Origin of the sequence: Mesorhizobium sp. M1066, from assembly GCF_040318635.1 — a bacterium.
Classification (GTDB): domain Bacteria; phylum Pseudomonadota; class Alphaproteobacteria; order Rhizobiales; family Rhizobiaceae; genus Mesorhizobium.
In genome coordinates, this window is record NZ_JAMYMR010000036.1 from 1 (window position 1) to 55,459 (window position 55,459).

The following is a 55,459-nucleotide window of genomic DNA, read 5'->3' on the forward strand; positions in this document are numbered from 1 at the left end:
TGCCCAGCATGAAGGTTGAATCAGATTTGCACGCCTAAGGGAATCCCAAGCCGATTCAGTCTCATTTCATCCCGCTCTAGAAGGCGATCTTCAGTCCGAGTTTGGCGCCGATGGTGGAACTGTCTGAAGACGCCTTGCCACGGACTTCGCCGTTGACGGTGGTCGAGTCCGACATCTTCAGATTGAAGCCTGTCGACAGCGCGGCGGAAAAATCCGCATCGTCGAAGTTGATCTCCCTGGTGTCGATTTCGGTGGTGTTCTTGTAACCGACACGCTGCTGCAATTCGCCCCGCGCATAGGGGCTGAACACCATGTGGTTGCTCAGCGTGTAATCGCCATAGATGCCGGGCTCGAGCTTGATCGCGCCAAAAGAAAGCTGGCTCTTGCCGAACTCGTTGCCGCCGCTGTCTGTATAGGGATCGCCGCGGAACGAAACGCCAAGCAGGCCGCCGCGCAGATCGAAACGGGTGCGGTCCCCCAGTTTGAAGATATGGCCGACCGATGCCGTAACCGCATAGCCGTTGGTATCATAGCTGCCGGTGGTGCCGAGCACGCCGTTCGTCACGTCGCTTCCGCCGATGAAGCCGGAGGCGGAGACCAACGCATAGTCGACGCTCCTGCGAAACAACACGTAGCCGCCGAACAGCCCGGCCTTGTTGGTACCTTCGCCGATGGCATCAAATCCCCGAAACGCGCCGAGGTTGACGTCTGTCGAGGCGTAGCCGGCGAAAACGCCGATGTTCAGGCCATACTCATTGTCGAACTGGAAGTGTTTGGCGGCATTGAAATCAAGGCTGATGGCGGCCGAAAAATCATTGGCATCGAAGCTCGGGGCGGAGCCGTTCAAACCTCCGCCAGTGATGTTGTAGCCGTCATGCTCGGTATGGGCGAACTGGCCGGAGGCAAATACCCCGAAGCTCTCCGAAACCGGCACCATTCCAGATCCGGATGCGGGCGAAAGGTTGAGGTCAGCGTCGAGCGCGTCGCGGTTTATGCCGTAGAGAGCGTCGATTGCCACCGTGACCGCGCCGGCGTTGGTGGCACTGGTCGGCGCCGCCGCAATGCCAAAATTGACTGGCGTGGCACGCAGGAACACGCTGCCATTCGGGCCTGTGACGATCTCATAGGTAAAAAGCGAACCCGGTGTGCCGGGCACGCCTGCGACGCTGAACGTCCCGGTGACCGGGCCGTTGGTCGAAACAATGAGCGGTATGTCGGTCGGCTCGGCAAATTGCGGCGTGCCGAGCAGGTTGACGATGATGGTATTGGCGCCGGTTGCCGAAAACGCATCGGCAACGAGCTGATCCGACTGAGATGTCTGCTGGTTGATGTCGAGGCCGATGCTGGCACCGTCGAGGGTGAGGCCGCCTAGCGTCAACACATCGCCAGCGACACCATTGCGCATGTCGATCAGCGAACTCGTGGTCGCGATAATCGAACCCGGCATGGTGACGTTGCCGTTGATGAACAGCGTCGAGCCGTTGCCGAGATTGAGCTGGTTGATGCCTTCCGTGCCGCCGCTGAAACGCAGTGTGGAAGCGTCGGCCGAGAAATTGTCGAAGCCGGTGAAGTTCTGGCTCTTGCCGCCGGCCGCGAGGTCGGTGCCGGTGACGGTGCCATTGGCATTTGTTCCACTAAACAGCACGCCATCGCGCAGATTGAGCGGATCGACCGCGCCGGAACCGTTGATGATCAGCGTGTCGGGTCCGAGGCCGGTGATGTTACCGCCGATCGCGCCGCCGGAGAGATCGACGTGGTCTGCGTCGATGCCGCCCGTGATGGTGCCGCCGGAGACCGAAACTTGGTCGAAGCCGGCGCCGCCGGTGACGCTGCCGCGGACAGTGCCGCCGGAGACGGCTACTATATCATCACCGTCATCGCCGGAGACATTCCCGGTGATGGTACCGCCACTGACGGTCATTTTATCGTCGCCCGCCCCGCCGACAACATTGCCGGCGATCGTGCCGCCCACAACGCTAACCACGTCCAGGCGGGCCGAAAGCAGAATGTTGCCGGTAATGACGCCCCCCTGTTGATTGATTGTGCCGGCGCCCGCGCCGGTGAGATCGATTGCGGTGCCCCCAGTGCCGGAGATTGAACCGGCGTTCGTGATCGTGATCGAGCCCGCCGTGTTCGCGAGAATACCCGTTGCACCTGCGATTGAACCGGCATTGTCCACGCCCGCTGCGCGGCCGGAGCCGGACACAAGCTCGACGCCGACCGTGGAGCCACTTACCGTCGCGCTATCTTGTATCTTAACCGTAGTGGCCGAACCAGTGGCGGCGGAGTCGTTGCGGGCGTAAATGCCCGGGCCGCCATTGCCCTTTACCATGCCGGAGGCGGTAATCTTAACCGCGCCGGTGCCTCCGTGGAGGGCACGGATGCCATAGGTTCCGCCGCTCACATCTGCCACTCCAATTGATAACCCGGTGGCATTGTCGAATGTCTGGGCGAAGATGCCGCCGTCGATTGTCCCGATGACTGCGCCCGTGGCGGTAATGGAGAGCGCCCCACCATTGCCGTGGAGTATGGCCAAGATGCCGTAGGCCCCACCGTTTACGTCCGCCGCTTGAATGGCCAATCCGGTCGCGTTGTCATAAGCGAGCGCAAAGATTCCCCCAGAATCATCCTCGCCCGTCACCTGCCCGCTAGCGGTGATTGAGAGCGCGCCGCTGCCGTGGTGCTCGGCCTCAATGCCGACGACGCCGCTCACATCAGCAACGTTGATCGTGAGGCCGCTAGAGTTGCCCCCCGTAAAGGCAAAAATGCCACTCGCATACGTCCCCCTCACCGTTCCGGTATCGGTAATCGAAAGCGCGCCAGTGCCCTCCTGGTCGGCGCCGATGCCCTGACCGCCGGTCGCGCCCGCCGCGACGATCGTGAGATCGCTGCCATAGTTTTGGGCGTAGATGCCTCCAGTCAATGCGCCGGTGCCCCCTGTCACCGCACCGGTCGCGGTAATGGATAGGGCGCCAGTGCCGTGGTGTTCGGCGAAGATGCCATAGACCCCGCCGCTCACATTGGCCGTCTCAATCGTTAGATCGGTGCTGGAAATAACATCTGACAAAGTCAGAGCATAAATCCCGTCTCCCACCGTTCCCGTTACTGTACCGGTTGCGGTGATCGACAGTGCGCCAGTGCCGTAGTTTTCCGCGTGTATGCCGGATATCCCGCCGGACACATTATCCGCCTTAATCGTGAGATCGGTGCCGCCGGAGTTGTTGGCATAGATGCCGTATCCGCTGGTCCCTGTCACCGCACCGGTAGCCGTTATCGACAATGCACCGCTCCCGTCATTGCCGGCGTTGATGCCGTCAGCGGCACCAGTGATGAACGACTGGTTGTCGTCAGTGAACGTCAGGCCGCCAGTGCCGGTCAAAGTGAACGCGTTTCCCCCGCCTCCGCCAGTGGAGGGCCTAGTGTCGATGCTGAAGTCGGGACCGTCATTACCCAGGACCGTCGTCACCTTTAATGGGGTGCCGGTGAGTGTCTGCGTCTGCGTCGTCGTATCGCCGCAGAAAAAGGTGCCATTGAAGGGAGAGCAGTCCGCAAGGGCGGGGCGCACATAGCCGCGATAGCCACCGAGGAATGCACTTGTCGCCAGCACAGTGCCGAACATCAGGCGATTACGCCGGCCGAGCGCCGGCCCGTCCGTATTTTCCAGCTTCGTCGCCTTGCTCATGATCGCCCCCACTGCATGGCAGCTTTGGTCATTGGGTGGACGGGGCTGACACGACAGCCTCGGCAAAAGAATTGTTCGCTGGCAATCGTGGCCGCCCGCCGCCGGGCGCATGGCTGATGAAGCCTGCCGCGTCGGACGAGTGTGGACTCACCGCCATCGGGCACGCGAAGCCGGCAATGACGGCGAGGTCGTAGAGCTCGGCCACTTGCCCATCGATGCGGAACCAATCGACGCAGCTTCCCTTGTCCAGGTCGATGACCTGTATGCCGCACCACGGCTCCGAATCGGCACCGGCGAGGCGGGCGTCGAGCGCGAGCCCCTCGAAGCGCTTGTAGCGCGGCTTGGAAAGACCGACGAAAGCGTAGCGGCCGCAAAACGCCAGCCCGCGCACGAAACCCGGGCAGAAAGCGACCGGCTCGAAATGGCCCATGCCGCCGTTCTTCGGCAACTCCACAATGCCGAGTTCACCTGTGCCGGAGTTGAGCAGCCACAGCGCTCCCCGATGGAGGCGGGGCGAATGCGGCATGGAGAGCCCCTCGCACACGACCGTGCCGTTCCTGACATCCATCACAACGCCCCCGTCGGTGCGCCGGTCGCGCCAGCCGTCGATCGTGTCGGAGCGGCTGATAGCCGTGGCATAGGCCGCCTCACCGTCGCGCATCGCCAGACCGTTCAGGTGGCAGCGGTCCTCGTCCACCAGCGCCGAGATGAAGGGCGGCCGCCATACTTCCTCGAAGCTGTAGCGGTCCGACACGGTGGCGAGGCAGTTGAAACGCGTGTTGACAAATATGGGCCGGCCGGCCACGTCGATTCCGACGTCATGAGCGTCGAGTTCCCCGGTAACGTGCACGGTGCGCGGTACATAGCAGGCGTCAAAGATATCATTGGCCCGCTGGTGTGGTTCCAGCGCGTTGACGAAGCGCACGAGATGGAAGCCCGCCACAAGCATGAGCGTCCCGTCGGCGGCGCAAGCGAGCCCCATCGGCCGTAGAATCGGCGTCTGGTGAACGTTGAGCCCGCCGGTCACCGGGTTGCGGCCGATGAGATAGAAAAGGCCGGACTGGTAGGAGGTAATCGCGAGCGCAACATCCAGCGTCTTCAGCCGCGTCACCAGCCCGGCCGACATGGAATAAGTGAGATCAGGCGAGGCCTCGGCCGGTTCGCTCTCTTCCGGAGGGGGCTCGCCCGTAGCTTCGCCGCTTCCGCGCGCAGCCATGGTGCCGATCTCCATAAATCAAATAATTAGGAGTGTATGATCTCAGCTAACTGGGAATTTAGGAATGTATGGTCTCCATCTAATGTATGATCTCAGCTTGACCCACAGGCAATCCTTAAATGGCCTGACAGAGATCATGATGCGAGGAACTTTGAGCTCTGTTGCTGTTCGGCAACGCCAATAGTGCTCGAGCAGCGATGTGATCCTGGAGCCGCATCTCGAAACGCGGCAGCACTTAGCTGCGAACGCTGTCATCCAGCCGGCGAAAATTCTCCTGAGGCGACCCCGCAATTGGGAGGGGATCATGGTTAGATGAACTAGCCCCGCAGCTTCGCCGCAACAAGCTCGCCACCGTGTCTTGAAGAGGGCCTCGTGCTCGTGTGTCGGTGAACAAGGACAACGAAGCATGTTGACGGAACTACCGCCGGGCGCGGCGCAATGTCTATAACTGAGTTCGGGCAGGCGCTTTCGTCGACATTCGTCCGAAGCTACTCGAAGGCGTAGGTGAAGCCCTCCTCGGAGGCGCCGACGGTCACCTTTGTCATCTTTTTGCCCTCAAGCGAGCGGTTCAGCACGCCGCGGCTCAATTCAGGCAGAAGCGTATTGGTCAAAATGGCATCGATCATCCGCCCGCCGGATTCGATCTCGGTGCAGCGGGCCTTGACCAGATCCATGACACCGTCGCCGATCACCAATTCCGCATCGTTGGTTGCACGCAGCCGGCCAGCGATCTTGGCGAACTGATGACGGGTGATCGCTTCGATCATCGAATCCGAGAGCGGATAATAAGGAATGGTCACCACCCGGCCGAGAAAGGCCGCCGGGAAGACCTTCAGCAACGGGCCGCGCAAGGCGGTATCCAGATCGTCGAGCCCTGCCCGTAGCGCACCATTCGTGGTCCGATCCATGATGACTTCGGAGCCGACATTCGAGGTGAGCAGGATCAACGTGTTCTTGAAATCGATTCGCCGGCCCTCGCTGTCGTCCATCATCCCCTTATCGAAAACCTGGAAGAAGATTTCATGCACATCGGGATGCGCCTTCTCGACCTCGTCGAGCAGGATCACCGAATAGGGCTTGCGGCGGACGGCCTCGGTCAGGATGCCGCCCTTCCCGTAGCCGACATAACCAGGCGGCGCCCCCTTCAAGGTAGAGACCGTATGCGCCTCCTGGAACTCGGACATGTTGATCGAGATGAGGTTCTGCTCGCCCCCGTAGAGCGTCTCCGCCAGGGCCAATGCGGTTTCGGTCTTCCCGACGCCCGAGGGACCGCAGAGCAGGAACACACCAACCGGCTTTTCCGGCGCGCCGAGCCCAGCGCGGCTGGTCTGTACGCGCTTGGCGATCATCTCCATGGCGTGGTCCTGGCCGACGACGCGCTCCGAAAGCGTGGTGGCGAGCTTGAGCGCCTTTTCGGTCTGGCTCGACAGCATCCGCCCGGTCGGGATGCCCGTCCAATCCTGAACGACGGCGGCCACGGCGTTGCGATCGACCGACGGCAGGATCAACGGAGTCTCGCCTTGCGCTTCGGCCAGTTCAGTCATCAGTTCGCGCAGCTGGGCTAGATCGGCGGCCGGATTGGGCGGAGCGGCATCGGCAGCCGGTGGTGCCCCCACCTCGCTCTTGGCTGTTTCGCTATTGGTCTGCGGCGTCTCCACCGCATCGAGCGGCACACCTTCACCGCGCAGCCTGACGCGCAATTCGAGTATCTCGGCGACAAGCGCCTTTTCACGATCCCAACGTTGCTCCGCGGCGGCCAGCGTGACCTCGGTCTCGGCAAGCCCGGTGTCGACCCGAGCCTGACGCTCGGTTACCTCGATGCCGATCGCAGCCTCGCGGCCGATGATGCCGCGCTCGACCTCCAGCGCCTGTCGGCGACGCATAATGTCTTCGACCTCGGCCGGCGTGGCGTGCTGCGATATGGTCACACGGGCGCAAGCGGTGTCGAGAAGGCTTACCGCCTTGTCGGGCAGTTGCCGTGCCGGGATGTAGCGATGCGACAGGCCGACCGCCGCCTCGATCGCCTCATCCAGTATCTGTACCTTGTGGTGCTGCTCCAGAACCCCAGCCACGCCGCGCAACATGAGAACGGCCACCGCCTCCGACGGCTCGTCGATCTTTACCACCTGGAAACGGCGGGTCAGCGCCGGGTCTTTCTCGATGTGCAGCTTATATTCCGCCCAGGTCGTTGCGGCGATGGTCCGCAATTCGCCCCGCGCCAGCGCCGGCTTCAGGAGATTGGCCGCGTCGCCGGTTCCAGCGGCGCCACCAGCGCCGATCAAGGTGTGGGCCTCATCGATGAACAGGATTACCGGCGTTTCGGACGATTGAACCTCATCGATGACAGCCTTGAGGCGTTTTTCGAATTCACCCTTTACGCTTGCACCCGCCTGCATCAATCCGACATCGAGCATGCGAACACTGACGTTCTGCAGGCTGGGCGGCACGTCGCCCTCGGCGATACGCAAGGCAAAACCCTCGACGACTGCGGTCTTGCCGACCCCGGCCTCGCCGGTGAGGATCGGATTGTTTTGCCGGCGTCGCATCAGGATATCGACTATCTGCCTGATCTCCGGATCGCGGCCGACGACCGGATCGATCTTGCCGTTGCGAGCGCGCTGGGTCAGGTCGGTGGCGTACTGCGCCAGCGCCGAATCCCGGCCCGGAAGCCGTTTCGGCGCCTCTGCGGCGGAAACCATCGTCGTGCCGCCCGCTTCGAGCGAACCTTCCGTGATGTCGTCGAACCGTGCGATGACGGCGGCGGCGTCGATCCGGTCAAACTCGCCGCTGATCTTCGACAGCAGGCCTTCCAGCACCGGCGTCTTCAGGCAGGCAAGCAGAATATGGGCGCTGCGGACTTCCTCGACTCCGAACTCAAGCGTTGCCAGGTTCCAGGCTTCTTGGATGGCATGGAAGATATGGTCGGAAAATTCCTCGATCGACGTTGCGCCGTAAGGCAGCTTGTCGACGGCGCGGGTCATATCGGCCGTGAGCCGGCTCGCATCCACTCCCGCGTCGGCGACGATCATTTGAACATCCGACCGGTTCGTTAGCACCAGTTGCTCGATGAAGTGGACGAGTTCTACGTAAGGATTGCCGCGCAGTTTGGCGGTGTCGGCTGCGGCCTTGAAGGCACGCACGCCGACAGGATCGAGCTTGCCGACCAGTTCCTTGCGTTTGAAGGTCTGCGATGACCGGCGCGGTTCCATCGAACTTTCTCCTGCAATCTGCCGGTCGGTAACCTGCCACATAAGCCGTCACTTGACAAAGCGCGTGTCGGACGGGGCCTTAATGCCCAGTCAGCCGACTTCTTTGTTTGAGTGAGTCTCGCACCAACGGCCGCAAACAACCATGGAATTGCGCACGTTTATGCGAAACATTTCCCATACAGGTACGGCAAGTCGCACCATGGACTGGGCATTCGTTTAGCTTCTGTGATTTTTGAGCAGTTGTTGAATTGTCGTAATGTGCGGCGGTGTGATAACGTGGCGTCAACTACGGTCTTGAGGGCCGACGTTGGGGGATTGTGTGATTGATGTCGCACTCTGGCTTACTCCGCTTGACGGTGAAAACCCGTCAGGGGCGGATTTGCGCAATGACCCGGCTTTTCATGAACTGGAGCGTTTGACAGAACAGCAGAAAAAGGTCGAGTTCCAGGGCAGCAAAAACACGGAAATCGCCGTTCCGGTCGACTGGCCCGCCGTCCTCACCATGGCCGAAGAGCTGCGCTCACACGGCCGGGATCTGCGCCTTCTCGTCATTGTCACGCGTGCGTTGGCCAACGAGCACCAGCTGGCCGGGCTGGGTGACGGCCTGACCCTAATCGCGCAAACCATCGATCAGCATTGGGCGACCATGCACCCCGCACTGCGTTCAGGCGCCACACCGCGGGACGCTGCCCTACGCCGCATCAATGCGCTTACTGACCTTCAGAATGGCCAAGATGGTCTGCTCAAAGATTTGCGGAAGATGACATTCTTTGCTCCGCGCGCTGTTGGGCCGATCCTGGGCGAGGATCTGGAGAAGGGTTCGCTCGACGAGCGGATCATGCTTCAGGAGGCTGCTTCGGGTTTGAACACGGTAGAAAAGGCGAAACTGGCAAGCGAGCACGGGCAGTTGTTGAACCGGGTGCGCAGCGCGTGCGCGGCTCAGATCGATCAGGCTGGGGCGGAAATGACTGCGCTCATCGCCGATGGACGCGCCGCGATCGCCGCCCTCGATGCCGTCGAAGCCGCCCTCGATGCTCGTCTCGAAGGCAGCGGTGGCGCTACCGTTCCCGACTTGAAACGGTTTCTGCAACGTTTGCTGACGACGCTCGAACGAAATTCGAGTGCCGGCCCCGTGGCTAATGGCTCGGCCAAGCCACCGACGCTGGCAGAACCTGCAACGCCTGCTCGAAACGGTCATGGAGCCGATGCGGTGGCAAGTATGACAAGCTACGCGGAGCCGACCACGGGGCTTCCCGACCGGATTTCCTCGCGCGACGACGTGGTGAAGTGCCTCGACCTCGTCGTCGCCTTCTATGATCGCACCGAACCGTCGAGCCCGATTCCGCATCTGGCTCGGCGTGTGCGCCGGATGGTGCACATGGATTTCGTTGAACTGATGGAAGATCTCGCCCCATCGGGGCTGAAGGAATTCAGGCTCCTTGCCGGTGTTCCCGATGCCAAGAAGGCGGCTCAAAAGGATGAAAGGTAACAAGACATGCCAGCCGAAAGCAAAGCGAAGGTCATCGAACGAAATCGCGCGCCGCGAGTGCAGATCGCCTACGACGTGGAAACCTACGGCAGCCCGACAACGATCGAACTGCCGTTTGTCATGGGCGTGATGGCCGATCTTGCCGGTGCTTCGCAGACCAAGGAGGCGTCAAAGTCGGTGCTGGACCGTTCCTTTGTCGAGACCGACGCGAACCGCTTCCCCAAGTTCATGGAGGCGCTCGGCCCCCGAGTCAAAGCGCGGGTGAAGAACACGCTGCCGCAGACTGAAGGCCAGGAACGCGACGAGGAACTGGCGCTCGATCTCACCTTCACCAAAATGGGTGATTTCGCCCCCGACAAGATCGCCGAGCAGGTTCCGCAACTGGCCGAGATCCTCAAGATGCGTCGTCAGCTTGAGGAATTGCTGGGCTTCATGGATGGCCGCGTCGATGCCGAAAAGCGCATTGCACAGCTTCTGAACAACGAGCCGCTGCTTGGCAAGATTGCCAGTCAGGCGCTGTCCGACGACGACAAGGTTGGGGAATAAATCATGGCCGAACAGCAAAAGACCGCCGCCGTCGCCGAGGCCGAAGCCATAGATCTTGGAGAATTCAGCGGGCTCCTCGAAAAGGATTTCAAGGTCAAGAAGGACGATAGCGAGAAGCTACAGCAACTCGTGCGCAATCTGGCGCTCGCGGCGCAGTCCCGCTCCGACACCACGACCATTTCGTCCAATGCGATCAAGTCGATCAAGTCGCTCATCGCCGGCATCGACAAGATGCTGACGACACAGGTCAACGAGATCCTTCACGCACCGGAAGTGCGCGAGATGGAAGGCACATGGCGCGGCCTCTGGTATCTCGTCAACAACACCGAGACGGATCAGAAGCTGAAGATCCGGGTGATGAACATTTCCAAGGAGCAAATGGCCGATACGCTCGAAGACTATGAAGGCCAGATGTGGGATCAGAGCCCGATCTTCAAGAAAGTCTATACAGACGAGTATTCGATGCTCGGCGGCGAGCCGATCGGCTGCGTGATTGGCGCCTATGAATTCTCCAACCACCCGCGCGACGTCGGTCTACTGCGCAACATCTCAGGCATCTGCGCCTCGGCGCATACGCCGTTTATCGCGGCGGCCTCGCCGCGCCTGTTCCGCATGGACAGCTGGCAGGAACTGCCGAACCCGCAAGATCTACAGCAGATCGTCTCCAACCCCGCTTATGCCTCCTGGCAATCGCTGCGCGAGAGTGAGGACGCTCGCTATATCGGCCTGACGATGCCCCGCGTACTGGCGCGACTGCCGTATGGCACGGATACCGTTCCAGTGAAGGGCTTCACCTTCGAGGAAGAGGTGCAGGGCGACCACAACAAATATGTCTGGATGAATGCTGCCTTCCCGATGGGCGTCAACATCAACCGCAGCCACAAGCTGTTTGGCTGGGGCACGCAGATCCGCGGCGTCGAGAACGGCGGCACGGTGCTCAACCTGCCGGTGCACAGCTTCCCGACCGACGACGGCTCGATCGCGATGAAATGCCCGACGGAAGTCGCCATCGACGACCGGCGCGAGGCGGAACTGGCCAAGCTTGGCCTGATGCCCATCCTGCACCGGAAGAACACCGATCTGGCGGCGTTCATCGGGGCACACTCGCTGCAGGACGACGAAACGCGGGCGGGGCGGCTGGTCGATCCCGATGCGCAGTCCAATGAGCGGCTGAGCGCCAACCTGCCCTATCTCTTCCCAGTTTCGCGCTTTGCGCACTACCTCAAGGCCATCGCGCGCGACAAGGTCGGCTCGTTCAAGGAGCGCGCCGAGATGCAGATCTGGTTGACCGAGTGGATCAACCGATACGTGCTGGCCAACCCGGCCTTCGCCGACGACAAGGCGCGCGCCAAGCGCCCCCTTGCCGCCGCCGAGGTTCAAGTGGACAGCGTGGAGGGGCGGCCGGGCTACTACAATGCTCGCTTCTATTTGCGCCCGCATTACCAGCTGGAGGGCATCAACGCCTCGCTCCGACTGGTGTCCGAACTACCGTCCGTTAAGACTTGATTTTAGCAACAACAACCTGGTTTTTGAAGCGGTGGAGAAACACAATGCCCACGACTACAAAGATTGATGGCTTTCTGAAGGTTCCCGATATCAAAGGCCCGAGCACACGCGACGGCCACGAAGACGAGATCGAAATTCATGGCGTCGACTACAAGATGGTCGCCCCCTATGATCCGAATTCGATCTCGCGCCGTGGCCGCGTGAACATGGGCATGATCAAGTTCACCAAACATTACGACAAATCCTCGCCCTACCTGAAAAAGGCGCTGTTCGATAACAAAGCCCTTGATGAGGTGGTGTTTTCGGCACGCCGGACCATCGATGGCGAAAGCAAGGATTATCTGGTCATCACCCTGAATGACGCCTTCGTCATGGAGTACGACATGTCGCAGGCTGAAGATGAGGAAGACCTGATTCAGGAAGAGGTCAGCTTCGCCTACAAGAAGATCAAGTTCGTCTATGACGGCAACGATGAAGCCGAAATGGATGTCTATGTCGGCAAGTGAGGTCCGGCGGACCGGCGCGGGTAAGCAGCAGACCACCAGCGGCTTGCGGGCGAAAAGCGAGGCCGTCCAACCATCGCTTTGGGATCGCCTCGTCAACGACCTGCCGGGGCTGACCTCGGAAATAGATGGGCTGCGCCATGTCCTCCTCGACGAGCTTGGCGCGGACCGCCTCGACGCACTCGTTGCCGGCAGTACGCGAACCATCGACGCCGATGGGGAACTGACACCGGATCAGAAACGCCGTCTGCATCGATTGGCCTTTCAGATCCATCACCGCGCCGAGATCGAAAGCCGTGGCGTGGTGGTATCGGCCAGCGTACTCAGGGAAGCGGTGCGGCGTGACATCGAGGCGCTCTTCAACACCGAGCGCTTCGAGGCCACACCGCTTCTTTCCGATCTGGAAAATGAACATATTTCAGACAATCCACCTTCGCTTGCCGATTTTCCGGAGGTCCGCCGAAGCGTGGTCAATTACGGCGTGCCTTCCTTTTCGGGCCGCTCTTCCCGCGACTTCGACCGGGACGTTCTTGCGCGTGAGATCCGAGCGGTGCTCGCCACCTTCGAACCTCGCCTCAAGGAAAGCGCAACAAAGGTTACGGTCACGCTTGGCGACAAGACCGTTGGCCTGAAGATCGAGATAGACGCCGTGCTGATCATGACGCCGACGCCCGAACGCATGCGCCTGCGCACTACGATCAATCTCGATAACGGCTTGGCGCGGACCGAAATTAGGGACGCCTGAGATGGATCGTGTCTTCGTTGAGTACTACGAGGAGGAACTGACCCATATCCGTGGCCTTGCTGCGGAATTCGCCGACATGCATCCCGCAGTGGCGCGCAACCTTTCCCTCGATACAGTCCCGTGTCCGGACCCATATGTCGAGCGACTGCTGGATGGCGTCGCTTTTCTCGCCGCGCGCACCCGGCTGAAGGTCGACGCCGAGCGCTCGCGATTTTCCCGCAGTGTGCTCGATGTTCTTTATCCCGATCTGGTCACCCCGGCGCCGGCAACGGCGATGGTGGTGCTAAAACCCGGCCAGCAGGTCCAGACCATGCTGGCCGGCCATATCGTCAAACGCAATACACGGCTGGTTTCCAGTCTGCAGCCCGGCCTGTCGACACGCTGCACTTTCTCCACTGCGCAAGAAATGACCCTGTGGCCGATAGCGATCACTTCGGTCAGTTATTTTCAGGACCGCAGCGCGCTGGCGATGGCCGGCATAGGGCCGATCGGCGGCGTCGGCGGCGAGGCGGCGCTCCGCATCACGCTGGGCCGGACCGGAAAAGGCAAGCTCGACGAATTGGCGCTCGATCGGCTCGAGCTCTATTTTGCCGGACGCACCAAGGCGCCGCTACTGTTCGATGCGATTTTCGGCGCCTGCACGGCCACAGCAGCGCGACCGGAAGGCAAGACCAACCCGCTGTCGCCGTTGCCGGCACCCGAGATGATCGGCATCAGCGACGACGAGGCCTTGATGCCGCGCACCCGCCCGACATTCGAAGGATACCGGTTGCTGCGCGAATACTTCATGATGCCCGAGCGCTTTCACTATGCACGGGTTTTGGGATTGCAGCCTGTCGTGCGCCAATGCGCGGCCGGACTCGAGATCATTTTCCTGTTCAAACGCACGGTTCCCGAGCTGGCCGATCTGACGCCGGCGGACTTCGAACTTTTCGCGACACCGATCATCAATCTGTTCGAACGCGAGTGCAACGTCGTCGAAGTCGATGAACGCAAGACGCGCCAGGTGTTGCATGCGGACCGGACGCGGGCGCGTGACTTCGAAATCTACCGGGTCATCCGCGTCGAGGACGCCGACACGGAAGGCAACGACGCCGAAATCCCCGAGCTCTTCAGCCTGGGTCAGAACCGCGGTAGTGGTTGGGTCTATTCGACCGAAAGGCGCCCTCGCCGCGCGATGGAGGAGGAGCGCCGCGAAGGCCTGACGCGAACGTCCTATACCGGGGATGACGTTTTCCTGGCCGTGTCCCGGCCGCTCGCAAGGCCGGCGACCCGGCCGCTGAAGCGGCTCGACGTGATGGCGCTTTGCACCAATCGTGATCTGCCGATCCTCGACGACAATCCGACGTTGACGTTAGAGGCCGGCGACCCGGTCGAAACCGTAAGGCTGCTCGGCGCCTTGCGTGCGCCGCAGCCAGCTATTCCTGCGGCACTGCCTGCTGGGGCCGACGGGGAATCGCGGGCCGATGATCTCGCCTGGCGGCTGGTGGCGCAGCTCGCGCTCAACTTTCTCAGTCTTGCCAAAGAAGGCCGCGGCATCGATCCCCTGCATGCGCTACTCGACCTTTATGCCGATCGCGGCGATCCAAGCCTTGCCCGAAATGTGCATTCGATCGTGCGTATCGACTCGCAGTCGGTCATCGAACGTCTGCAAATCGATGGACCGATGTGCTTTGGACGCGGTACCGAAGTCACGTTGCATGTTGATCAATCGGTCCTGGCCGGCCAAAGTACCTTGCTGCTTTCGGCCTTGCTGGCGCGGTTGTTTGCTCGTCACGCCGGGATAAACGGCTTCGTGCGAACCCGCACGCGGCTGCTGCAGAAGCAGGAGGATGTGCCATGGCCGATGACGCCCGGCAATCGCTACCTGATCTAGACAAGCCCGGCCCGAACAGGGCCGAAGGTCTGTCCGAGACGTTCGACTTTTTCGAACTGCTGCGCCGCCTCGAACAACGGAGCGGTCTGTTCGGCCATTCCGGCCGCCCCGACCGTGAGCCGGCACGGCTCGGCCAGCATGTGCGCCTCGCCTTTTCCGCACGGGACCTGGTTGTGTTCCGCGAAGCCCGCGATGCGGCACCGGCCCGGGTCACGGTGGCAAATTTTGGTCTGCTGGGACCCGAAGGTCCAATGCCGCTGCATCTGACGCGCTGGGTGCTCGACCGGCTCTCGCAACGCTGGTTCGCCGGCGCCGAGGCACAACTGACCAGCGACACGACGTTCGTCGACTTCGTCAACATTCTGCAGCACCGTATGATCGCCCTCTACTATCGGGCGTGGGCGGATGCGCACCCGGCGGTCCAGGTCGAGCGCGCTGTCGGCGGGCGCGTTCGGGCCATGCTTGAAGCCATGGCCGGGATCGGACTTCCCGGCACGCAGGACCCCAATCTCGATACGGTGAAGCTTCGCCAGGCGGCTTCGCTGGCCAATCAGGTCGACGGCCCGGAACGGCTGACGCTGTTCCTGGCGGAAGCGTTCAAGGCGCCGGTACAGATCAAGGAGTTCATCTCCGCCTGGATAACAGTACCAACCGGTCTCCAGACCCGTCTTGCAAAGGCCTTTGCAGGGCTCGGCAACGGCGCGACGATCGGCCCACGCGTTTTCAGCCGCCAAAGCAGGATCGAACTGCGTGTCGGCCCGCTGGGGTATGAGGAGTTCAAGGCGTTCCTGCCTGGCGGCGAGCGGCTCAAGCTGTTCAAGCAGGCCGTTCGCGACATGGTCGGGGAGTCGCTCGACGTCGATCTGCGCATCGTGCTTGCGCGTGAAGCCGTACCGCCGCCCCAAATCGGAGCGGTTCGGCTCGGGCGGACCGCCTGGCTTGCGCGACCCATCGAAAGGGGCGATGCTGACGATATGCGGCTGCGGACAATCGTCGGATGGCGGCCGGAAATGACGGGGGTCGCGGCATGAGCCTGCTGCTGACACTGGAGCAAGGGCCACGCACCCAGGCGGTGCGGCAGACCCGGCTTGACGAGGGTGAGCTGGTGATCGGCCGCAGCGCGGACGCGGGTTGGCAGATCAACGATCCCGACATGTTCGTTTCAAGGGCACATTGCAAGATCTCTGGCGGGCGAGATGGATATTTCGTCACCGACACGTCGAGCAGCGGATTGTTCATAAACGACTCCGACAGCCCGCTCGGTGCCGGCAAGTCGACGCGCCTTCAAAGTGGCATGCGGCTGAGATTGGGCGACTACGTCGTCCATGTCGACATGCAAACGCCAGCCACTCAAGCACCAGCGGCCGGCCAGCCGGTTTCGGAACGCGCGCCGCCAGCATCCCGGGCCCCGGTGAGCATCGGTCGCGATGACTTCTTTTCCGCCAAGGTCGAAGAAGAGCCGCGACGGCCACGTCCGGCCGATCTGCCGAACCCTTTTGAGCAGCCGGTTGCGGGTGCATTCGAACGTGCCAACTCCGACCAGCGCCACTCGGCCGCTTTCGATGACCCGTTCAGCCTCGATCCGGTTTCGACGCCGGTGTCGAAAAATCCCGCCCCTTATCGCGAACCGGGCGGCACGGCGAGCCAAGCGGACCCGTTCAGCCTCGACGCGGTACCGTCCCCCGACCGCGCAGCCGAAGCCGCCCGTGACAAGCCGTCCGGAACCCATGATGACTTTGCTTTCGGACCAGCCGCCACGCTCAGTTCGGCGAACGGCGCCAGTTCGATCGAACAGCGCGAGCGCATCGCCCAGCGATCCCAATCAGCCAATCCCTGGGATTTGCCGGTGCAGCCCGCAGCTACCCCTGCTTCATCACGTGTGGGTGCTGCTCCCAAAGCCGCCCCGGCGCTGGCTGCGGCGCGGCCGGAGGAGATGGCGCTTCGCGCCGCATTCCTGCATGGCATGGGTGTCGAGGAAGCCGATTCCCCCGGACGCGACAGCATCGCGGAAATGGAGAAGTTCGGTCGCGAATACCGGATGATGATGGAAGGCCTGATGCAGCTTCTGCGCAAGCGGGCCGAGGAAAAGGGAAACGCGCGCGTCGCGCAGACCATGGTCGGGGCCTCCGAAGTCAATCCGCTCAAGTTCCTGCCGACCGTCGACGACGCCATCATAACGCTTATCGCTGAGCGCAGCCCAGGATTTCTCGGCGGTGAAGCGGCAATCACCGATGCGGTGCGCGATCTCGCGCAACATCACGTACGCGCCTGGCGAGGCATACAGACCGCCATGCGGCGGATGATCGACCGTTTGGACCCGGTAATGATCGAGGAAGAGCTGAAATCGAATTCCGCGATCGGAACCCTTCTCTCTGGGGGGCGGGGCGCCAAGCTGTGGGAACTTTACCAGAAGCGCCATCGTGAAATCGCCGAGAGTGCTGAAAAGAGCTTCCTTGGCGAAATCGGCGCTGATTTTCGAGATGCATACGAGGAGGAGTGAGAGATGATTGATCGACGTGAATTTGTTGTTGCCTTGGGCGCGACAGGGTTGCTTGCGGCTTGCCAGAGTGGTCCGCCGAAACCATCGGTGATCACCGTCAACGTAACCGGCGGTGCTGGCATGAACCCGGGACCAGGCGGCGGCGACCGGCCGGTAACGATCCTGGTGATGCGGCTGAAAAGCACCGGCAAATTCAATTCCGCCGACTATTTCGCGCTGCAGGGGGATGCCGGCACGGCGCTGGCGGGCGATCTCATCGGATCCGACCAGATTTCCGTCGGGCCGGGAAAATCCGCATCCAAAACCATCACGGTCGAGCCGGACGCGACGGCGCTGGGCTTTGTTGCTCTGATCCGCGAGCCCGGCGGCCGGAACTGGCGGACAACCAAGTCGGTGTCGTCTGGATCGAAATTCACGATCAACGTCACGCTTGGCAGCGGCGGCATTTCCGCCTAGCGGCAAAGGGCAAGGGGAGCTCAATGCAGAGAGTAGCGGCATGAGCAATGCAAACAGGGTGCTATGGTCCGAAGGGCTTTTCCTGCGGACCCAGCATTTCCAGCAGCAGGATCGCTTTTTCGAGGCGACGGTGCGCGGCGCGTTGCAGGCCGGGCAATTGCATACGTTCGGTTTCCAACAGCTGACGCTGGACCATGCGTTGCTGGAAGCCGGCCAGATCTCGATCCTGTCCGCGCGGGGCATCTTTCCGGATGGGACACCTTTTTCCATCCCGGACATGATGGACGCGCCGCGACCGCTGCCGATCACCCCTGACACGGGCGCCGGACCGGTGCTGATCGCCTTGCCGCTGGAGCCTCCGGGCGGTGTCGGCTTCGATCCGGCACACGCTGCCGCCTCGGGTGCGCGATATCATGGGCGGATCGTTTCGGTGCGTGACGCCGTCCAGGGCGGTTCAGACCCTGAAGAAATCGAAATTGCCCGGCCGCAGGCGTTGCTGCTCGCACCCGGCAAGTCGGTCGGTGGCTACACGGCCTTGCCGCTAGCCGACCTCAAGGGGATTCGAGCCGATGGCGGCGTCACCCTGGACGAGACCTTCCTGCCACCGACCTTGGTTACGGGCGCCGTGGCCTGGTACCGGCAATTGCTGCTGGAAGTTGTCACCGGCCTCGACCAGATCGCCGAGGCGCATGGCAAGATGGTCATGGGCGGACCTGGGCGCAGCGTCGAAGATTTGCTGATGCTCAATCTCGCCAATGCGGCACGTCCGCGGCTGGCCCACATGCTGGCTCAGGATGTGTTCCATCCAGCCGAGCTATACCTGGAACTTGCTGGGCTCGCCGGTTCGATGGCGACCTACGGATCGAGCGCGCGGCGGCTGGGCGAGTTGCCCGCCTACGATCACATGGCGCCTGGCCCCGCCTATTCGGCGCTGGCGGATGCGCTGCGCTCGCTCATCCTCAGCCTGCGTTACATCGAGCCCAAATCGCGTGCGCTGCCTGTCATGCGGCATTCGACCAATGTCTGGAAGATCCGTATCGACAATCCGAAGCTGCTTGTGGCCAGCCGGATCGTCATCCGGGTCGGTTCGGAGTTGTCGGAAGACGCGCTGCGCAAGATATTCGTCCATCAAGCAACCGTCGGCTCGGCCGACCAGTTCGAGGGCCTGTGGAAATCGCGTTTGCCCGGCATTCCGCTGAAACCGCTTCATTCCCAGCCGCGCGAGATTCCTTACGATGGCGATCGGTTATGCCTGGAACTGGACCAGAAAAGTGAGCACTGGGCGTCGCTGCTCGACGCTCCCGGCTTCGTCATCGGCGTTTCGGGCGTGTTGCCAAGCGAGCCGCAGGTGGACTGCTATTCGGTGAACAGGTGAGATCATGAGCCGCGATGATCCGTTCGGACTGTCGGAGGATCGCGAACGCACCCGCATTCGATTGACCGGCGCGCCGATGCCGCGGCCGATGGCGCCACCTTTGCCGACCGCGTCGGTAAAGCGCTCCCGCACCCATCCGAACGCACTCGTCAACGCATTTGCGCCCTTGCTCGAATTCGCTCCCGAGCTTGAAAGTGCGCTGCCGCCGGACAATCCGGAAGCATTGCGAACCCGGTTGCTCGAAGAACTGGTTCGGGCACGCGACACGGCTATGTCGGTCGGATCCTCAATGGAGCGCGCCGACCAGGCGGCCTGGGTGGTGGCGGCGTTGCTCGACGATCTGGCCCTGAACACGCCATGGGGCGGTGCCAGCGCCTGGCCGCGGCAGCCGCTTGTGGTCATGCTGCGCGGCGATGTCGATGCCGGCACGCAGTTCTTCACCCGTCTCGACGAACTCGAGCGCCATCCCAACCGTGATCGCGAATTGCTGGAACTGCAGTATCAATGCATGGCGCTTGGCTTTCGTGGCAAATACCGCGTGTCGGCCCGATCCGGCGACCGCTCCCTCAATGCCGTTCGCGTGGCGGCGGCACGCTTCCTACGCGATGCCGACGCCGAAGGCGCGCCACTGTCGCCAAACTGGAAAGGCGTGATCGCATCTGACGAGCCGCAGCGCTTCATCGTTCCGATCTGGGTCATGGCGCTCGGTGCGGCGGTTGCAGCCATGACAATCCATGTCGGGCTCTCGATGGCACTGAGCAGCCAGGCGGTCGAGCTCTCCACACTTGTTCGCGCACTGCCGCCGCCCGCGCGCGGCGACATCACCCGCACGTCGCCCGAGGTCGATGCCCCGCCGCCGGAGAAGGTGGATTTTGCGCTGTTGCCGGAATTTCAGGCCGGGGCGCCCGCCGACCTCAAATCCGCCCTCAGCGGCACCGAAAGCGTTTCGCTGGCCAAGCTGACGATCCAGGCCTCCAATCCCGAACTGTTCCAGTCGTCACGGCCACAACTGACCGAAGGCTTCGAGCCCCTGATCGGGTCGCTCGCCAAGGTGATCCTCGCCAACCAGGAGCTGATCGGAAACATCACCGTCGTCGGTCATACCGACAGCGTTCCCCTGCAAAAGACCAATCCGCTGTCGACCAACCAGCGACTGTCGGAGGCTCGCGCCCAGACGATTGCCGACATGCTGGTCCAGAACGGAGTGCCGCGGGATCGCGTCCATTCCGAGGGCCGCGCGGCAACCGATCCAGTCGCCACCGACAGCACGCGCGAGGGGCGGGCCTTGAACCGCCGCGTCGAGGTGCTTGTCGAAAAGAGGCTGTGAGATGTTCATCCTGCGCTTCCTTTGGGCTGTCCTGACATCACGCTGGCTATGGACGCTGATCGGCCTCACGCTGCTTTCCCTGGTCATCTGGGTGTTCGGTCCGATCGTCAGGGTCGGTCCCTATGAACCGTTCGCCTCTGATAACGTGCGCATCGTCATCATTGCGCTGCTGGTCATCTTCTGGCTGATCTGGCTGATCGTCGCCCAGCGCCGGGCGATCCGCGCCAACCGCATGTTCGTCGCCGAGATTGCCGCGCCGGTGGTGGAAAAGCCGCTCAGACCCGGCGAAGAGAATGTCGCGGCCGTCGGTGCCAAGTTCGCCGAGGTGATGGCCGAACTGAAGCGCCGCAAGCTGGGCGGACGAAAGTTTCTGCGCGAAATGCCATGGTATGTGATCGTCGGGCCGCCGGCCACCGGCAAGACCACGGCCTTGCGGCAGTCCGGCCTGAATTTTCCGATCGACCTCACCGACGACCTGCAGGGGGTCGGCGGCACGCGCAACTGCGACTGGTTCTTTTCCGAACACGCGGTTCTGATCGACACCGCCGGCCGCTATGTCCAGCAGGAGAGCCAGCCCGATGTGGACGCGGTTGAATGGCTGGGCTTCCTCGACCTGTTGAAAAAGCACCGCGGACGCCGCGCGCTGAACGGCGTGATCGTCGCGCTTTCGATCGACGTGCTTTCGGAGGGCGATGAAGCCATCAAGGCGCACGGCCGCAAGATCCGGCGCCGGTTGGCCGAGCTCAACGACCGGCTCGAAATCCGCCTTCCGGTCTATCTGATGCTGACCAAGGCCGATCTGATCAAGGGTTTCGAGGCTTTCTTCGGCGGCTTGTCCACGGCTTCGCGGGAGCAGGTGTGGGGGACCACCTTCGCGCTGGATGCGCGTGTCGATGCCAAGACCATCGAACGGGAAATTTCCACGCTGGCGACTGAACTCGAGCGGCGGCTGGTGCCGAGGCTGGAAGATGAGGACAAACTCGCCGCCCGTGCCGAGATTTTCCGGTTTCCCGCCCAGCTCGCAAGTCTGTCTGAACCGATACAGGTGCTGGTCGAGGCGATGTTCGGAGAAAGCCGGTATGAAGAGGTCGCCTGGCTGCGCGGGCTCTATCTGACATCGGCGACGCAGGAAGGAGCGCCCATCGACCGACTGACCGCGGCGCTGTCTTCGTCCTTCGGACTTCCGCCGCGGCGGGCGCTGCCCGCACCAAGGTTCGAGAAACGCAGCTTTTTCCTGAAGAACCTGCTGACTGAAGTCATCTTCAAGGAAGCGGGCCTCGGCACGTTCGACCCAATGGCGCAACGTCGCCGCGCCTGGATCTGGCGGGGTGCGGCAGCCGCTTGCGCGGCGGCGGCATTGTTGGCCGGTGGGTTGTTCACCTGGTCCTATTTTGACAACCGCAATGCGATAACGGCCCAGGCAGGCCAGTTCGAAGCGCTACAGACGCCGCTGACCTCCATCGCTGCAACCCCGGCATCGGTGGAGCAGCCCGCCATGGGCGGCGCGCTCGATGCGATGGACGCGGTTGCGAATGCCCGGACGGCACCGCCGGGTGCTGCCCAGGACCTGCTGGGGCCATCGGCCTCGGCGGAACTGACGCGGGCACAGACCGACGCCTACGACCACGCGCTGCGCAACATCCTCGAGCCACGCATGGTCGCACTGCTCGAGGCAACGATGTGGCGGCAGATCCGCGACCCGGATTTCATGCTCGGCGCTCTCAAGACCTATCGCATGATGACGGGTCTGTCGCAGATGGATACCGACTACGCCCAGAACTGGTGGGTGAACAGCCTGCCCGAATTCGCGGCCGCGGCACCATTTCCGACCGCCGATGCCGAAGAGCATCAGCTTGCCGCCATCCGCCGGATGGCGGTCGACGAAAGCTATATCGCGCCCGACCAAGCCCTGGTTGCCGAAGCGCTGAAAACGGTGTGCACGATTTCGTTGCCGGCACGCGCCTACAAGCAGTTGCTGGCCGATCCGGCGGTGGCCGGGTTAAAAGACTGGATTCCGGCCAATTTCGCCGGCCCCAATGGCGGCAAGGTGTTTGCGCGGCGTTCCGACAAGACACTTCGCGCCGGCGTTTCGGGGGCGTTCACCTACGCCGGCTTCCATGATGCCGTTCTAGACCGGATCGAGGACGTGGCAGCACAAGCGGCGCTGGATCGGGCGGTCTTCGCCGGCGGCTGCTCCGAGAACTCCGAAACCTCCGTATCGGCACTGTCGGAGGATATCCTGAAGCTCTATTATGACGACTATATCGCGCAGTGGGATAGCTTCCTGCGCGATATGAGGCTGGCGCCGTTGACCGATCTCAATGTCGCCAGTGAGAATCTGAAGGATCTCTCCAGCGCCGATTCAGCGTTGAAACGCCTGCTCACCGCGGTCGTTCAGGAAACTGACCTTACCCGGTCCGATGAAGCGCCGGCCGACGACAAGGCTGCGGCCAAGGGCGGCTCGAAATTGCTCGGCAAACTCGGCAAGCTTGGCAAGATCGTGAAAACGGGGGCAAAGCTGCTTCCACGCGCGGGCTCAGCCGACGAGGTGGACCTTACCGGCAATCTGGTGGCCGAGCACTTCAAGCCACTCAAGGGTGCAATCGCCGAGGTCGACGGCCAGCCGCCGGCACTCGACGCCGCAGTGGTGGCTCTGACGGCGCTGTCCAACGTGCTGCAGACGGTGACGGCCAATCCCGACCCTCAGGACGCCATCAAGAAGCAGGGCGGCCTCGCCGAGCTGACGGGAGCGGTCGCCAGGCAAGCGCAAATCCTGCCCGATCCGATCGACGACTGGCTCGGCGGTGTCGCCGGCGACACCAGCGGGTTGACGCAAAAGGCGGTCACCTCGGAACTCAATGCCATCTGGCGCGCCGACATCCTGCCCTTCTGCCAGGCGGCGCTGACCGACCGCTACCCCTTCAGCCCCGATAGTGCGGTGGACGTCAACGTCCGTGATTTCGCCCGCCTGTTCGGACCGGCCGGGCTGATCGACGGTTTCATCAACGACCACCTGATCAACTATGTCGATATGACCAGCCAACCATGGAAATGGCGCGCCGATTTCGGCCTCGATGCTTCGGCGCTGGCGGCGTTCGAGCAGGCCAGGCACATCCGCGACGATCTGTTTCCCGGTGGGACCGGACCGGTGATGAGCTTCACGCTCGAACCGAAGGACCTATCTCCCAACGTCACGCGCGTCACGCTCAATCTCGATGGCCAGAGCCTCGTCTACTACAACAACGCAACACGGCCGCAACCGATGACCTGGCCCGGCAAGGACGGCACCGGGGTCATCTCACTCGCCTTCCAGCCGATCGACGGATCGCCCGAAATCCTCCTCAACGAGACCGGCAGCTGGGCCTGGCTGAGGATGCTGCGTAGCGGCCGTTTCGCAGGAACTTCGCTGACTGATGTCTACAGCCTACGCCTGGGCACGAAGGGAATGTGGGCCGATTTCGAGCTCAAGGCGGCAAGCGTCGAAAACCCCTACAACCTGCAAATGTTCAAGAAATTCTCATGTCCACCGCAGATATGACAACCGGCTTCTTCGGCAAGATCCCGGCGACCGGAGATTTCGTCGCCTGGAACCTGCCGCGCACCTTTATCGACCGCTGGGACCGCTGGATGTCGATGGAATTGCTGGCGCGGCCTGATGAAGGGGAACTCGATTCACGAGTATGGCGCTTCACCGTGCCCGCGGCGATTTTCTGTGAACAGTCTTGCGCAGGCGTCTGGCGCATGAGCGAGGATCGCGTCGGGCGAAGATATCCGTTCGCGATCGTGGCGATAGGGCCGGTACCGGACATGGCCGCCCCATGGTTCGACGAGATTCATGAAATCGCCCGTGCCGCAATCGACCAGGGGTGGCTGGCGGCGGCCATCGAAGGAAAGCTGGCTGCTATAGCAGCGCCGGTTGCGAGTCCGTTGGAGGTCGACTTGGTCTTTTGGAGCGATGACTGGGAAGTGAAGGAATTCAGGTTCCGAGACATTCATGACCTGGCGGCCAATGCGTTGCCGGCAATGCGCGCGGCACCGATGCAGACGGAGATATTCTAGACATGGCGATTACCGTCTTTGCCGAGAAAATGGGACTGTTCCACAAGGGAAGCGGTGGCAAGGGTATAGCGCCCGGTGACGTTTGCCTGTCGCCGCCGCCGCCGCCCGCCGGACCGGTTCCGGTTCCGTATGTCAACATGATGTCGGCATCCGACCTGATCAAAGGAAGCAAATCGTTCAAGGCGGATGGAAATCCGACCGCGTTGGAGAACGCCTCGGAAGTCTCGATGAGCACCGGCAACGAGCCTGCGACGCCCGGCCTTGGCGCAGGTGTGATCACGCACAAGATCAAGGGCAAGGCCGCTTTCATGCTTTGGTCTTTCACCGTCAAGGTGGAGGGCAAAGGGGTTTGCCGCCACGGCGATATGGTGGGTCAGAACGAGGCGAGCGACCCCTGCAATGGGCTCGACGGCGCGGCTTTGGTCTCGCTTCTCGCAGCTATCCCGGCGGACGCCAAGGGTAAGAAATGCCCGCCCTACAAGCGCTCCGAGCATGCGCCCGATATCACCTCCGAACAGGATGACGAAGTTCACGGCGAGGATTGCTGGGAATGCGGCGGGAAATGGCTGCCGTCCGAGGACGACTACAAGACGGCCGGACGCGGCAAGTTCGCAAATCGTGACAAAGCGGCCATGACGCCCGATCACCAACCGCCAATGAAGACCGCATGGGAAAATGGCGCGTGTCATCTGCCTGAACCGCCGCCCGCCGACCCTTCCGGGTTCAAGAAGCATTTCGCCAAGCCCGAATGTGTGAAACCGCATTGCCGGAAATGCGCTTGTTCGCAGGGCGGTAACACGAACGGCATAATTGCCGAACATGCACGAACGCTGGCCAAGATGATGTGAGGAAAGACGATGGACGAAACGCTTCAAGCCATTCAAGCCTCCTACATCAGCGAGCTGAAGAAAGAGATTCCGAGGATTAAAAAGTGGTGGACGAAAAGCCTGAAGGAGAACACGGAAAAGAGTTATCCCGACAAGCTTGTTGTGGACTTCGATCTGCGTTGGCCGTCGGGAATGGGGGGGCATCCACGCCTGATCGAGATCTTCAGGAGATATTTCCTGGCTGCCGAGGCCCGCAATCTGGAATTGGAGGAAGCTGGCAGACGATATGAAGAGAAACCGGTCGTGGAAGAATGGGGAGTCGATACAGAACCGGCGTCGCGTGAAAACGTGCCTCCGATTGACCTTCTCCTCAACGATCTTGCCAGTGAGCACCAAGACCTCCACCGTGTGATGCGAACCATGCAGTTCATTCCAATGGGAATGAAGGATGGAGAAATCGTCTAAAATGGCCCTGGAAACGATTCACAACGTGGAGAAGGGCCTATCCAGGCTCTACTGTTCGCCGACCGACGTCGACACCCTGCTCCGGCAGGGCGCGGCCAAACCTTTGGCCGAAGCAGGCTCAGACCATCGGCAACTCTTCAGCGAATATCTTGAGGGCCTGAGCATAGTCTATCCAATTGCCGCAGAATGGTGGTCGGGCCTGATCGATGCACAGGCGCGTGAAAACAGCCAGGAACGGGACAGCGCGGTGCGGATGGCCTTTTTGCGCCGTGTTGCCGGCCCGGCATCCGATCCTCAGTTCGTTGCGCTGATCCGTGAATTCTGGCTTCGGTGCGTGGCGCTAAACGCGTCCTTGGCCGAAGGCGACAAGGTGCCGCCTCAGGTACTCCTGTTAGGATGGCTCGTGGAAGCGGAGCGCAGCGATTTCGTTTGTCTCGTCACGTGTATGCCCTATTGGCCGATCGGTCTCGACGCGAAGGGAAACTGGTGCTGACCAATGGCGTTCAACGTTTGGCTCGAAAACCGAACACCTTTTGAAGCCGCCACGAACGTTCAGGTCGACCTGAACGGTCAAGAAGTTCTCGTCGCCATCTTCTCGGCAAGCTTTTCCCCGTCGGACAATGGCCAACTTATTGCTGCTGAAGAACAACTTCCTGTCGCGCTCTGCGACACCTGGTTCGGAGACCCGGCATCGTCCTCAACCCGCTATGAGGCCGATATCGTTCCGGTCAAGCCAGCGGCGGAAATTATCATTATTGGCACCGCGCATGCGCCGAATGGAAAGCCGGTCCGCGAGATGCAGGCCGGGTTCATGTTCGCCGGTTTGCGAAAAGTGCTTAATGTCGTTGGCGATCGGATTTATGATGCCGGCAGTTACTCCCAGCCCCGACCATTCAACAGCATGCCTATCGTCTATGAGCGTGCCTATGGCGGGACAATTCCGAACGGTCCGATGGACCGGCGCAATCCATTGGGAGTGGGCTATCGACATGCCGCCTCTGCCGATCCCGAGGTCCGAACGCAAGCCCCCAACATCACGTATCCCGATGAACCATTCACAAGCCCTTCGGATCGGCCACGGCCGGCGGGGTTTGGTCCGCTCGGCCGCTCCTGGTTGCCCCGTCTGCCTCTGGCGGGGACCTATGACGAAGCATGGCTCGCCTCGCAGTGGCCCTTGCCGCCCAAGGATTACAATGTCCGCTACAATCTTTGTACGCCGTCGGACCAACATTTGCCCGAAATCAGTGGTGGAGAAAATGTCGCGATCGTTGGAATGACGCCAAGCGGGCGCTGGGATTTTCGTATTCCAAAGGTCGTGGCACCGATCAAGCTCATATATGCAGACCGGGTGGAAGAGAGAGTCTTTCGACCAGATACGGTACTGATCGAGCCCAACCTTTCCAGGGTGACGCTCAAGGCACGGCTTGCCATCGTTACACGCCGTAGTGCCAAGCCGCTGTTGCAGATCGCCTTCGGTCATGTGACGCCCGGCTACATTCTTGCTGTGCGCAGGCGCAAGGCTTATGTCCATCCTGGCAAAGGGGCGCCACCGCAGCCCCAAGCCTGGTCGGCATGAAGCGGCCCTTGTATATCGCCGGATGCGGTGCGGTCACGGCGGCTGGACTCGATTCCCGCCAAACCCTGGCCGCCATCCGTGCAAATCTGAGCGCGGTCGAAGTCCAGGGCTTTTTCAATCTTGGTTTGAGCCAGGTGGTTTCACGCATACCGGCGCATCATGAATTGCGAAAGACTCACGCAGCATGGCTGATAAACATGGCCTCCCGTGCCATAGGCGAGGCGCTACGAACCGGCACGGTCGGCTCAGAGGCGACGGCCATCCTTCTTACTCCTCCGGAGAGTTTTCGCGATCACCCAGCATATGCCGACATTCCCGTCTCCGGCTTTCTTGCGGCCGTGATCGGGGCGACCGGCAATCGCTTCCATTCCGCCTCACGTGCGATCGATGGCGGCGCGGCCGCCACCTTAAGTCTTCTCGATCAAGCTGTGGAATTGTTGGAACGGCAAGACGTCGGACAGGTTCTGCTTGGCGGCGTCGACAGTCTGATCAACGACGCCGATCTTTCCCGTCTCAGCCAAACTGGCCGCCTCAAGGGTCCGGATAACCCGCAAGGCTTGGTGCCTGGCGAAGCCGCGGCTTTTGTCCGACTGACACTAGAGCCGAAGGGAAAGGCTGCCATACAGGCTGCCATCCTTGGGGTTGGCACGGCGCAGGAAGGCGACAGCGTTCTATCGGATCGCTTTAGCCAGGGGCGGGCAATGCTTGGCGCCTTGCGCGACGCGGTGATCGGCTCAAGTCGGTCCGAACCCGACATCAACTTCATCGTCAGCAATGGCAATGGCGAACGCTACAGCGGCTGGGAAACGATGATCGCCCATCCTCGTTTCTACCGTACCCGCCGCGAGATTCTGCCTACCGCCTATCACGCAATGACCGTCGGCGATATCGGGGCTGCCGGCGGAGCGCTGGCTCTGGTGCTCGCGGCCGACAGCTTCTTGAACGACTATGCGCCGGGGCCGACCGCCATCTGTGAGGTGGCCTCCGAAGGGGGACTACGCGCCGCCGCGGTGCTGACCCGGATGAACCGCGGCTGAACTCACATCCAGGCCGGGAAGCGGCGCGTCCTGCGCCAATCGGCCAGAGGCGCGTCCGGCTCGGCGAGTGCTGCGCGCAACGCATCCAGCCGAAGCCTGCGCATCGAATGGAATGGCTCGTGATTGCGCCCACCGCGCGCCTCGTCCCACCATGCCGCCACGCGATCCGCGACCGGAAGCGGGCCGTCCGTCAGGGATTCAAATTCCTTGCCGAGCACGGCCGGGTCTATCGTGAACAGGTCGGTATCATTGAAATCCACATCGAAAAGATCGCGCAGCGCCAGCCCGGCGGCGAAGACAAGCTCTGGCTCACGCATCTTGGCGATCAGCCAAGGCATGACTGACCGGTCGCCAAAGAGGCTGATTGCCGCTGTCGCGATGGCGCGCAAGGCAGGCTGCTTCAGGCGGTCCTGCAACCAGCCCCTGCCGGTCTTCAGCGGCGTCGTCAGAAGGCGCATCTCGATCGCCGCGGGCGCGAGGCTCGGCTCTGCCAGAACGATCCGGTCGAGTACCGGGTGAGCCGAGCGCGCTTCGCCAAGAAGGCAAGCCGCAAGGGCGGCCGTCAGGCGTTCCTTCGGCGTGTCGCCGTCAAGTCCAGCCAGGACTGCCGGAAGAAGATCGCGCCGTTTGAGTCCGCCGGCGAGCCGATACGCACGTCGGCGTACGCCGGCGTCGCGGTTGACCAGCAGATCATCAAGGCGCGCGCCAGGATCAACGCGATGATGCCAGAGCGCCGCGAGACCGAGCCTACGCAGTAGCGTGTCGCGCGTGTCCAGCCATTCGGCTACGAACGGGCGTAGATTTTCGCGCGGTGCGCGCGCGATTGCGCCGGACAGGCTTGACACGCCAACCTCGCCCAGGCCGGCGACGGCCTCGATCGCCGATGCCACAGCCTCGGCCTCGCCCCAACGCAGCGAGAGCGCGCCGAGGACGAAAAGCTCGCCAGGTTCTGGATAATCGGCGAAATGCGCCCGTGCCGCTTCCCAGCCGGCCTTGCCGGCAGCCATGAGCCCTTCGAGATTGGCTTCGAGACGCTGGTCGATGCGGCCGATGTCCGTCTCATCGAGGATTGGCCCGTCGATTTCCCGACATCGGCGATGCCAGAGGAAAGCCGCATCTCCGGCGTGCTGATCCACTATGGCAGCGATCGTCGCGACGCGATGCATCGGCAATGCCTCAGTTGAGATGCACGGCCCCGCCGCGAATACGGTTGGTCCCACTCGCCTGGCTGGTCAACTGGGTGCCGCGAATGGTGATATGCCCATCCTTTTCCAGGATGATCGACGCCAGGCCGCAGCGCAATTCTATGCGCTGATTGCCAGTTATGGATACCCGTTTGCCGTCCCGGATGATCTGTGGATCCTTGTTCTTGCGCACAGGTTCGACAATGCGGCCGACGACGAGCGGCCGCTGGGGGTCGCCGCCCTCGAAAAGCAAGGCCACTTCGGAGCCGACGGCGGCGGCGTCCAGTTCGGCAAGGCTGCGCGCTGGGATCGCGGTCTGGCGAGGATTGCCGACAAACACAACCAGCGGCGCGCCGTCAGCGAAGCCGATGAGCAGTCCGATGACGACACCGTCAATGCGATCAATCACCCTCATCATCAACCCCTCAATTGTTGTGGATGTTACTTCCCTTGACTTTGACATCGCCCGACGCCTTCACCGTGATGTCGCCGCTGCCTTTGATTGTGATGTCCTTGCCGACGATCGCGATGGTGCCATCTTTCTTCAAGGTGATAGACGCGTCTCCGCAGATAAGTGAAAGCTCATCCTTGGCATTGACGAGCAGCTTCTTGCCGACGTTGATGACGCTATCTTCGCCGATGTCTACCTCGCTCTTCTTTGCGATTTTGAGTGCTCGTCCGCCACCGACTTCCGTAGAGTCATCAGCACCGATCTTGCCGCTGCGGGCCGCGCCGATTTCAAAGTTTTGGGCGGCGCCGACCTTGATGTTCTGATCCGCCCCTATCTGAACATTTTGGGCGGCACCGATCTCCCAACTATCGGACGTCCCGACGCTATGGCTCTGGCTCGAACCGACGCTCACGCTGCGCGTTGCGCCGATCGTATTTGTCTGCGGACCGCCAACTGTGCGGGTCTCGGCGGCACCGACGGAATCAACGCGAGCGGCGCCCACGGTAACAGTCTGGACAATCCCTACCGTCTGCGAATGATTGGCGTCTATATTCTCCGTCGAATTCGACACGACATGGATGGTCTCGTTGGCCATGACCGTCAACGAGCGATTGGCGCCCACCGTCTCGGTGTCGTTCGAGCCTATGTTCGTCGTCTGGTCGACGCCGACCTTGACCGTCTTGTTGTTGCCGACGTCCTCGTCCAGGTTGTGGCCGACGGAGTGCTTGGCGTCGTGGTCGATGCGGTCGGATTGGTCGTGCTGGACCAGCTTGGTGCGGTCATGCTTGATCAGAAGGTGGTGGTCCTTCTGCGCCTGGAAGTTGACTAGTTCGGAGCCGGCCTTGTCCTCGAACATCAGCTCGTTGTAGCCGCCACCGCCTTTGGAGGAGTCCGACTTCCAGCCCGATTGGGTGGCGCTGCCCGGCAGGCCGTAGGGCGGCATCTGCGAGGCGTTGTAGACCCGGCCGGTGATGATCGGCAGGTCCGGGTCGCCTTCAATGAAGTCGACGATCACCTCCTGGCCGATGCGCGGGATCTGGATGAAACCCCAGCCGCTGCCGGCCCAGGTCTGCGAGACCCGCACGAAGCAGGAGCTGTTCTGGTCCTTCTTCCCCAGACGGTCCCAATGGAACTGCACCTTCACCCGCGCGTATTTGTCGGTGAATATTTCCTCGCCGGATGGACCGACCACCGTCGCCGTCTGGGGGCCGCGCATGATCGGCCGTGGCGTGATCCGAGGTGGACGATAGGGCAAGGCGGTCGGCGCCAGGCCGAGGATCACCTTGAAGTTCTCGCTCTCGACGTCGGCATGGGCTCTGTAGCCCGGATCGAACAGCCGGTATTCGGCGCTGACCACCAGATACTCCTGGTTCTGATCCTCGCGCGGAAAGCTATCCAGCTTGAACGTGCAGCCCGAATAGAGGCCGCGCACGGTGCCGACAGCGGCGATGCGCTGGTGCACAGCCTGAATTTCCTCGCGCCGGATCGCGGCCAGGCTGTCGCCCCGGCCCGTTTCGAGATGTGCGCCGGGCTGGCGGTAGTTCTCGCCCGCAGCCTCCCTGTGGCTGAACGGCTGGGCCGACTTGGCCATGAGGTCGGCGCCCGGCTTCGTGAAATCATAGTCGGTGTGGGCATAGGCGCCTGGGCGGACCGAACTGCCTGGAATCCATTCGGTGATGTATTCGACATCACGCCGGGAACCCTGACCTTCAAAGTTATAGAGCACTTTCTCATAGCCCGGCGCAGGCTTCAGCTTACTCATCGCATCGGCCAGGACAAGCGTGTGCTTGCCGTCATCATGCTCGAAGAAATACAGGATGCCTTCATGCTCCAGCAGCCGCTGCACGAAATCCAGATCGGTTTCGTCGTACTGCACGCAATATTCGCGCGGTGGATAGGCCCCTTGCAAGCGCAGATCGAATTCCGCGATACCGTATTTCTTGAAGATGTCCTTGACGATATCGACGACGCTCTTGTTCTGGAAAATACGGCAATCGGTGGTGTTGCCGAGAAACCAGAGCCACGGCCTGATAACCGCCTCATAGTAGGCCAGCCGATCTTCCAGCCGGGTGAGCCGGAACTCGGAGACGATGCCGCTGAACCAGCGTTTCGGGTCGGATTCAGCTTCGATCGAGAGCGGCCCGCCCAGCATCTTCAACGGATCGATATCGGCATCGGTGCTCACGAACCCGACCGTGTAGGCAAAACAACGGCTGATCTCATCGCGTCCGACAAGATGCGTGAAGGTCAACAGCTCGGAGCCAACCGGTGTCTTCACAACGGTGGCACGTTCATTTGGCATGGGTCGAGCCCCTCCTGGACGCGGCCGCCAATGTGATGGATTTGAAGTTCCCGCTATACTAACGACATCACGTTCAGGAACTTCTTAGATCCGCCACGCCAGGCCATGTTGAGCCTAGCACATGTTTTCCTGCTGGCCAAAGAGGACATGGGGGACAGAAACCTAAACCGTATCGCGTTTGGTCGGATTCACGCGCTGCACCTTCAGGTCTTGTTTCATGCAATGTCGTTTTCTCAAACGGAGGGCACTTTTGGGCGACATGCGTTAACCAGCCGGTTCATCGGCTTGAAACGCTTCTGTCCTGTTTTACCCGCAAGCTGCTAGAATGGCGGAGTACCGATCAACGATCGACGGCGATCTCGGATGCACATCAGTCTGGAAATCAACAATGTCGACGCCTTGCCCGCCGGTATCGCGACCGGCTACGCGGCGCGTGATCGCGGCTTCGAAATCGGACGCGATGCTTGCGACTGGACCTTGCCGGATCCCGACAAGTTCATCTCGGGCCGCCACTGCGAGGTTCGCTACGAGGCGGGCGCGTTCTGGCTGCACGACATCTCGCGCAATGGGACTTTCATCAACGGATCGAGCCAGCGCATGACCGGGCCACACCGGCTTGGCCATGGCGACCGGATACTGATCGGCCGTTATGTCATCTTGGTATCGATCAACGAAGAGCGCACCACGACGGGCCACTCCAGCTACAAATCCGAGCAGCGAGACATGCCGCCCGCGACAGGCCGGCCGCTGGAATTCAAAGATGCACCTTTCTTCGATCCCGCACAGCAACGGCCCGGGCAGCGCATTCCGCCGCACTCCTCACCCCTGCCTTCGACCAGAGACGAGGTCTTGCGGGAGATCGCGATCGGAGCCGGCATTTCGCCGGAATTGCTTCAATTACGCGACCCGCATGAAGTTGCCGCCGAAATCGGCGCGGTCCTGCGGGCGGTGGTCGAGGAACTGACGTTGCTGCTGAAAGCACGTGCGGCCGCGAAAATGCTGGCCAAGAGCACACAACGAACGATGATCAGCGCCGCCGACAACAATCCGCTGAAGTTCGTTCCAGGAACCGACGAAATCCTCGAAATCATGTTCGCCCGTCGCAGGGCCGGCTATCTTGATGCCAGGCGCAGTATCGAGGACGCATTCCGCGATCTGAAGACGCACGAATTCGCCACCTATGCCGCCATGCAAGCTGCGCTCTCCCGACTGCTTGACGACCTGTCGCCCGAGGCGATCGGCAGGAAACTCCCGCCTACGTCGTTCACATCGAAGAAGGGGCAGGCCTGGGACGCCTATGTCGCGACATGGCGGACCATGGAGGAGGCACATGAAAACGGCATGCTGGACATCTACCTGGCGTATTTCAGCGAGGCCTACGCCAAAGCCGACAAGCAAAAATAGGCGATCCAGGAAACGCCTGGCAGGCCAATCAGAAAAGTCCTCCGACGCCCGGCATCCGGTTCCAATCGACAATTTCTGAGATTACAATCGCATACGACAGTTCGCCAAGCGGGTAAGACTCATTGACCTGGGGGTCTGCGGCAATGTCATGCTACGGCGGGACAGGATTTTCTGGCCAATCCTTCTGCGGACACTGCCGCGGCCGACCGGGGCTGCGGTCCCTTTACCCGACCAGAAACCGTCTTGCGCCTGTCTCGCCCAATCGCGGGTATCCCGCCTGCACGGGTGATCGGCGATGAGCTCGAAGGACGACCCCTTCGGTCCGGCGGGCAAGACCGTCATTCGCGCAAATCCACGGCGCACGCAAAAACCGCCGCCGGTTCCGGAGCAATCCATCGCGGACACCTCCAGGATCGAGGATTCAACCGTGTTCGATCCTGGCGTCGTGCGGCCACCGGGCTGGGTATCAGGAACCGTCATCTATCAAGGCCCGGCCCTGGGTGCCCCAGCAGGTACCAGCTCTTCGGCCGCCGCATCAAAGCCGCCCATCGAGCAGGGCATGCTGCTCGGCGCCGCCGAGGTGGTCAGATACTGCGCGGCAAACACTATTCTCGCTGCGGCCGCTCCTTTGCTGATGCTGTTTGGGCAACTCAGGCTGATGCCTGTCGAAAGACAGGCGGAGCCACTGGCGCAACATGTCGCTGAGGCCATCGAAAAATTCGACCGGACGGTGGAGAAATCGGACGTTGCCGAAGAGGATGCGCGGATTGCGCGTTATGTTCTGTGCGAAACAGCCGACGATCTCATCGGCAACCTGCCTTGGCCTGGGAAAGACGACTGGTCGCAACGCAGCATGTCGTGGCAGTTCTTTCATACCCAGTCCTCCGGCACAGGCTTCTACGAAGCACTGAACAAGATCCTGGCCCATCCCGAGACACATTACGATCTGCTCGAACTGATGCATGCCTGCCTGTCGCTGGGGTTCGAGGGCCAGTATCGCGGCGTGAGGCGCGAAGACAACAATCTCGAGCGCGTTCGACGCGACGTCTACGAGACGCTTCGCTACTTCAGGACGCGTGCGGGTGAAGACATCTCGCCGCGCTGGCAGGGCTTGGCCGAGACGATGGCGCAGTCCTCGGCCCGCCTGCCGCTTTGGGTGGTTGCCGCGTCAGCGTCGGCGCTGCTGGCGGCGGCGTTCTTCGCATTGCGGGTCTTCATCTCCAATGAAGGCGACGCCGCCGCAGGTGAATTGCTGGCACTCAACCCATTAATACCCGTCGCTATCGAGCGCGCCAGCGTGGCGCCGCTGGTCGAGCCAGCCAAAGTCGCCCCACCGGCGGCCAACGCTCAGATCGATCGTATTCGTGCGGCGCTGGCCAAGGACGTCGAAGGCGGCGGACTGGCCATTGGCACCAAGGGCGACTTCATCGTCGTGGAAATCAACAATCTGCTGCTGTTCCAGTCCGGCAGGGCCGAGACGAAGCCGGAATTTCAGCCCATCGCCGCCGACATCGCCGCGGCTCTTGAGCACGAGCCTGGACCGATCCGGATCGTCGGCCACACGGATAATGTCAAACCGCGTCGGTCGAGCGCCTTCAAATCCAACTTCGACCTTTCGCTGGCCCGGGCCAAAGCCGTCGAAGCGCTGATGGCCGCGAAATTCGGCGATCCCTCGCGACTGACGGTGGACGGCAAGGGCGAGGACGAACCGATCGCCGAAAACGCGACGCCGGAAGGCCGCGCCAGGAACCGCCGTGTCGATGTGATGATCCCCAGGGAGGAGACATTGTGACGACCTGCTGGAAGCATCCATGACGCGTTGGCTGCTGCGGATATTCAGCATGACCGCGCTGATCGGCTTCGCGACGGCTATGTGGTTTGCCGGCCCCTTGATCCGCTTTGCCGATAGCCGGCCGCTCGGGCCTGCCTGGCTGCGTGCAACGATCATCGGTGTAATCGTGGTGACGCTGGCGCTTGTTCACGGGCTGCGTTTCTGGCAGGCGAGGAAGGCGCAAAAAGCGCTCGAAACCGTCCTTGCGCACAATGATGACCGCGATGATGAGGATGGGCGGCTGCTCGAAGCCCGCATGAATGAGGCCTTGGCGGCGCTCAAAGGGTCGAGCGGCAAGCGCAACTTCCTCTACGACGTCCCCTGGTACGTCGTCATAGGCCCGCCGGGTGCCGGCAAGACAACGGCACTGGTCAATTCGGGGCTGAATTTTCCGCTTGCCGGTTCAGGAGACGCCCAACCGGTGGCCGGCATTGGCGGAACACGTGCCTGCGACTGGTGGTTTACCGACCAGGCCGTGTTGATCGACACCGCAGGTCGCTACACGACGCAGGATTCCAATTCTGAGAGCGACAAGAAGAGCTGGCTCTCCTTCCTGTCACTGCTCAAGAAGCACCGCGCCCGGCAACCGATAAACGGCGTCATCCTGGCCATCAGCCTTGCCGATCTGATGAGCTTCGACGACCGGCAGCTAGATACCCACGTCGCCGAGATACGCAACCGGCTGAGGGAAATCCACGAGACGCTGAAAATCCAGTTTCCAGTCTATCTGATTTTCACCAAGGCCGATCTTGTCTCCGGTTTCATGGACTACTTCGGCGGTCTCGACGAGTCACGAAGGCGCAAGGTGTGGGGCGCGACATTCCAGACCGCGGAGCGCGACAGGAACATGGCCGCTGGAGCCCCTGCCGAATTCGATGCGCTGGCAAAACGACTGGCCGACGAGATGGCCGACCGCCTCCAGGAAGAGGCTGATCCCGTCACGCGCATCTCCATCTTCGGTTTTCCGGCACAGTTCGGCGCACTAAAGGGCCGAGTTACCAGTTTGGTCGCCGCTCTGTTCGATCCCGGACGCAGCCAGGTGAATGTCAGCCTGCGTGGATTGTATTTTTCGTCCGGGACGCAAGAGGGCACGCCTATCGATCAGGTGCTGGGCGCGATCGGCCGCAATTTCGGCGGCAATTCCCGCCCTCACCTTTCTGGAACCGGCAAAAGCTTCTTTTTGCATGATCTGCTGACGGACGTCATTTTTGCTGAATCGGGCTGGGTTTCGTATGACAAATCGGCTGCAAGGCGTGCGGCGATCGCCAGATTTGGTGGCCTGGGTGCCATAACGCTGATCGCCTCCGCCGCACTGGGTACGCTCGCCCTGAGCTTTGCTTCCAACCGGTCGCTGATCGCCTCCACAACGCTGGCCATGGGCCAGTATCGCGAGACGGCGGCCCCGTTGCTCAAGGCCAGCACGGTCACCGATGTCGACCTTGAAAACGTCATCGGCCCGCTTGACCAGTTGCGCGATCTGCCGGCCGGGTATGAAACCGGTGGCTTGCCGACACCGTTAGAGGAGACGTTCGGCCTCAGCCAGAGGGAGAGACTTCTTTCGGCATCCAAAACAGCCTATCGGCAGGCGCTGGAGCGACTGCTCCGATCGCGCCTGTTGATCCAGGCCGAGCGGACGATCCAGGCCAAGATGGCCGATCCCGTCGCCCTCTACGAACCGTTGAAAATCTATCTGATGGTTGGCGGCAAGGCACCGAAGGTCGATGACGCTTTGATCGTTTCGTGGATGAAGCGGGACTGGGAGCAGAACCGATATCCGGGCGAAAACAATCGCGAAGGACGCGAGCAGCTCGAAAAGCACCTGCGCGCCATGCTGGCATTGGACGACGCCTATGATCCGGTCTTCGAACTCAACCAGCCGCTTGTCGAAGCCGCTCAACGTTCACTCGGGCGTATGAGCCTTGCCGATCGCGCTTCGGCCTTGATCAAGTCGGCTATATACGCAGCGGTGCTGGACGATTTTTCACTGTCTCAGAAAGGCGGGCCGGAAGCGCAGCTGCTGTTCGAGCGCATCGATGGCGGCGATCTGTCAGGGCTTCGTATTCCCGGAATCTATACTCATTCCGGCTTCAACACCTTCTATCTCCGGCAACTGTCGCGCATTGCGCAGATGCTTGTCGACGAGCAGTGGGTTCTCGGGGGCGGCGGCGAACAAGGCGACATCAACCAGCAATTGCTCAAGCTCGGCCCCGAACTTCTTGATCGCTACGGCAAGGAGTTCGCGGCCGCGTGGAACGGCGTTCTCGGCCAGTTGAAATTCAAGGCGATGCTGACGGACAAGCCGCACTACATCGCGCTTTCGGCCGCTGCCTCCCCAAGCTCACCGATGAATCAGCTCTTTGCGGCAATCGCCGATGAAACAGCTCTGACGCGGGACTCAGGTGACGGCCCCGATCCCGGCACCGAGATCGAAGGCACGGCCCAGAACCCGCCGCGCAACCCCGCGGATCTGGCCAAGGGCCTGGCCCGCATCGGCATAAAAATCGCCAGCGGCAAATCGCAAAGCCGCGCCGGCACCGGGGCCGCCGACGCACGGAACTTCAGTCCAGGAGCAAACATCGAAGCGCAATTCAGACCATTCCAGGCCCTGGTGAACGGCCCTGCCGGACATCGCCCGATCGATGCTCTGACCCAAAACTTCAGCGATATCTATCAGAGCCTGCAACTGGCGGCCGAAGTTCCTTCGCAGACGGAGCGCGTCAATTCGAACCTGCAGCTGCAGATAGCTACGCTTCGCGCCAATGTCTCGCGCCTGCCCAAGCAACTCGGCCGGATGGTCAACGCGACGGCGGATGAGTTCGAAGGCAACGTTGCCGAAACCTCGGTGACCAACTTGAATCAGATACTTGACCAGACGGTCACAGCCCCTTGTGAAGCCGCAATCAGCGGCCGTTATCCTTTCGCCCACGACGCCACCGAGGATGTTGCGATGGCAGATTTCGCCAAATTGTTCGCCCCTGGCGGCTTGCTGGACCGGTTCTTCGCACAAAATCTAGCATCGCTGATCGACATGACCAGCCAGGACTGGACTTGGAAACAGGATGCGCGCTTTGGACGCGACCTGTCGAAATCGACCCTGAAAGACTTCCAGCTGGCCGCGGAAATCCGCAGCGCCTTCTTCCCATCGGGCGGTTCGTTGCCTTCGGTCAGCATCACTTTCACACCGTTCTCACTGAATGGCGATGTCGATACGGCGATACTCGATGCCGAAGGCCAGATCGTCTGGAGCAACCAGACGGGCAACGCGCCGAGCGCGGTCACCTGGCCGGGCGAGGCGGCTTCCGCGTCCGCCAGCCTAAGCTTGACGCCGGAGATGCCAGGCCGCGAATCCGCCATCAAGTTCGAAGGGCCCTGGGCGCTGAAACGACTTCTGGACAAGGCTGCCGTCACCGGCGACGACAGCAACATGCAAGCGCGCTTCGTAATCGGCGGACGCGACGTTACCTATGCTCTCCAGACAGGCTCAGGCTCCAACCCCTTCTTCCTCCCGGCCCTGTCCGGATTCAGCTGTCCCAAGGCGTTTTGAACAGGGTTCATCTGCTGAACATGGCGTCGGTCCGCTGACCACAGCGTTCAAAGCCTGGTTTTCCTTAGTTTTCGATACTTTAATGTTCGAGCCTGTGGCAAAGTGGCGCCAGCGAGCGTCCAAAGGTGCGCCGCAGAAGGACGCTTGAAAAGCGCTTGGTGGCAAATTGAATACTGTCGCCCTTTCCGTGGAGAGCTTCGGCGTGAGCCACAAAGGCTGTGTCCGTGAGCTCAATGAAGACAGCTATCTGGTCGAGCCACAAACTGGCGTCTGGGTGGTAGCCGACGGAATGGGTGGACATGACGCCGGAGAGGTCGCTTCCGCCAGTATCGTCGATCATCTGTCAACAATCGGCATTGCGAGCTCAGCTCCCGATCTTCGCGCCCGCTTCGAGGACAGGCTGGGCCGGGCCAATGCCGAGATCCGAGGCATATCTGAATCCCGCGGCATAACCATCGGTTCCACCGTTGCCGCCCTGCTGGCGATGGACGGGCGGTTTGCCTGCCTGTGGGCGGGTGACAGCCGCGTCTATCTTGTCCGCAACGCCTCGATCTCGCAGATCTCGAGAGACCACACCGAAGTTCAGGAGCTCATCGACCGCGGTATCATCAGCGCAGCCGAAGCACGCACGTGGCCGCGCCGCAATGTCATCACGCAAGCGATCGGCGTCAGCGACGAGATTGTCATCGATTTCCAGCAGGGAGAAATCATGCCGGGGGATATTTTTGTGTTGAGCACGGATGGTCTGACGGCGCATGTCACCGACGCCGAGATCGAGGCGGCGACGGTGTCGGCGACACCTCAGGCAGCCTGCGAGAACCTGCTCGACATGGTGCTGGCGCGCGGCGCAACGGATAACGTCACGATCGTCCTCGTAAAGATAGGACACGAGCGCGATGGCCAATTGCCTCCTCCATATCTGCATAGAGCGAAGGCCTGAGGTTGATGGGCTCCGACGACAAGACGCGCATATCGGGGGGCATGGCCAACACCGTCGTAGGCACGCAACTCAGCGGCATCTACGAGCTCGACGAACGCATCGCATTCGGTGGCATGGGCGAGGTTTACCGTGGCCATAATATCCAGACCGGTGACCATGTCGCGATCAAGATCGTCTTGCCCGAGTTCGCCCGTGACCAGACGATCTTGTCGCTGTTTCGCAAGGAGGCATTGATCCTCAATCACCTGTCGCATGACGCGGTCGTGCGCTACCACGTCTTCACGATCGATCCCGGGATCGGCCGTCCCTACCTTGCCATGGAATTCGTCGACGGTGAGTCGCTGTTCGACATCATGCGGCGTGGCGCGATGCCGGCGGCTGATGTGCGCAAGCTCTGCCACCGCCTCGCCTCCGGCCTGAGCGCCGTGCACCAGGCGGGAGCAATACACCGCGACCTCTCGCCCGATAACATCATCTTGCCGGGAGGCCGGGTCGACCGCGCGAAGATCATAGATTTCGGTATCGCCCGGTCGGCGAGTGTCGGCGGTGAGACCCTGATCGGCGGAAAGTTTGCGGGAAAATACAACTATGTTTCACCCGAACAGCTCGGGCTCTACAGCGGCGATGTCAGTGAGCAATCCGATATCTACAGCCTGGGGCTGGTGCTGGTTGCCGCCTTGCGCGGCAAGCCAATCGATATGAGCGGATCGCAATTCGAGGTCATCGAAAAGCGCCGGACCGTGCCTGATCTCACCGACATCGACGATGATTTTCGTGACATCGTTGAACCCATGCTGCAACCGGATCCGCAGGACCGACCGGTTAGCATGGCGGAAATCGCCAGGATGACGCGTGACGAAAACGAGGATACAACCCCGCCGGCGTCCATCACACCCCGCGATCGGTCGGCTTTGCCGCGAACCTTTGCATCCGGCAGCAAAACCCAGGCACGATCACACAATGTTGAGAGGCACGACGACGCAGCCGCAGCGGGCCCAGGCGGACAGCCCTTCGTCGAGCACGTGCGGCCCGCGCATTTGTTCGAACGGCCGCCTCCGGCGCCGATGCCGCGCGAGGCCACGGCGCGTTTGCCTGGAAGGTCCACAAAGACCCGAACCCTGGCGATCGCTGCCTTGGCGATGCTGGCTGTGTCCTCCGGCGCGGGCCTTTACCTGGGCGGCTTCATGACGCCTGCCACACCGACTGCCGGCAAGACATCGCTTTTGGCACCGGAGCCGTCCAAGCTCCCGCCCGGCCTGTCAAAGCCGCCCCTGGCGGACTCTGCCGCCCCTGAGCCGGCAAAGGCAGTTTCGCCCGTGCAGGCCAGCGGACAGGCGGCTGAAAATCCGGCAGATACGTTGGGGGTTCAAAAGCCGGAGCCAACCAAGCCCGCCGAAGTCCCCTCGCAGAACGACGTCGTCGCGAAGCCACCCGCAACGGACGCCAGGCCGCCACCCGAAAAGGCATCGCCGCCAATCCAGCCGGATACGATGACCAGCGACAGTCAAACGTTGGCCGCTTCCAGTGAGACAACCGCCCCGACGCCGGCGGTAGAGAAAGCCTCGACGCTGCCGCCCGCTGAGCCCAAGGTTGGCGAGAGCCAAAAGCCCGAACCGCAGGCCAGCAAGCCGGCAGCACCCGCAACGCGGGAGCCCAATCCCACTGCGGCCCCACCGGCTGTCGCAAACGCCGAGAGCCCTGCCTTGCCGACAAGCAACCAGCCGGACCAACCTGCTGTCGCGTTGAACGTGCCCAAACCGGAGATTCCCCCGGCCGTCGACGACATCGCCCAACGGGTGTCATGGGTTCGCGACTTCGGCGGCGGCGACTGTTTCTATGCGACGATGACCTCAGCAACCGACAAGGCTGCCGCGATCGAAGGCTTTGGAACATCGGTCCAGCCATTCGAAGGCATGCTGGCCGAGTTCCAGGCCAAATTCCATGTCGAGCCGGACATCAGCGTCCGGCTCATTGAACCAAGCCAATGCGAAGTCACCAATTTTCTGCGCTTTATCGGGCAGACCGCATCAGACAAGCCGCAGCTTGTTCTCGATCGGACATCGGTGCCAAACGGTACGCCGATCAGCGGCACGCTGGTGACGCGTGGCGGGCTCAGGTCCAGCGTGCTGTTGATCGACCATAAAGGCATGGTGTTCAATCTCGACGACCGCATCGTCGTAGAACCCGGCAAGGCTACTTTCAGCATCCCGATTGGTCTCGGGGCCGCCGACAAAGCCGCCGGCAAGGCCGTGCCGCAGATCATAATGGTGATCACGGGCCCTCAGGACATTCAGGCAGCCGCGTTCTCCACGCCCATGCCAGCCTCGGTGCTACTCCCCAAGATTCTCGAAGAAATCGAGACCGACGGGTCTCAATTCTCGGCCACCGCCCAGTATTTCCGGCTCGGCGGATAGCATGGGCGCCCGATGCAACTCAGCCGCTCTGACCAGCCGATAAGGCAGTTTGATCCGGTTCGGGCCCCTGCCCTGCGTGGCAGCATGAGGCTTGCGGTCATGGGGGGCGCGGCCCTGTTGGCCGTGCTGTCATCCAGCGAAGCGCGCGCCGAGTTCACGGTCTGCAATCAGACTCTGGATGTCTTCAATCTCGCCGTCGGCCAGAAGGTCGACAATGCGGACCAGACCGATGGCTGGTGGACCATCGGCGCCAATCAATGCGTAAACGTCATTCGCGAGGAACTGACGAACCGCTACATCTACATCTACGCAACGGACGTGTTTGGTCATGCGATCCTCACAGGATCGACCGAAATGTGCATTGAGCGGCGACGTTTTTCGATACGCGGCATCGACGAGTGCTGGCAGCGCGGCCATATCGCGGCACAATTTCTTGAAGTCGATACCCTCGAACAGGCGCGGTGGACTTTCTTCCTTACGGGAAGCAATCCGTGACGCACGGTATCGACACGAGCTTCAGGCAGAAAAAGCAGGCGCGCGCGGCCCTTCGCAGGCGCACGCTTCGGCGCAGGCTTGTTGCCGGTCTCGCGGTGGTTGTGCTGCTCTCTATCGCCGCCGGTTTCTACCTCACCGCCGAGTATTGGTCGTTCGGAGACGAAGACGAGGAGTTGCATGCGGTCGAGGGGGCGGACGATATGCCGGCGGACGCATCCGTGTATGTGCCAGCCATTATCGATCTGGCGGGGGACCCGATGTGGATCACGCTGGCGCCCGATGCCAGCGCCGCAACCAAAGGCCGGACAATGCCGCGCCCGGTGGAACTCAACCAGGCCGGCGTTTCTCCACAGATCGAAATCCTGTCTGACGTCATGCTTAGCGCGAGCGAAAAATTCATGACAACGATACCGTCGACGCAAGAGGATTTTGCATTCTTCCAGGCGCAACGAAAGACTGCTGCCCCACCATCCGGTGATCTGCAGAACGATCTTGAGCCATCGCCGATAGAGGGGGAACCAGCCGCAGCGCTCGACCAAAGGGCGGACGCCGATGATCCCGAAGCCGGCTGGGGCGAGACCATCGATGCGGGCGATGCAGCCCTTCCCGCATTCCAGAAGACGCAGATCGAAAACAACACGAGTGTCGCAACCGTCTCGAATGAGTATCAGCGGTTCGAGGCGACCGAAGACACGTTCGTGAAAATCCTCAACGACCGCTCTTTGGACAGCGTCGCGATCGATGCGCATTTCTCCGCAGAGGACGCCAAGCTGGCAGGGCAAGCGCTGAAGGCGCTTTTCAACCGCGACGGCCTGGAACCGGGCTATGTCATCGCCATGCGTGGTTTCAGGCCGAGGCGCGAGACGACGACCATGTCGCTGATGCAGGTGTCCATCTACGCCAAGAACGTCTTTGTCGGCACGCTGACACGCAATGCGGCGGGCGCATTCGTATCGGGTGTCGATCCCTGGGTCCGTGAAGACCTGTTCAACTATTCGGGCGCACAGGGGGAAGGCACGCACAAGCGGCAGTATCGCCTGCTCGACGCGATCTACTCGACGGCGGCTCGCAACAGTGTTCCAACCGGCGTGATCGGCGAAGCGATCATGTACCTATCGCGAGGGCAGGATCTGGACGCCTTCGCCAGCGAGGACCAGCGCCTTGTGCTGATCTACTCGCAAACGCCGCGCGGCAAGGGCGAGACTGACGGGCGTGTGCTGTATGTCGGTGTGCAGGGCACCGAAAAGAGCCTCGACTGTTTCGTCTTCCAGCTGAGCGAGGGCCAGTTTGCGTGCGTTACCGGTGACGATCAGGTCCGCTCGCTGACGGTTACCAACGGCATGGTCACGCCCGTCAACGGGGTGATGACATCCACCTTCGGGCCACGCAAGCATCCAATTCTCGGCACCGTTCGCATCCACAAGGGCGTCGACTGGGCGGCTCCCGTTGGCACGCCGATCGCAGCCGCCTTCGATGGTGAGATCACCTTCCAGGGCGATGGCGGCAGCTATGGCAATCTAGTGAAGATCTCGCACTCAAACGGGCGCGAGACGCGCTATGCGCATATGCTGAGATTTGCAATCGGGACCGGTGTCGGAACCAGGGTGAAAGCCGGCGATGTGATCGGCTATATCGGCACCACCGGCCTTTCGACCGGGCCCCACCTGCATTTCGAACTCTACCAAAATGGCGCAGCGATCGACCCACTCGGCACGGTCACCGCGATCGCTTCCGACGATTCCGCGGTCGAGACGCTCACCGACCGTATCGTTCATGTCGAAAGCGGCGGCAGCGCTCGCGCCAAGAACCCAAATTCCTCAGCAACCGGTGCAGGGCAATTCATAAGCAAGACCTGGATCAGGATGATGAACACCTACCGCCCGGAACTTGCGCGCACGCTGTCGACAGCCGACCTGCTCGCACTGCGCTACGACGCCACGATCTCGCGTGAGATGGTTCGCAACCTGGCTCGCGAAGGCGAGGCCTATCTGCGGGAGCGTGGTCACCAGATTACGGCGGGCAGACTCTATCTCTGTCATTTCCTGGGAATGGAAGGCGCGCACCAGGTGCTGTCGGCCACAGGTTCGGCGCAACTGAGCGCCGTGCTGGGGTCGGCCGTCATCCAGGCCAACCCGTTTCTCACCGGCAAGACCGCCAGCTACGTCGTGGACTGGGCCGAAAGGAAAATGGTCCAGAAGCTGGGCCGCATGGCCACTGGCGCCGCCCAGCAGACAACGACCACGGAGATCCGCCAGACGTCACCGGAGTTTGAAAAATACAAGCAGGCCGTCACCGCCGTCATAAGCTCAATTCAGAATACGCTTTGAACCACGCTCGCGCTGCTCTATCAGATGCTCACCCCTGTCCAAATTCCATCGGGTAGAACAATCTTCGCCCCATCCCCAGGCTGCGGCGCAGCTTTGCGTGGCTATTGCGTCTTTATCCGCATTTCCACGCGGCGATTGAGCGGATCGTATGGGTTGGAACTGCGCGGGTTCTTTTCACCCATGCCGACCGCGTTGATGCGATCAGCCTCGATGCCGCTGGCCGTGAGGAAGGCGGCTACCGATTTCGCTCGTCGTTGCGACAGGCCTTCGTTGTGGTGCACCGTGCCGGTGGCATCGGTATAGCCTTCGACGACGAAGCTGAACGTGCTCAGCCGGTTATCCTTCAGGGCTTTGGCGAACTCGTCGAGTTCAGCGCGCGCGGTGGCGTCAAGTTCGGCCGAATCCAAGCCGAAATTGATCAGCATGTCGAGGCCGGTTTTCACTGCCGGCGCGTCATTGGACTTGCTTTTGCACTCCTCCGCGGAGCCAACACAAATCCCGCGGGACTTGCCGAGATCGGCCGCACCAGCAAAAAACTTCACGATGTCTTCCGATTTCTGAACGGGGTCGGCGGAAGCGTGGGTCGAGAAAAGCACGACCGCCAACACAAAAGCTGAACTGCTCCACTGCATAGCGGCTCCTCCTGGTTGAGTATTCCGATTTTCGATGTCGGGATAATAGCAAATTCGCAGGCAATTGTCTGTCTGCAATCGCCGGGGGCGCGACAGTTGTTGCCGCGTCACCGGTTGAGACTTGACCCGCGCCGCGCCTAAGGCTTGAGTGGCCAAGCTCCTCGATGAAAGCGTGGCGGTCATGGCCAATGGGCTCCGATTCAAAACGGCAAGGGATCTTTTCGCGGCGTGTCCTGCTATTGCGCGGGACATGAGGAGCCTTCCAACCGACCAGCGCTCGATCGAGTTTTGCCGCGACCTTCTCGCAGGGCGCGTTCCCGAGGAAGCGGTTACATTTTGTGCCTACCTGCTTCCCGAGCGAGCCGCGGTCTGGTGGGCCCATGAATGCCTGAGCCACCTGGCCGACCTGTTGGATGAGACCGATCATCAGTTGCTCCCGCTGGTCCACAACTGGGTGGGCGAACCGGACAGTCTCCGCCACCAGGCGGCGCTCAGCACAGCCGGCGGGACGCCGCCAACAACGCCGGTCGGCTGGATTGCTCTGGCCGCGGGATGGCGTGACAATGGTTCGGCCAGGGCCGCGACGATGGCACCGGCGTTGCTGCCGTTTCCAGCCGCCCACGCAATCAATGCCGGGATTCTGGCCGGACTGGCGCGTGTCGCACTGGCTGACCGGTTCGCCGTTCTTTCGGCATTTGTCGAAATGGGCATCCAGATGGCTGAGATCGAGGCCCTGAGCCAAGCAGCGGATGCGGATTAGAGCATTCGCCCGGCAGAAACCGATGGATGCCGTCATCATCCTGGCTTACTTACAGCCACCTTGCGCCCATTTTGCGAGCGCCACCTTGAAGCGCGTTCCAAGCGGATGTTGAAGCCGTAAAACAGACATGTCGTTGGCGGCGAAATTTTTCGACTGTTCGCACAGCCGGGCCTCGTTCCATTCATGGCAACCGTCGCAGTGCTTTCCTTCCCATACCGACTTGTCGAGCCCCTCCACAGGACTGAAGCGTGGCTTGCCCTTGATCAGCTCCGCAATGCTCTTGCCGTCGATTTCCGGATCGCCGAAATCGACAGGATGGTCAAAAAAGATAGGCTCGTCGGAGGCAAGCCGTGGGATTTTCTGACGAAGCATATCGAGCGAAAGTTGGGCGTCGTCGGCGCCAGACGGGTTTGCCGCGTTTCGCCCATCCGAACCGGCTTCCGATTCCTGAGTGGTCGCCTCGCCTACGATCAGCGGTGCGTTGAGGTCGATCTTGTGCAGGACGACCTCAGTGGTCAGCGAGACATTGCTCCAGGGGCGCTGTTTGCCGGCGGTTGCCTTGAAGACATCGGCGGTAACACGGTTCATGGCTTCGGTGATGGAAACGTTTGTTTCGCCCATATGCGCCAGCAGCGCCGAAGCGAACGGCGAATGTTGGCCCGACCCGTCAAAGGCGACCTGATTGGGACTGGTGGCGAACGCGACAAGCGTGCCGGCGCCACCATTCTCGATCGGAATTTCGGCAAGGCCGCTTCTTGCTCCCTTGACGCCGGCGGTCTTTGCCAGCACTTCGGCAAGCGGATTGTCACGGCAAGCGTCGAGAAAAATCAGCCTTATGCTGGTCTCGCGCGACATTTGCCGCAGGACGAAGTCCACGGGCACCGCCTCGAAATCGAGCGAAGTCTCGTCCTCGAGTGCTGCGTCGACCGGAAGAAGGTAGTTGCTGCCTGAAACCTGCAACCCATGGCCGGCATAGAAAAAAAGGGCGATATCGGCGCCGCGCACCTGCTTTGCGAATTGTGCAATCGTCGTCTGGGTCTGCAATTTGGTCAGATCGAAGCCGGAAACGACTTCAAAGTCCAGATTCTTGAGGCGTTCGGCCATGGCGTGGGCGTCGCGTACCGGATTGGTCAGCGCCGGCGCATGCTCATAATGCGAGTTGCCAAGGACCAACGCAACACGGCGTTCAGCACTGGCGGCCGACAAAGTCAAAAGCAGTGCCAGCGCTACAAGCGCAATGGCGCGCACAAGACCACCGCAATGGCCGATATCAAAACCCACCCGGGACAACAGGGCGTCCCTCAGTTGACGAGCTTAGTGGCGGAAAACTCGATCCGCCGATTGAGCGCCTTGTTCTTCGGCGTGTCGTTGTCGGCAACCGGGCGCTCCTCGCCATAGCCAGTCGCCGCGATCTGGGTGCGCGGAATGCCAGCAGCAACTATGGCGTCGGCAACCGCCTGGGCCCTTCGCTCCGACAGGCGCTTGTTCTCGATGGGCGACCCGTCGGAATCGGTGTGTCCGGAAACCTCGACCTTAAGGCCCGGGCACTTGCCCACGACACCGACGACCTCAGCAAGCAGCGGCCGGCTTTGGCTATCGAGCCGCGCGCTCGCCGTTCTAAAGTAGATGGCTCCGGTGCGCGACAGCACCGCGAACCTGTTGAGGCACTCCTCGTCGCTGAAGCTGGTCTTCGCCGCATCGGTGGTGACTGGCCCGACATCGGCAGTGCTCGCCGCAACCGGTTGGACAACAGCCGGCTTGCTGCCGTCAGCGATGAAAACGAAATCGAATGAAACCGATGCCGTGGGAACAATATTGGTCACGTTGGCTGCCTGCTGGAGTTTATCCACGTTCGGCAGCAATCCGAAGTCTTCCACATGCACGGCGACAGGAGCCTCCGAAGCGACCGACACCATGGTGTCGCTGATCATGGTGACCACGATGTTGGCTTGAAGATCCTTGTCGACCCCGTGCAGGCTGAGACGGAACGGAAGAACCGCCTTCACGCGTCGCTTGGTCGCCAGGTCGGCAAATGCGGCGGGATCTACCGTCGCGGTCAGTTCGGCGGACGGAAACTTGAATGTCTCGAAGAAAAGGAACCGCATGCGGACGTTGCGAAGGTCAACCCCTGTATCGACCGAATTGAGGTCGAAGGTGACTCTCGCATCACCCGCCGAGGTGAGGCTACCGGAAATATTCCTGATCTTGTTGGTTTCGACGATCGTGTTCTTCTTGACCGACTGATAGGTCAGGACCGAAGCGGTCGAGTCCAGCGTCCAGTTCGTCCCTGCGTTCGCAGTTCCCAGTCCGGGCCAAATCAACACCAAAAACGCAACGACCAAGCCAAGCGCGTTTATAACGAGCCAGCCTCTTGCCCGTGTTTTCCACCAGACTCCCACGACTTCGAACATGGAACCCCTGCCTAGAGCAGTTCACGATTTCTCAGCGAGGAGCATAGAACACTTGCTGTCGCTTGGCGAGCATCTCGCGTGGTGCGGTGCACCACTCCCGAGCGATGCAAATCTCGGGTTCATCGCCCTTGGTTAGAAGGCGATCTTCAGTCCAAGCTTGGCGCCGATGGTGGAACTGTCGGAAGACGCCTTGCCACGGACTTCGCCGTTGACGGTGGTCGAGTCCGACATCTTCAGATTGAAGCCTGTCGACAGCGCGGCGGAAAAATCCGCATCGTCGAAGTTGATCTCCCTGGTGTCGATTTCGGTGGTGTTCTTGTAACCGACACGCTGCTGCAATTCGCCCCGCGCATAGGGGCTGAACACCATGTGGTTGCTCAGCGTGTAATCGCCATAGATGCCGGGCTCGAGCTTGATCGCGCCAAAAGAAAGCTGGCTCTTGCCGAACTCGTTGCCGCCGCTGTCTGTATAGGGATCGCCGCGGAACGAAACGCCAAGCAGGCCGCCGCGCAGATCGAAACGGGTGCGGTCCCCCAGTTTGAAGATATGGCCGACCGATGCCGTAACCGCATAGCCGTTGGTATCATAGCTGCCGGTGGTGCCGAGCACGCCGTTCGTCACGTCGCTTCCGCCGATGAAGCCGGAGGCGGAGACCAACGCATAGTCGACGCTCCTGCGAAACAACACGTAGCCGCCGAACAGCCCGGCCTTGTTGGTACCTTCGCCGATGGCATCAAATCCCCGAAACGCGCCGAGGTTGACGTCTGTCGAGGCGTAGCCGGCGAAAACGCCGATGTTCAGGCCATACTCATTGTCGAACTGGAAGTGTTTGGCGGCATTGAAATCAAGGCTGATGGCGGCCGAAAAATCATTGGCATCGAAGCTCGGGGCGGAGCCGTTCAAACCTCCGCCAGTGATGTTGTAGCCGTCATGCTCGGTATGGGCGAACTGGCCGGAGGCAAATACCCCGAAGCTCTCCGAAACCGGCACCATTCCAGATCCGGATGCGGGCGAAAGGTTGAGGTCAGCGTCGAGCGCGTCGCGGTTTATGCCGTAGAGAGCGTCGATTGCCACCGTGACCGCGCCGGCGTTGGTGGCACTGGTCGGCGCCGCCGCAATGCCAAAATTGACTGGCGTGGCACGCAGGAACACGCTGCCATTCGGGCCTGTGACGATCTCATAGGTAAAAAGCGAACCCGGTGTGCCGGGCACGCCTGCGACGCTGAACGTCCCGGTGACCGGGCCGTTGGTCGAAACAATGAGCGGTATGTCGGTCGGCTCGGCAAATTGCGGCGTGCCGAGCAGGTTGACGATGATGGTATTGGCGCCGGTTGCCGAAAACGCATCGGCAACGAGCTGATCCGACTGAGATGTCTGCTGGTTGATGTCGAGGCCGATGCTGGCACCGTCGAGGGTGAGGCCGCCTAGCGTCAACACATCGCCAGCGACACCATTGCGCATGTCGATCAGCGAACTCGTGGTCGCGATAATCGAACCCGGCATGGTGACGTTGCCGTTGATGAACAGCGTCGAGCCGTTGCCGAGATTGAGCTGGTTGATGCCTTGCATGCCGCCGTTGAAGCGCAGCGTGGAATTGTCGGAGGAAAAATTGTCGAAGCCGGTAAAGTTCTGGCTCTTGCCGCCGGCAGCGAGATCGGTGCCGGTGATGGTGCCATTGGCGCCCGTGCCGCTGAACAGAACGCCATCGCTCAAATTGAGTGGGTCAACCGCACCGATGCCGTCGATCACGAGCGTGTCGGGACCAAGACCGGTAATGTTACCGCCGATCGTGCCGCCCGACAGATGGACATGCTCGGCGTCGATGCCGCCCGTGATGGTGCCGCCGGTGACCGAGACATTGTCGAAGCCGGCGCCGCCGGAAACGCTGGATCCGATGGCGCCGCCGCTGATGACAATCAGATCGTCACCGACATCGCCGATGACCTCTCCCGCAAGCACGCCGCCGGAGACAAATATCTGATCGTTGCCGTCGTTGCCTTCCAGAAAACTGTTTATGGTGCCGCCGCGCAGCGTAATCACATCATTGCCGGCACCACCGCTTACCGCACCCGCGAGAGTGCCGCCGGTCATGTCGAAGGTGTCGTCACCATCCTCCAGCCCGACAGAATCCGTGCCCTCCCCACCCTCACCTGGGTCGATGCCGACACTGGCGTTGCCCGAGATCGATACGCTGTCGTCCTGGCTGCCGGCATAGATCGAGCCGTCGACCGTGCCGCCGCTGACGGTATAGGTGTTGCCGCCGCCTTCGCCGAACACCGAGCCGGTCACATGGCCCGCGGTCATGTTGAAAATCTCGGCGCCGCCCGCAAGATCAACGATGCCCGGCGATGTGGTTGTGCCGATGGTTCCACCGTTGATGTTGACGGTGTCGTTGCCATCGTTGCCGAAAATGCTGCCGCCTATGGTGGCGTTGCCACTGACCGTTATTGTGTCGTTGCCGGCCTCTCCATCGATATCCAATTCGATTACGGTATTGCCGCCGATGCTGACCTGGTCGTCGCCGGCCCCGGCATCCACGGCCTCGACGTTGCCTCCCCCTATGGTAATGGTATCACCGCCCTCACCCCCAGAGATGATACCGACGATTGGCTCGCTGAAAAAAACGCCTTCCTCGACCTCGAGGATACCGACCGATATCAGGTCGTTACCGATGCCACCGGTCACATTGCCGACCTGTGTGCCGCTGCCGGATATCACGACACTGTCGACACCATCTCCAAGATCGATGTCGTGGATGCTGCCGGCCTGGATGATAACGGTGTCATCGCCCGCCCCGGCGTCGAGATTGGCGTCGACATTTGGGGCGAACGGATCGCCCGACAAATCCCCATAGGACATCTCGAACCGGTCGTTGCCGCCAAAGAGTTCGAGGGTCCCCTCTGCCGACTGCAAGGATGTCGTTGCCGATGACGTTACCGGCGGCAGGCCACTTATGATGGGGGTAGGCGTGCTGTTGTCCAGGATACCGCCAAAGATGCTAACAATGTCATCGCCGTTTCCGTCATAATCGTTGACGATGACTGTCGACGAGTCGTTGGCTTGCCCCTTGTATCCCGCGAACCCCGTCGTGAATACGCCGCCGACATCCTGGACGTTTCCAGTTGTGCTGCACTCGACCGTGACCGATGTCGTTTCGAACGTCGTTTCGGCCGAGATGCCTGAGCCGACTGTTGTACCAGCACCGCTTGCGATAGCCGAGCACGCTTCCGCGCCAGATATCTGCAACGTGGATGCCGCCGCTAACGCAAGCAACGAAACACCCGCCAATTGATAGGCCTCGCGCGGCACTCTCATTCGATCCCACCTTACGAGAATCGATACCGTCACAGTTAAGGCAATTACAATAAATCACCGGCCCTTCAATGGGGCTCGTTGACTTGACTGACAGGCAGTGTACGCAGCGCGCTGCTCGTCGGCAATGGTTAGGCGTTCGCTCTCAGGCCACTATAAGGTCATGTGTGGCGACAAGGTCACTATCGAACTCAAATTGAACCGCTCACATGCAGTACAGCGCCGTACAAGGACGGGAACGTCTAAAGGTCAGAATAGGCTGCCGAAACGGTCAGGCTTCCCGCGTGGGCAACCTTGCGGTCGTAACTTGCCCATATTTCCCCGCCGCACTGCTGGGCCCAGCGATGACAAAAAGAAAAATCGGTAGGCAAGTCCACGTCCGGCGTCACGATCTTCGAAAATGGCGTCAAAAAGCTCTCGAACTGTGCGGCGTATTTGTTGTTTCTGTAGCGCGACCGGTTCACCGTTTCGGGCAGTTTCTCAATTATCCTGGCGACGCAGTCGCGCGAAACCAAGAAGATACCCGTGCCACATAGCGATACCCGGACAAAGCCGCCCATCTCCTGCCGCGGTTCGATGATGGTTCCGAGGAACTCCAGGCTTTGCGCAAAGGCCTTGTCGAACGGCAGTTTCGACAGCGAGTGAAGTTTGCGAAGGTCGACCAGACGCCGCGGATACAAAGTGCCGACTACAGGCTTGTCGAGCGCCAGCATCGCGGCAATGAGATCGGGCGAAAAGCCCATGTCGCTGTCGATCATCAGCATGTGACTGCAGTCCAGCTTCTTGTAGTAGAAATTCGTGAGCAGATAGTTCCGGGAAAACGGTATATCCGTGTACTCGATTTCCGACAGCGTGAACGCGTAGCTGGAAAGGCTTTCGTGAGTCAGGGCCGCAAAAAGGCTGCGAACGAATACGCTTTTGTAGGCTGCTCCGTAAACCGGCAGCGCGAGGTTGATCTTGGTCGGCATCGAGCCCTCCACGGTCCAATGACTGCATACAAATCCCTTTTTCCTATCTTTGACAGGATACTTGGTATAAAAATTTGCGGGCCTTTGGCGGCACGGGGTTCAAACGCTCGGGCAGGATTGCGTTTGCGTCTGGTGCGTTCGAAGGCCGCCGGATCAAGATTGACGCAGGCTGGAACGAGCATGCCGATATGACCCACCGCCACGGATACTTGCGCATCCCGCTGCTCATGCTTTTCGCGATTTTGAGCACGATCGACGTTCGCGCCGCGGTCGAACAGAACGCCTCATTACAGCCGCGCAACCGGCTGGCGATCGTCATCGGCAACACGAACTACCAGAGCAAGCGTCTCGAGCACCTCGCCAACGCGGTCAACGATGCGACGAAACTGTCCGACAGCCTGAAGCGGCTGAACTTTGAGGTTCTGACTGGAACCGATCTTACCGCCGATGGCTTCGTCAAGCTTTTCCATGACGCCGAGGCGAAGCTGCCCGAAAGCAGCGCCGTGCTGATCTTCTACGCCGGCCACGGCATGCAGGTGCAGGGCGAAAATTACCTGCTACCGATCGATACGCCCGATCCGGAAAACCTGGACAAGCTGACGGCGCACGCCGTCAAGCTGAATGATGTGATCGCCAAATTCGCCAGTCGCGGCCGTCAGACCTTCATCTTCCTTGATGCCTGCCGCAACAATCCGCTGGGCAGCGGCGCCAACATCTCCAACGGTCTGGCGCAGGTCGAGGTCGGCGAAAACACGTTTGTCGCCTTCGCCACCCAGCCCGGGAACGTCACCGTCGACGGGACAGGCGAAAACAGCCCGTTCACCACTGCGCTTCTGAAAAACGTCGAAATTCCTGGCTTGAGCATTTCGGACATGATGATCCGCGTCCGCAACGAGACCGAGGCGCTCACCGTCGGCCGCCAGGTTCCGTGGGATCAGTCGAACCTGCGTGAACAATTCTATTTCACCGAACAGCAGATGCTCGATCCGGCGCAGTTGAGCGCCAGCCTGTCGCGCATCCTGTCCGATCCATACGCCAAGAAGAAGCTGCAGATAGAGCTCGCCTCCAACGACCTGCAGACAGCCGTGCTCATCGTCGGACAGACGCTGCGGTCCGTCGAGATTCCGGCACCGTCAGGCGGTTCAGCGGAGCCGGTCGGCACTCGGGTCGCCAATCTGTCTTCAACCGAAAGCGTTGCAGTCGCTCGCCAGAGCGTCGTCTCCGGCCTCGAAACTCTCATCGTCGGCGCCTCGGCGGGCGAAGCGGAAAAGGACAAGGCAGGCGGTCTTGCGCGCAGCATTCAGACCGAACTTCGTCGCCTGGGGTGCTACCGGATGCAAGTTGATGGCGATTGGGGCACAGGCTCCATCCGTGCCCTCACCGACTACTACAAAAATACCAAACAGATCGCACCCACGACCGAGCCGACCGTCGGATTGCTCGGCGATCTCTTTTTGCGTTCCGGCAGAATCTGCAAGCAGCCGGTCATCGTCAAGGCCAAGCCGGCTAAAGTCGCGTCGGACAACGGACCTTCGCAAACCGGTCCCAGCCGCAAGGCGGCGAAACGCGCGCAGGCCGTCCCGCAACGCCCCATAGCCCCCCCACCAGACATTAGTGGGGGGATAGGCATCGGTGGTGTGTTTTAGGACGTGGGCTGTCAGGCGGGCCTACTTCATTGGCGTTCGTAACATCACGATTTCGCCTCACGGATCGCCTGCAAAGTCGCGTGGCGTAGCATGTCCTCTCGCTTCAAGGTCTTCACACGTCCGACTCCAGAACGCAGTCGTCGGCAAAGAACGCCATAATGCGATCGAGATCGTGCGCGTTGAAGGCCTTACATAGCTCCGTCAATGTGGCTCGAATGTCCATTCGCGAACGCCTCCTCGAATTCGAAGTAGGTCACTGTCGGCGAATCCGGTCAAGTGTCCAGCGAGACTGCCTGGCCATCAACACGATGGAGCGCGGCTTCCGCCCCTCACCCCTTCTTGGCGAACGCCCAGACCATTGAACTGACCCCCGAAAGTTGGACATCAACCTTCGGGGGTTTTCATGTCCAAACACAGCGAGAGTTTGAAGCGCACTGTTGTTGA

General features: G+C 61.3%; 39 protein-coding genes. 28 read left to right on the plus strand and 11 right to left on the minus strand.

The annotated features are described in order from the left end of the window. Positions 1-76 precede the first annotated feature (76 nt). The 3 genes from NKH52_RS28720 to tssH form a co-directional block, all read right to left on the minus strand. The gene (locus tag NKH52_RS28720) at positions 77-3,682 is read right to left on the minus strand and encodes an autotransporter (RefSeq protein WP_352735798.1); all 3,606 of its coding nucleotides are present in this window, start codon (positions 3,680-3,682) and stop codon (positions 77-79) included. Between the two features lie 28 nt (positions 3,683-3,710). Then, positions 3,711-4,913: a TIGR03032 family protein gene (locus NKH52_RS28725; protein ID WP_352735799.1), complete on the minus strand. Its 1,203-nt coding sequence runs from the start codon at positions 4,911-4,913 to the stop codon at positions 3,711-3,713. A gap of 473 nt (positions 4,914-5,386) precedes the next feature. After that, on the minus strand, positions 5,387-8,107 hold the full coding sequence (tssH, locus tag NKH52_RS28730; protein WP_352735800.1) for a type VI secretion system ATPase TssH: 2,721 nt from the start codon (positions 8,105-8,107) through the stop codon (positions 5,387-5,389). 319 nt (positions 8,108-8,426) lie between these two features. Between tssH and tssA the strand changes: the two genes are divergently transcribed. From tssA to NKH52_RS28820, 18 genes are read left to right on the plus strand one after another with little or no spacing between them, the layout of a single operon-like run. Then, complete coding sequence (gene tssA / locus NKH52_RS28735) at positions 8,427-9,596, plus strand: type VI secretion system protein TssA (RefSeq protein WP_352735801.1); 1,170 nt, start codon at positions 8,427-8,429, stop codon at positions 9,594-9,596. Between the two features lie 6 nt (positions 9,597-9,602). Beyond that, complete coding sequence (gene tssB / locus NKH52_RS28740) at positions 9,603-10,142, plus strand: type VI secretion system contractile sheath small subunit (RefSeq protein WP_352735802.1); 540 nt, start codon at positions 9,603-9,605, stop codon at positions 10,140-10,142. A gap of 3 nt (positions 10,143-10,145) precedes the next feature. Beyond that, positions 10,146-11,648 carry a type VI secretion system contractile sheath large subunit gene (gene tssC / locus NKH52_RS28745; RefSeq protein ID WP_352735803.1) on the plus strand — a complete coding sequence of 501 codons (1,503 nt, stop codon included), beginning with the start codon at positions 10,146-10,148 and terminating at the stop codon, positions 11,646-11,648. 44 nt (positions 11,649-11,692) lie between these two features. Beyond that, positions 11,693-12,154 carry an Hcp family type VI secretion system effector gene (locus tag NKH52_RS28750; protein ID WP_023758847.1) on the plus strand — a complete coding sequence of 154 codons (462 nt, stop codon included), beginning with the start codon at positions 11,693-11,695 and terminating at the stop codon, positions 12,152-12,154. Then, positions 12,141-12,896, plus strand: coding sequence for a type VI secretion system baseplate subunit TssE (gene tssE / locus NKH52_RS28755; protein ID WP_352735830.1), 756 nt, complete (start codon positions 12,141-12,143; stop codon positions 12,894-12,896). The genes NKH52_RS28750 and tssE overlap by 14 nt, the downstream gene beginning before the upstream one ends. 1 nt (position 12,897) lies before the next feature. Further along, on the plus strand, positions 12,898-14,772 hold the full coding sequence (gene tssF / locus NKH52_RS28760) for a type VI secretion system baseplate subunit TssF (RefSeq protein WP_352735805.1): 1,875 nt from the start codon (positions 12,898-12,900) through the stop codon (positions 14,770-14,772). Continuing rightward, entirely contained in the window at positions 14,736-15,803 is a 1,068-nt protein-coding gene (gene tssG, locus NKH52_RS28765; RefSeq protein ID WP_352735806.1) for a type VI secretion system baseplate subunit TssG, read from the plus strand. Before tssF ends, tssG begins: the two co-directional genes overlap by 37 nt. Continuing rightward, positions 15,800-17,272 carry a type VI secretion system-associated FHA domain protein TagH gene (gene tagH / locus NKH52_RS28770; protein ID WP_352735807.1) on the plus strand — a complete coding sequence of 491 codons (1,473 nt, stop codon included), beginning with the start codon at positions 15,800-15,802 and terminating at the stop codon, positions 17,270-17,272. Before tssG ends, tagH (NKH52_RS28770) begins: the two co-directional genes overlap by 4 nt. Before the next feature lie 3 nt (positions 17,273-17,275). Next, positions 17,276-17,728, plus strand: coding sequence for a type VI secretion system lipoprotein TssJ (gene tssJ / locus NKH52_RS28775; protein ID WP_063173914.1), 453 nt, complete (start codon positions 17,276-17,278; stop codon positions 17,726-17,728). A gap of 40 nt (positions 17,729-17,768) precedes the next feature. Further along, positions 17,769-19,103, plus strand: coding sequence for a type VI secretion system baseplate subunit TssK (gene tssK, locus NKH52_RS28780; protein WP_352735808.1), 1,335 nt, complete (start codon positions 17,769-17,771; stop codon positions 19,101-19,103). Between the two features lie 4 nt (positions 19,104-19,107). After that, positions 19,108-20,430 (plus strand): type IVB secretion system protein IcmH/DotU, encoded by a 1,323-nt coding sequence (gene icmH / locus NKH52_RS28785; protein ID WP_352735809.1) that lies wholly within the window; start codon positions 19,108-19,110, stop codon positions 20,428-20,430. 1 nt (position 20,431) lies between these two features. Further along, positions 20,432-23,968: a type VI secretion system membrane subunit TssM gene (gene tssM / locus NKH52_RS28790; protein WP_352735810.1), complete on the plus strand. Its 3,537-nt coding sequence runs from the start codon at positions 20,432-20,434 to the stop codon at positions 23,966-23,968. Further along, a complete protein-coding gene (tagF, locus tag NKH52_RS28795) occupies positions 23,965-24,489 on the plus strand; it encodes a type VI secretion system-associated protein TagF (RefSeq protein WP_352634207.1) in 525 nt (174 codons plus the stop codon). Before tssM (NKH52_RS28790) ends, tagF begins: the two co-directional genes overlap by 4 nt. A 29-nt stretch (positions 24,490-24,518) precedes the next feature. Beyond that, positions 24,519-25,337, plus strand: a complete 819-nt coding sequence (locus NKH52_RS28800; protein ID WP_352735831.1) for a DUF4150 domain-containing protein — start codon at positions 24,519-24,521, stop codon at positions 25,335-25,337. 9 nt (positions 25,338-25,346) lie between these two features. After that, a complete protein-coding gene (locus NKH52_RS28805) occupies positions 25,347-25,781 on the plus strand; it encodes a hypothetical protein (protein ID WP_352634203.1) in 435 nt (144 codons plus the stop codon). Position 25,782: 1 nt separating this feature from the next. Further along, positions 25,783-26,274, plus strand: a complete 492-nt coding sequence (locus tag NKH52_RS28810) for a hypothetical protein (RefSeq protein ID WP_352634202.1) — start codon at positions 25,783-25,785, stop codon at positions 26,272-26,274. Positions 26,275-26,277: 3 nt separating this feature from the next. Beyond that, positions 26,278-27,357, plus strand: a complete 1,080-nt coding sequence (locus NKH52_RS28815) for a DUF2169 family type VI secretion system accessory protein (protein ID WP_352735811.1) — start codon at positions 26,278-26,280, stop codon at positions 27,355-27,357. Between the two features lie 8 nt (positions 27,358-27,365). Then, a complete protein-coding gene (locus NKH52_RS28820) occupies positions 27,366-28,394 on the plus strand; it encodes a hypothetical protein (RefSeq protein ID WP_352735812.1) in 1,029 nt (342 codons plus the stop codon). A gap of 2 nt (positions 28,395-28,396) precedes the next feature. Here the strand turns inward: NKH52_RS28820 and NKH52_RS28825 are convergent, their stop codons facing one another. Continuing rightward, positions 28,397-29,284 carry a hypothetical protein gene (locus NKH52_RS28825; protein WP_352735814.1) on the minus strand — a complete coding sequence of 296 codons (888 nt, stop codon included), beginning with the start codon at positions 29,282-29,284 and terminating at the stop codon, positions 28,397-28,399. A gap of 75 nt (positions 29,285-29,359) precedes the next feature. Between NKH52_RS28825 and NKH52_RS28830 the strand changes: the two genes are divergently transcribed. Further along, a complete protein-coding gene (locus NKH52_RS28830; RefSeq protein ID WP_352735815.1) occupies positions 29,360-29,578 on the plus strand; it encodes a hypothetical protein in 219 nt (72 codons plus the stop codon). Here the strand turns inward: NKH52_RS28830 and NKH52_RS28835 are convergent. Then, the gene (locus tag NKH52_RS28835; protein ID WP_352634194.1) at positions 29,571-29,996 is read right to left on the minus strand and encodes a DUF6484 domain-containing protein; all 426 of its coding nucleotides are present in this window, start codon (positions 29,994-29,996) and stop codon (positions 29,571-29,573) included. The two genes, NKH52_RS28830 and NKH52_RS28835, sit on opposite strands and share 8 nt — an antisense overlap. 7 nt (positions 29,997-30,003) lie before the next feature. Then, complete coding sequence (locus NKH52_RS28840) at positions 30,004-32,331, minus strand: type VI secretion system Vgr family protein (RefSeq protein WP_352735816.1); 2,328 nt, start codon at positions 32,329-32,331, stop codon at positions 30,004-30,006. 363 nt (positions 32,332-32,694) lie between these two features. Between NKH52_RS28840 and tagH (NKH52_RS28845) the strand changes: the two genes are divergently transcribed. The 7 genes from tagH (NKH52_RS28845) to NKH52_RS28875 all read left to right on the plus strand — a co-directional run bounded on the left by tagH (NKH52_RS28845) (position 32,695) and on the right by NKH52_RS28875 (position 45,286). Further along, a complete protein-coding gene (gene tagH / locus NKH52_RS28845; protein WP_352735817.1) occupies positions 32,695-33,735 on the plus strand; it encodes a type VI secretion system-associated FHA domain protein TagH in 1,041 nt (346 codons plus the stop codon). Between the two features lie 295 nt (positions 33,736-34,030). Beyond that, the gene (gene tssL / locus NKH52_RS28850; RefSeq protein WP_352735818.1) at positions 34,031-35,527 is read left to right on the plus strand and encodes a type VI secretion system protein TssL, long form; all 1,497 of its coding nucleotides are present in this window, start codon (positions 34,031-34,033) and stop codon (positions 35,525-35,527) included. 19 nt (positions 35,528-35,546) lie between these two features. After that, entirely contained in the window at positions 35,547-39,110 is a 3,564-nt protein-coding gene (gene tssM / locus NKH52_RS28855; RefSeq protein ID WP_352735819.1) for a type VI secretion system membrane subunit TssM, read from the plus strand. A 166-nt stretch (positions 39,111-39,276) separates the two neighbouring features. Then, the gene (locus NKH52_RS28860; protein WP_013525286.1) at positions 39,277-40,050 is read left to right on the plus strand and encodes a PP2C family protein-serine/threonine phosphatase; all 774 of its coding nucleotides are present in this window, start codon (positions 39,277-39,279) and stop codon (positions 40,048-40,050) included. Between the two features lie 5 nt (positions 40,051-40,055). Beyond that, positions 40,056-42,464, plus strand: a complete 2,409-nt coding sequence (locus tag NKH52_RS28865) for a serine/threonine-protein kinase (RefSeq protein ID WP_352735820.1) — start codon at positions 40,056-40,058, stop codon at positions 42,462-42,464. Between the two features lie 84 nt (positions 42,465-42,548). Beyond that, positions 42,549-42,959: a DUF1036 domain-containing protein gene (locus NKH52_RS28870; protein ID WP_352735832.1), complete on the plus strand. Its 411-nt coding sequence runs from the start codon at positions 42,549-42,551 to the stop codon at positions 42,957-42,959. Beyond that, positions 42,956-45,286, plus strand: a complete 2,331-nt coding sequence (locus NKH52_RS28875; protein ID WP_352735822.1) for a M23 family metallopeptidase — start codon at positions 42,956-42,958, stop codon at positions 45,284-45,286. The genes NKH52_RS28870 and NKH52_RS28875 overlap by 4 nt, the downstream gene beginning before the upstream one ends. A 101-nt stretch (positions 45,287-45,387) precedes the next feature. Here the strand turns inward: NKH52_RS28875 and NKH52_RS28880 are convergent, their stop codons facing one another. After that, positions 45,388-45,918, minus strand: a complete 531-nt coding sequence (locus NKH52_RS28880) for an OmpA family protein (protein ID WP_352735823.1) — start codon at positions 45,916-45,918, stop codon at positions 45,388-45,390. Between the two features lie 148 nt (positions 45,919-46,066). Between NKH52_RS28880 and NKH52_RS28885 the strand changes: the two genes are divergently transcribed. Beyond that, the gene (locus tag NKH52_RS28885) at positions 46,067-46,678 is read left to right on the plus strand and encodes a DUF6931 family protein (RefSeq protein WP_352735824.1); all 612 of its coding nucleotides are present in this window, start codon (positions 46,067-46,069) and stop codon (positions 46,676-46,678) included. 45 nt (positions 46,679-46,723) lie between these two features. Here the strand turns inward: NKH52_RS28885 and NKH52_RS28890 are convergent, their stop codons facing one another. From NKH52_RS28890 to NKH52_RS28905, 4 genes are all read right to left on the minus strand, one after another. After that, positions 46,724-47,959, minus strand: a complete 1,236-nt coding sequence (locus tag NKH52_RS28890) for a caspase family protein (RefSeq protein ID WP_352735833.1) — start codon at positions 47,957-47,959, stop codon at positions 46,724-46,726. A gap of 20 nt (positions 47,960-47,979) precedes the next feature. Further along, positions 47,980-49,089 (minus strand): OmpA family protein, encoded by a 1,110-nt coding sequence (locus tag NKH52_RS28895; protein ID WP_352735826.1) that lies wholly within the window; start codon positions 49,087-49,089, stop codon positions 47,980-47,982. A gap of 132 nt (positions 49,090-49,221) precedes the next feature. Then, positions 49,222-52,404, minus strand: a complete 3,183-nt coding sequence (locus NKH52_RS28900) for a beta strand repeat-containing protein (RefSeq protein WP_352735827.1) — start codon at positions 52,402-52,404, stop codon at positions 49,222-49,224. 239 nt (positions 52,405-52,643) lie between these two features. After that, positions 52,644-53,369 carry a hypothetical protein gene (locus tag NKH52_RS28905; protein WP_352735828.1) on the minus strand — a complete coding sequence of 242 codons (726 nt, stop codon included), beginning with the start codon at positions 53,367-53,369 and terminating at the stop codon, positions 52,644-52,646. Positions 53,370-53,596: 227 nt separating this feature from the next. Here NKH52_RS28905 and NKH52_RS28910 point away from each other — a divergent pair, with 227 nt between their 5' ends. Then, positions 53,597-55,015, plus strand: coding sequence for a caspase family protein (locus NKH52_RS28910; RefSeq protein ID WP_352735834.1), 1,419 nt, complete (start codon positions 53,597-53,599; stop codon positions 55,013-55,015). Positions 55,016-55,459: the final 444 nt, after the last annotated feature.

Coding starts and splice junctions, on each gene's coding strand:
- NKH52_RS28720 (WP_352735798.1), bottom strand. CDS start 3,682: ATGAGCAAGGCGACGAAGCTGGAAAATACGGACGGGCCGGCGCTCGGC.
- NKH52_RS28725 (WP_352735799.1), bottom strand. CDS start 4,913: ATGGAGATCGGCACCATGGCTGCGCGCGGAAGCGGCGAAGCTACGGGC.
- tssH (WP_352735800.1), bottom strand. CDS start 8,107: ATGGAACCGCGCCGGTCATCGCAGACCTTCAAACGCAAGGAACTGGTC.
- tssB (WP_352735802.1), top strand. CDS start 9,603: ATGCCAGCCGAAAGCAAAGCGAAGGTCATCGAACGAAATCGCGCGCCG.
- tssC (WP_352735803.1), top strand. CDS start 10,146: ATGGCCGAACAGCAAAAGACCGCCGCCGTCGCCGAGGCCGAAGCCATA.
- NKH52_RS28750 (WP_023758847.1), top strand. CDS start 11,693: ATGCCCACGACTACAAAGATTGATGGCTTTCTGAAGGTTCCCGATATC.
- tssE (WP_352735830.1), top strand. CDS start 12,141: ATGTCGGCAAGTGAGGTCCGGCGGACCGGCGCGGGTAAGCAGCAGACC.
- tssF (WP_352735805.1), top strand. CDS start 12,898: ATGGATCGTGTCTTCGTTGAGTACTACGAGGAGGAACTGACCCATATC.
- tssG (WP_352735806.1), top strand. CDS start 14,736: ATGGCCGATGACGCCCGGCAATCGCTACCTGATCTAGACAAGCCCGGC.
- tagH (WP_352735807.1), top strand. CDS start 15,800: ATGAGCCTGCTGCTGACACTGGAGCAAGGGCCACGCACCCAGGCGGTG.
- tssJ (WP_063173914.1), top strand. CDS start 17,276: ATGATTGATCGACGTGAATTTGTTGTTGCCTTGGGCGCGACAGGGTTG.
- tssK (WP_352735808.1), top strand. CDS start 17,769: ATGAGCAATGCAAACAGGGTGCTATGGTCCGAAGGGCTTTTCCTGCGG.
- icmH (WP_352735809.1), top strand. CDS start 19,108: ATGAGCCGCGATGATCCGTTCGGACTGTCGGAGGATCGCGAACGCACC.
- tssM (WP_352735810.1), top strand. CDS start 20,432: ATGTTCATCCTGCGCTTCCTTTGGGCTGTCCTGACATCACGCTGGCTA.
- tagF (WP_352634207.1), top strand. CDS start 23,965: ATGACAACCGGCTTCTTCGGCAAGATCCCGGCGACCGGAGATTTCGTC.
- NKH52_RS28800 (WP_352735831.1), top strand. CDS start 24,519: ATGGGACTGTTCCACAAGGGAAGCGGTGGCAAGGGTATAGCGCCCGGT.
- NKH52_RS28805 (WP_352634203.1), top strand. CDS start 25,347: ATGGACGAAACGCTTCAAGCCATTCAAGCCTCCTACATCAGCGAGCTG.
- NKH52_RS28810 (WP_352634202.1), top strand. CDS start 25,783: ATGGCCCTGGAAACGATTCACAACGTGGAGAAGGGCCTATCCAGGCTC.
- NKH52_RS28815 (WP_352735811.1), top strand. CDS start 26,278: ATGGCGTTCAACGTTTGGCTCGAAAACCGAACACCTTTTGAAGCCGCC.
- NKH52_RS28830 (WP_352735815.1), top strand. CDS start 29,360: ATGCGCCCGTGCCGCTTCCCAGCCGGCCTTGCCGGCAGCCATGAGCCC.
- NKH52_RS28835 (WP_352634194.1), bottom strand. CDS start 29,996: ATGATGAGGGTGATTGATCGCATTGACGGTGTCGTCATCGGACTGCTC.
- NKH52_RS28840 (WP_352735816.1), bottom strand. CDS start 32,331: ATGCCAAATGAACGTGCCACCGTTGTGAAGACACCGGTTGGCTCCGAG.
- tagH (WP_352735817.1), top strand. CDS start 32,695: ATGCACATCAGTCTGGAAATCAACAATGTCGACGCCTTGCCCGCCGGT.
- tssL (WP_352735818.1), top strand. CDS start 34,031: ATGAGCTCGAAGGACGACCCCTTCGGTCCGGCGGGCAAGACCGTCATT.
- tssM (WP_352735819.1), top strand. CDS start 35,547: ATGACGCGTTGGCTGCTGCGGATATTCAGCATGACCGCGCTGATCGGC.
- NKH52_RS28865 (WP_352735820.1), top strand. CDS start 40,056: ATGGGCTCCGACGACAAGACGCGCATATCGGGGGGCATGGCCAACACC.
- NKH52_RS28870 (WP_352735832.1), top strand. CDS start 42,549: ATGAGGCTTGCGGTCATGGGGGGCGCGGCCCTGTTGGCCGTGCTGTCA.
- NKH52_RS28880 (WP_352735823.1), bottom strand. CDS start 45,918: ATGCAGTGGAGCAGTTCAGCTTTTGTGTTGGCGGTCGTGCTTTTCTCG.
- NKH52_RS28895 (WP_352735826.1), bottom strand. CDS start 49,089: ATGTTCGAAGTCGTGGGAGTCTGGTGGAAAACACGGGCAAGAGGCTGG.
- NKH52_RS28900 (WP_352735827.1), bottom strand. CDS start 52,404: ATGAGAGTGCCGCGCGAGGCCTATCAATTGGCGGGTGTTTCGTTGCTT.
- NKH52_RS28905 (WP_352735828.1), bottom strand. CDS start 53,369: ATGCCGACCAAGATCAACCTCGCGCTGCCGGTTTACGGAGCAGCCTAC.
- NKH52_RS28910 (WP_352735834.1), top strand. CDS start 53,597: ATGCTTTTCGCGATTTTGAGCACGATCGACGTTCGCGCCGCGGTCGAA.